The 47,417-nt window shown below is 73.1% G+C and carries 43 protein-coding genes, 2 pseudogenes and 1 riboswitch (1 of these 46 only partly in view); of the genes and pseudogenes, 28 read left to right on the forward strand and 17 right to left on the reverse strand.

Annotated features, from left to right (window positions below):
• The 4 genes in view from ACLBX8_RS24365 to ACLBX8_RS24380 are tightly spaced (at most 31 nt apart) and all read left to right on the forward strand, a layout consistent with a single transcriptional unit that may run on beyond the window.
• On the forward strand, window positions 1–1,058 hold the 3' portion of the coding sequence (locus tag ACLBX8_RS24365) for an acetolactate synthase large subunit (protein ID WP_447700407.1). It extends 487 nt beyond the left edge of the window; 1,058 of the gene's 1,545 nt are visible here — the last part of the coding sequence; its start codon lies off the left edge, out of view; the stop codon is at window positions 1,056–1,058.
• The gene (locus tag ACLBX8_RS24370; protein WP_447700383.1) at window positions 1,055–3,412 is read left to right on the forward strand and encodes a penicillin acylase family protein; all 2,358 of its coding nucleotides are present in this window, start codon (window positions 1,055–1,057) and stop codon (window positions 3,410–3,412) included. The genes ACLBX8_RS24365 and ACLBX8_RS24370 overlap by 4 nt, the downstream gene beginning before the upstream one ends.
• Before the next feature lie 31 nt (window positions 3,413–3,443).
• A complete protein-coding gene (locus ACLBX8_RS24375) occupies window positions 3,444–4,916 on the forward strand; it encodes a M81 family metallopeptidase (RefSeq protein WP_447700382.1) in 1,473 nt (490 codons plus the stop codon).
• Complete coding sequence (locus ACLBX8_RS24380) at window positions 4,913–6,055, forward strand: M20/M25/M40 family metallo-hydrolase (protein WP_447700381.1); 1,143 nt, start codon at window positions 4,913–4,915, stop codon at window positions 6,053–6,055. The genes ACLBX8_RS24375 and ACLBX8_RS24380 overlap by 4 nt, the downstream gene beginning before the upstream one ends.
• Window positions 6,056–6,072: 17 nt before the next feature.
• Here the strand turns inward: ACLBX8_RS24380 and ACLBX8_RS24385 are convergent, their stop codons facing one another.
• Window positions 6,073–6,237: a hypothetical protein gene (locus ACLBX8_RS24385; protein WP_165923085.1), complete on the reverse strand. Its 165-nt coding sequence runs from the start codon at window positions 6,235–6,237 to the stop codon at window positions 6,073–6,075.
• A gap of 73 nt (window positions 6,238–6,310) precedes the next feature.
• On the reverse strand, window positions 6,311–7,705 hold the full coding sequence (locus ACLBX8_RS24390) for an amidase family protein (protein WP_447700380.1): 1,395 nt from the start codon (window positions 7,703–7,705) through the stop codon (window positions 6,311–6,313).
• 317 nt (window positions 7,706–8,022) lie between these two features.
• Here ACLBX8_RS24390 and ACLBX8_RS24395 point away from each other — a divergent pair, with 317 nt between their 5' ends.
• The gene (locus tag ACLBX8_RS24395; protein ID WP_012317896.1) at window positions 8,023–8,184 is read left to right on the forward strand and encodes a hypothetical protein; all 162 of its coding nucleotides are present in this window, start codon (window positions 8,023–8,025) and stop codon (window positions 8,182–8,184) included.
• Between the two features lie 63 nt (window positions 8,185–8,247).
• On the opposite strand, the gene ACLBX8_RS24400 is transcribed toward ACLBX8_RS24395, so the two are convergent.
• Window positions 8,248–9,171, reverse strand: coding sequence for a metallophosphoesterase family protein (locus tag ACLBX8_RS24400; protein ID WP_447700379.1), 924 nt, complete (start codon window positions 9,169–9,171; stop codon window positions 8,248–8,250).
• Between the two features lie 61 nt (window positions 9,172–9,232).
• Window positions 9,233–9,724, reverse strand: a pseudogene (locus ACLBX8_RS24405) (VIT1/CCC1 transporter family protein); the annotation flags it as partial.
• Between the two features lie 295 nt (window positions 9,725–10,019).
• On the opposite strand from ACLBX8_RS24405, the gene ACLBX8_RS24410 reads away from it, so the two are divergent.
• From ACLBX8_RS24410 to lpxK, 3 genes are read left to right on the forward strand one after another with little or no spacing between them, the layout of a single operon-like run.
• The gene (locus tag ACLBX8_RS24410) at window positions 10,020–10,805 is read left to right on the forward strand and encodes a lysophospholipid acyltransferase family protein (RefSeq protein WP_447700378.1); all 786 of its coding nucleotides are present in this window, start codon (window positions 10,020–10,022) and stop codon (window positions 10,803–10,805) included.
• On the forward strand, window positions 10,802–12,133 hold the full coding sequence (locus ACLBX8_RS24415) for a 3-deoxy-D-manno-octulosonic acid transferase (protein ID WP_447700377.1): 1,332 nt from the start codon (window positions 10,802–10,804) through the stop codon (window positions 12,131–12,133). The genes ACLBX8_RS24410 and ACLBX8_RS24415 overlap by 4 nt, the downstream gene beginning before the upstream one ends.
• A complete protein-coding gene (gene lpxK / locus ACLBX8_RS24420) occupies window positions 12,133–13,113 on the forward strand; it encodes a tetraacyldisaccharide 4'-kinase (RefSeq protein ID WP_447700376.1) in 981 nt (326 codons plus the stop codon). Before ACLBX8_RS24415 ends, lpxK begins: the two co-directional genes overlap by 1 nt.
• Before the next feature lie 3 nt (window positions 13,114–13,116).
• On the opposite strand, the gene ACLBX8_RS24425 is transcribed toward lpxK, so the two are convergent.
• Together ACLBX8_RS24425 and ACLBX8_RS24430 are read right to left on the reverse strand one after the other, a co-directional pair.
• On the reverse strand, window positions 13,117–13,335 hold the full coding sequence (locus tag ACLBX8_RS24425; protein WP_020093695.1) for a DUF2093 domain-containing protein: 219 nt from the start codon (window positions 13,333–13,335) through the stop codon (window positions 13,117–13,119).
• Between the two features lie 62 nt (window positions 13,336–13,397).
• Window positions 13,398–14,384: a bifunctional riboflavin kinase/FAD synthetase gene (locus ACLBX8_RS24430; RefSeq protein ID WP_447700375.1), complete on the reverse strand. Its 987-nt coding sequence runs from the start codon at window positions 14,382–14,384 to the stop codon at window positions 13,398–13,400.
• 276 nt (window positions 14,385–14,660) lie between these two features.
• Between ACLBX8_RS24430 and ACLBX8_RS24435 the strand changes: the two genes are divergently transcribed.
• From ACLBX8_RS24435 to ACLBX8_RS24460, 6 genes are all read left to right on the forward strand, one after another.
• Complete coding sequence (locus ACLBX8_RS24435) at window positions 14,661–15,044, forward strand: response regulator (RefSeq protein ID WP_012317888.1); 384 nt, start codon at window positions 14,661–14,663, stop codon at window positions 15,042–15,044.
• A gap of 110 nt (window positions 15,045–15,154) precedes the next feature.
• Entirely contained in the window at window positions 15,155–15,688 is a 534-nt protein-coding gene (locus ACLBX8_RS24440) for a protein phosphatase CheZ (protein WP_020093693.1), read from the forward strand.
• 133 nt (window positions 15,689–15,821) lie between these two features.
• Window positions 15,822–16,610 (forward strand): creatininase family protein, encoded by a 789-nt coding sequence (locus ACLBX8_RS24445; RefSeq protein WP_447700374.1) that lies wholly within the window; start codon window positions 15,822–15,824, stop codon window positions 16,608–16,610.
• A 70-nt stretch (window positions 16,611–16,680) separates the two neighbouring features.
• Window positions 16,681–17,430: a DUF1223 domain-containing protein gene (locus tag ACLBX8_RS24450; RefSeq protein ID WP_447700373.1), complete on the forward strand. Its 750-nt coding sequence runs from the start codon at window positions 16,681–16,683 to the stop codon at window positions 17,428–17,430.
• A gap of 110 nt (window positions 17,431–17,540) precedes the next feature.
• Window positions 17,541–18,098: a sigma-70 family RNA polymerase sigma factor gene (locus ACLBX8_RS24455; protein WP_020093690.1), complete on the forward strand. Its 558-nt coding sequence runs from the start codon at window positions 17,541–17,543 to the stop codon at window positions 18,096–18,098.
• Window positions 18,098–18,787 carry an NrsF family protein gene (locus ACLBX8_RS24460; RefSeq protein ID WP_447700372.1) on the forward strand — a complete coding sequence of 230 codons (690 nt, stop codon included), beginning with the start codon at window positions 18,098–18,100 and terminating at the stop codon, window positions 18,785–18,787. Before ACLBX8_RS24455 ends, ACLBX8_RS24460 begins: the two co-directional genes overlap by 1 nt.
• 63 nt (window positions 18,788–18,850) lie before the next feature.
• Here ACLBX8_RS24460 and ACLBX8_RS24465 read toward each other — a convergent pair whose 3' ends face one another.
• A complete protein-coding gene (locus tag ACLBX8_RS24465) occupies window positions 18,851–19,342 on the reverse strand; it encodes a YcgN family cysteine cluster protein (protein WP_447700371.1) in 492 nt (163 codons plus the stop codon).
• A gap of 314 nt (window positions 19,343–19,656) precedes the next feature.
• Between ACLBX8_RS24465 and ACLBX8_RS24470 the strand changes: the two genes are divergently transcribed.
• The 4 genes from ACLBX8_RS24470 (at window position 19,657) to ACLBX8_RS24485 (ending at window position 24,352) form a co-directional block, all read left to right on the forward strand.
• A complete protein-coding gene (locus ACLBX8_RS24470; RefSeq protein ID WP_447700370.1) occupies window positions 19,657–21,954 on the forward strand; it encodes a transglycosylase domain-containing protein in 2,298 nt (765 codons plus the stop codon).
• Window positions 21,955–21,958: 4 nt separating this feature from the next.
• On the forward strand, window positions 21,959–22,642 hold the full coding sequence (locus tag ACLBX8_RS24475; protein WP_020093686.1) for a DUF1214 domain-containing protein: 684 nt from the start codon (window positions 21,959–21,961) through the stop codon (window positions 22,640–22,642).
• Window positions 22,630–23,289, forward strand: coding sequence for a DUF1254 domain-containing protein (locus tag ACLBX8_RS24480; protein ID WP_107351944.1), 660 nt, complete (start codon window positions 22,630–22,632; stop codon window positions 23,287–23,289). The genes ACLBX8_RS24475 and ACLBX8_RS24480 overlap by 13 nt, the downstream gene beginning before the upstream one ends.
• A 97-nt stretch (window positions 23,290–23,386) precedes the next feature.
• Window positions 23,387–24,352: a PLP-dependent cysteine synthase family protein gene (locus tag ACLBX8_RS24485; RefSeq protein ID WP_447715858.1), complete on the forward strand. Its 966-nt coding sequence runs from the start codon at window positions 23,387–23,389 to the stop codon at window positions 24,350–24,352.
• A gap of 67 nt (window positions 24,353–24,419) precedes the next feature.
• Here the strand turns inward: ACLBX8_RS24485 and ACLBX8_RS24490 are convergent, their stop codons facing one another.
• Window positions 24,420–25,247: a hypothetical protein gene (locus ACLBX8_RS24490; RefSeq protein ID WP_447700368.1), complete on the reverse strand. Its 828-nt coding sequence runs from the start codon at window positions 25,245–25,247 to the stop codon at window positions 24,420–24,422.
• Between the two features lie 53 nt (window positions 25,248–25,300).
• Complete coding sequence (locus ACLBX8_RS24495) at window positions 25,301–25,513, reverse strand: hypothetical protein (RefSeq protein ID WP_042674087.1); 213 nt, start codon at window positions 25,511–25,513, stop codon at window positions 25,301–25,303.
• A 436-nt stretch (window positions 25,514–25,949) separates the two neighbouring features.
• Here ACLBX8_RS24495 and ACLBX8_RS24500 point away from each other — a divergent pair, with 436 nt between their 5' ends.
• Window positions 25,950–26,243: a hypothetical protein gene (locus tag ACLBX8_RS24500; RefSeq protein WP_020093681.1), complete on the forward strand. Its 294-nt coding sequence runs from the start codon at window positions 25,950–25,952 to the stop codon at window positions 26,241–26,243.
• A 46-nt stretch (window positions 26,244–26,289) separates the two neighbouring features.
• Complete coding sequence (gene gshB / locus ACLBX8_RS24505; protein ID WP_103985405.1) at window positions 26,290–27,246, forward strand: glutathione synthase; 957 nt, start codon at window positions 26,290–26,292, stop codon at window positions 27,244–27,246.
• A gap of 10 nt (window positions 27,247–27,256) precedes the next feature.
• On the opposite strand, the gene ACLBX8_RS24510 is transcribed toward gshB, so the two are convergent.
• The gene (locus ACLBX8_RS24510) at window positions 27,257–28,792 is read right to left on the reverse strand and encodes a cation:proton antiporter (protein ID WP_447695212.1); all 1,536 of its coding nucleotides are present in this window, start codon (window positions 28,790–28,792) and stop codon (window positions 27,257–27,259) included.
• Window positions 28,793–28,849: 57 nt separating this feature from the next.
• Window positions 28,850–30,295 carry a carbohydrate porin gene (locus ACLBX8_RS24515; protein WP_447700367.1) on the reverse strand — a complete coding sequence of 482 codons (1,446 nt, stop codon included), beginning with the start codon at window positions 30,293–30,295 and terminating at the stop codon, window positions 28,850–28,852.
• A gap of 122 nt (window positions 30,296–30,417) precedes the next feature.
• Between ACLBX8_RS24515 and ACLBX8_RS24520 the strand changes: the two genes are divergently transcribed.
• Window positions 30,418–32,016, forward strand: a complete 1,599-nt coding sequence (locus tag ACLBX8_RS24520) for a gamma-glutamyltransferase family protein (RefSeq protein WP_447700366.1) — start codon at window positions 30,418–30,420, stop codon at window positions 32,014–32,016.
• Between the two features lie 156 nt (window positions 32,017–32,172).
• Here ACLBX8_RS24520 and ACLBX8_RS24525 read toward each other — a convergent pair whose 3' ends face one another.
• From ACLBX8_RS24525 to ACLBX8_RS24535, 3 genes are all read right to left on the reverse strand, one after another.
• Window positions 32,173–33,030, reverse strand: coding sequence for a class I SAM-dependent methyltransferase (locus ACLBX8_RS24525; RefSeq protein WP_447700365.1), 858 nt, complete (start codon window positions 33,028–33,030; stop codon window positions 32,173–32,175).
• An 11-nt stretch (window positions 33,031–33,041) separates the two neighbouring features.
• Window positions 33,042–33,551, reverse strand: coding sequence for an OsmC family protein (locus tag ACLBX8_RS24530; RefSeq protein ID WP_020093675.1), 510 nt, complete (start codon window positions 33,549–33,551; stop codon window positions 33,042–33,044).
• A gap of 258 nt (window positions 33,552–33,809) precedes the next feature.
• The gene (locus ACLBX8_RS24535; RefSeq protein WP_447700364.1) at window positions 33,810–34,928 is read right to left on the reverse strand and encodes an aminotransferase class I/II-fold pyridoxal phosphate-dependent enzyme; all 1,119 of its coding nucleotides are present in this window, start codon (window positions 34,926–34,928) and stop codon (window positions 33,810–33,812) included.
• A gap of 90 nt (window positions 34,929–35,018) precedes the next feature.
• Between ACLBX8_RS24535 and ACLBX8_RS24540 the strand changes: the two genes are divergently transcribed.
• The 3 genes from ACLBX8_RS24540 to ACLBX8_RS24550 all read left to right on the forward strand — a co-directional run bounded on the left by ACLBX8_RS24540 (window position 35,019) and on the right by ACLBX8_RS24550 (window position 37,516).
• A complete protein-coding gene (locus tag ACLBX8_RS24540) occupies window positions 35,019–36,284 on the forward strand; it encodes an adenosylmethionine--8-amino-7-oxononanoate transaminase (protein ID WP_447715859.1) in 1,266 nt (421 codons plus the stop codon).
• 134 nt (window positions 36,285–36,418) lie between these two features.
• Window positions 36,419–36,808 carry a response regulator gene (locus tag ACLBX8_RS24545; protein ID WP_020093672.1) on the forward strand — a complete coding sequence of 130 codons (390 nt, stop codon included), beginning with the start codon at window positions 36,419–36,421 and terminating at the stop codon, window positions 36,806–36,808.
• 135 nt (window positions 36,809–36,943) lie between these two features.
• Entirely contained in the window at window positions 36,944–37,516 is a 573-nt protein-coding gene (locus ACLBX8_RS24550) for a MarR family winged helix-turn-helix transcriptional regulator (RefSeq protein ID WP_020093671.1), read from the forward strand.
• Window positions 37,517–37,525: 9 nt separating this feature from the next.
• Here ACLBX8_RS24550 and ACLBX8_RS24555 read toward each other — a convergent pair whose 3' ends face one another.
• The gene (locus ACLBX8_RS24555) at window positions 37,526–38,746 is read right to left on the reverse strand and encodes a GTP-binding protein (protein ID WP_447700362.1); all 1,221 of its coding nucleotides are present in this window, start codon (window positions 38,744–38,746) and stop codon (window positions 37,526–37,528) included.
• Window positions 38,747–38,931: 185 nt separating this feature from the next.
• Here ACLBX8_RS24555 and ACLBX8_RS24560 point away from each other — a divergent pair, with 185 nt between their 5' ends.
• A complete protein-coding gene (locus tag ACLBX8_RS24560) occupies window positions 38,932–41,076 on the forward strand; it encodes a TonB-dependent receptor (protein WP_170868143.1) in 2,145 nt (714 codons plus the stop codon).
• Between the two features lie 205 nt (window positions 41,077–41,281).
• The gene (locus ACLBX8_RS24565; RefSeq protein WP_447700361.1) at window positions 41,282–42,268 is read left to right on the forward strand and encodes a helix-turn-helix domain-containing protein; all 987 of its coding nucleotides are present in this window, start codon (window positions 41,282–41,284) and stop codon (window positions 42,266–42,268) included.
• A gap of 78 nt (window positions 42,269–42,346) precedes the next feature.
• Here the strand turns inward: ACLBX8_RS24565 and ACLBX8_RS24570 are convergent, their stop codons facing one another.
• Entirely contained in the window at window positions 42,347–43,807 is a 1,461-nt protein-coding gene (locus tag ACLBX8_RS24570; protein WP_447700360.1) for a PepSY domain-containing protein, read from the reverse strand.
• Window positions 43,801–45,987 carry a TonB-dependent receptor gene (locus tag ACLBX8_RS24575; protein WP_447700359.1) on the reverse strand — a complete coding sequence of 729 codons (2,187 nt, stop codon included), beginning with the start codon at window positions 45,985–45,987 and terminating at the stop codon, window positions 43,801–43,803. Before ACLBX8_RS24575 ends, ACLBX8_RS24570 begins: the two co-directional genes overlap by 7 nt.
• Window positions 45,988–46,272: 285 nt before the next feature.
• Window positions 46,273–46,465: riboswitch (cobalamin riboswitch) on the reverse strand.
• A gap of 137 nt (window positions 46,466–46,602) precedes the next feature.
• On the opposite strand from ACLBX8_RS24575, the gene ACLBX8_RS24580 reads away from it, so the two are divergent.
• Both ACLBX8_RS24580 and ACLBX8_RS24585 read left to right on the forward strand, forming a co-directional pair.
• A complete protein-coding gene (locus tag ACLBX8_RS24580) occupies window positions 46,603–47,037 on the forward strand; it encodes an NUDIX hydrolase (protein ID WP_447700358.1) in 435 nt (144 codons plus the stop codon).
• Between the two features lie 142 nt (window positions 47,038–47,179).
• Window positions 47,180–47,417: pseudogene (locus ACLBX8_RS24585) on the forward strand (RluA family pseudouridine synthase); the annotation flags it as partial.

Genomic DNA, 47,417 nt, shown 5'->3' on the forward strand with positions numbered 1-47,417 from the left:
CCTGGGATCCCGGCGCCGGCCCCGCGCCGGTGCCGCCGATCCCCGAGCGGGCGCGGGCCGGCGACGACGCAATCGCGGCGGCCGTGAAGGCTCTCCAGAGCGGCGAGCCGGTGCTCCTGCATCTCGGCGACCGGGCCGTGCGGGGCGAGGGCCGGGTCATCGCGGACCGGATCGCCCGCAAGACCGGCGCCCGGCTGATGGCGATGACCTCCAATGCCCGGATCGATCGCGGCGCCGGCACCGTGCCGATCGAGCGCCTCCCCTACCCGATCGACCAGGGCATCGACGCCCTGAAGGGCTTCCGCCACATCATCCTGATCGGCGCGACGCCGCCGGTGGGCTTCTTCGCCTATCCGGGCAAGCCGAGCCTGCTGGCGCCGGAGGGCAGCACCACGATCACGCTGGCCACGCCCGAGGAGGACCAGATCGACGCCCTCGAGCGGCTCGCCGAGGCGGTCGCGGCCCCGCCGGCGGTGCCGGTCGCCGTCGGGCCGCGGCCGAAGCTCCCGACCTCCGGCCCCCTCGACCAGGACATGATCGGGCAGGTGCTCGGCGCGCTGATTCCCGAGGGCGCGGTGATCTGCGACGAGTCGATCACCACGGGCCGCAACTTCTTCGCCCTCACCCGGGACGCGGCGCCCCACACCTGGCTGCAGCTCAGCGGCGGCTCGATCGGCCTCGGCATCCCGATGGCGACCGGCGCCGCCGTGGCCTGCCCCGACCGCAAGGTCATCAACCTGCAGGCCGACGGCAGCGGGCTCTACACGGTGCAGGCGCTCTGGACCCAGGCCCGCGAGCACCTCGACGTGGTGACGCTCGTCTGGTCGAACCGCTCCTACGCGATCCTGCGGGCGGAGCTCACCAATGTCGGCGCGCTCAATCCCGGTCCGAAGGCGCTGGGCATGCTCAGCCTCGACGATCCGGCCATCGACTGGGTGAGCCTCGCCCGCGGCTTCGGCGTCGCGGGGCGGCGGGTCGAGACCCTGCCGGACTTCATCGAGGCGTTCCAGAACGCGCTGGCCAGCAAGGGGCCGCACCTCATCGAAGTGGCTCTGTGAGCGGGACGGCCTACGCCCTCCCCGGCCTCGACGGGCCGGCGGAGATCCGCGTCGACCGCTGGGGGCTGGCGCATATCCGCGCCGGCACCGCGCTCGACGCGTTCCGCGCGCAGGGGTTCAACGCCGCCCGGGACCGGCTCTGGCAGCTCGACCTCTGGCGCAAGCGCGGCCTCGGCCTGCTGGCGGCGGATTTCGGACCCGGCTACCTCGCCCAGGACCGGGCCGCCCGGCTGTTCCTCTACCGCGGCGACATGGCGGCCGAGTGGGCGGCCTACGGGCCGCAGGACACGCGGGCGATCGTCACCGCCTTCGTGGCGGGGATCAACGCCTACGTCGCCCTCACCGAAGCGCGCCCCGACCTGCGCCCGCCGGAATTCGCCGTGACGGACACGCGCCCGGCGCTGTGGCAGCCGGAGGACGTGGTGCGCATCCGCAGCCACGCGCTGATCCGCAACGTCCTCTCCGAGGTCGCCCGCGCGCGGGTGCTCGCCCGGGCTCGGAGCCCGGCGGACGGGCTGGCCGTCGACGACCTGCGCAAGCGGATCAGTCCGCCGCACGACGCGGTCATCCCCGACGGGCTCGACGCCGCCGACTGGCCGGACGATCTCCTCGACGCCTTCCGGCTGGCCACGGCGACGGTGGGGTTCGACCCGGACCGGATGGCGGCGACGCGCGCCGAGGCCTGGGACTGGTCCAAGGTCGACGCGCACGGGGCCGTCACGCGCGGTCCCCGCGCCGCGCCGAAGGAGCCGGCCGAGGGCTCTAACAACTGGGTGGTCGGGCCGTCCCGCACCGCCACCGGCCGGCCGATCCTGGCGAGCGACCCGCACCGGGTCTACCTGCAGCCCTCGCTGCGCTACGCCGTCCACCTGACCGCGCCGGGCCTCGACGTGATCGGCGCGGGCGAGCCGGCCCTGCCGGGCATCTCCATCGGTCATAACGGCCGGGCCGCCTTCAGCCTCACCATCGCGCCGATCGATCAGGAGGACCTGTTCGTCTGCGCGACCGACCCGGCCGATCCCGACCGCTACCGCTCCGGCGACGGCTGGGAACGGATCGCGCGCGTCGCCGAGCGGATCCCGGTGCGCGGCGGCCCGGACGAGACCGTGATCCTCGCCTTCACCCGGCACGGGCCGGTCCTCCGCGAGGAGAGGGGCCGCGCCTTCGCGCTGCGGACCGTCTGGTCGGAGCCCGGCGCTGCCGCCTATCTCGGCAGCCTCGCCTATCTCGGCGCCACGACGCCCGAGGCCTTCGGCGAGGCCCTGCGCCACTGGTCGGCGCCCTCGGTGAACCAGCTCTACGCCGACGCGTCGGGGCGGATCGCGTGGTTCATGGCCGGCAAGGCGCCGGTGCGACCCGGCCACGACGGGTTGCTGCCGGCGCCGGGCGACGGCCGCTACGACTGGGCCGGCTTCCACGATCCCGCCGCCCTGCCCCGAAGCGTCGATCCGGAAGCGGGCTGGCTCGCCACCGCCAACGAGATGAACCTGCCGCCGGACTATCCCGCGGAGGACCGGAGGGTCGGGTTCGAGTGGGCCGAGCCCTGGCGCGCCCGCCGCATCCGGGCGGTCCTCGGCGGGCAGGACCGGCACAGCCTCGCGGATTCGCGGGCGCTCCAGGGCGACGTGGTCTCCGAGCCGGCCCGGCGGCTGGCCGACCTGATGCGCGCCCTGCCGGCGGCGGACGATCCCGACGCCGCCGCGGCCCAGGCCCTGCTGGCCGCGTTCGACGGCGCGCTGCACCACGGCTCCGCGGCGGCCGCCCTCATCGAGGTGGTCTGGGTGCGGCACCTCCGCCCGGCCCTGGTCGCGGCGCTCGTGCCCGATGCCGGGACGCGCCGCCTCCTCCCGCCCGGCGACACGCAGAGCCTGATCGAGCGGCTGGAGACCGGTCTCGACCCGGCGACCCGCGCGTCCCTGCTCACCGACGCCCTCGGCGCCGGCCTTCGCACCTGCCGGGAGCGGATGGGCACCGATGCCGCGGGCTGGTCCTGGGGCCGCCTGCACCACGCGCTGTTCGCGCACCCGCTGACGGCCCTGGCGCCCGGATCCGGCTGGGATGTCGGCCCGCTGCCCGTGGGCGGCGCCGCGGCATCGGTCATGCACGCGGAGTACCGGACCGACACGTTCCGGCTCACCCACGGCGCCTCGTTCCGCATGGTCGTGGACGTGGGCGACTGGGACCGCTCGGTCTTCATCAACGTGCCGGGCCAGTCGGGGGACCCGGGCAGTCCGCACTACGCCGACCTGGCCCCGGTCTGGGGGCGCCAGGACTACGTGCCGATGCTCTACGGCCGCGCGGCCGTGGACGCGGCGACCGAGACGGTCATCACGCTGACCCCGAGCCCCGCCTGACCCGGCGGCCGGGACGGATTGGGACAGGACCTTGAAGATCTTCATCGCCGGCCTCGCCACCGAGACCAACACCTTCGCGCCGCTGCCCACCGGACGGTCGGCGTTCCACGCCGACTACGCCCGCCGGGACGGCAGCCGGAACCCGCCGAGCCTCAGCAATATCGGCCTCAAGGCCTGGCGCGCGCTGGCCGAGGCGGACGGGCACACCGTCGTCGAGAGCCTCTCGACCTTCGCGCAGCCCGGCGGGATCACCCTGCGGGCCGTCTACGAGGAGCTGCGCGACGCCCTGCTGGAGGACCTGGAGGCCGCGATGCCGGTCGACGCCGTGCTGCTGTTCATGCACGGCGCCATGGTGGCCGAGGGCTACGACGACTGCGAGGGCGACACCCTGGAGCGGGTCCGCGCCGTCGTGGGGCCGGAGGCTACGATCGGCGTCGAGCTCGATCTCCACTGCCACCTCACCGAGACGATGCGGGCCAGCGCAGACGTCATCGTGATCTACAAGGAATACCCCCACACCGACATCGTCGACCGCGCCCGCGACCTGTACCCCCTGGTCGTCCGGACCGTGGCGAAGGACATCCGGCCGGTGATGGCCTACGCCGACTGCCGGATCGTCAACATGTGGCGCACCAGCCGCGAGCCGGTCGCGGGCTTCGTGCGCCGCATGGAGGCGCTGGAGGGGCGCGACGGCATCCTGTCGGTCTCCTTCGGGCACGGCTTCCCCTGGGGCGACGTGGCCGATGTCGGCGCCAAGATGCTGGTCGTGGCCGACGGCGATGCCGCCAGGGCGCAGGCGCTGGCCGACGAGCTGGCCGGCGCCGTCTGGGCGATGCGCGAGGAGGCGGCGAGCCGCTGCGACACGATCGACGCGGCGATCGATCTCGCTCTCGCTTCCGACGACCCGCGACCGATGGTGCTCGCCGACTTCGCCGACAATGCCGGCGCGGGCGCGCCCTCCGACAACACCGCGATTCTCGCCCGCCTCGCCGAGCGGGGCATCGCGGACGTGGCGCTCGGCCTGATCTGGGATCCCGGCGCGGTCGGCATCTGCCACGAGGCCGGCCTCGGGGCGACCTTCACCCTGCGGATCGGCGGCAAGTGCGGCGCGACCTCCGGGAACCCGGTGGACCTGCGCGTCACGGTCCGCGGCCTCTCGGACGACCACAGCCAGACCGGTCTCAGCGGCGGCCGGGCCCATCTCGGCCCCGCGGCCTGGGTGGAGGCGGACGGGATCCACGTGGTGCTGACCCACAAGCGCCAGCAGGCCTTCGCGCCCGACGCGTTCACGGGCCTCGGCCTGGGCCTCGACGACAAGCGGATCGTCGTGGTGAAATCGATGCAGCACTTCTACGCCGCCTTCGCGCCGATCGCGAGCGAGGTCCGCTACGTCGCGGCGCCCGGCGCCGTGCCGCCGGATTACGGCGCGATCCCTTACACCAAGCGGTCCGGCCTCTACTGGCCGCGCGTCGCCGATCCGTTCGCCGAGGAGAACGCCCGATGATCCCGGACCTGTCCTTCGACGCGCGCGAGATCCTCGCGATCCTGCAGCCCTGGGTGCTGTGCGAGAGCCCCACCCACGACGCGGCGGCGGTCAATCGCATGATGGGCGTCGCCGCCCGCGACCTCGCGCTTCTCGGGGCGACCGTCGAGACGATCCCGGGCCGCATGGGCCTGAGCGACTGCGTCCGCGCCCGGTTCCCGCACCGGGACCGCGACGCGCCCGGCATCCTGGTGCTCGGCCACCTCGACACGGTGCATCCGGTCGGCACCCTCGGGAGCCTGCCGTGGCGGATCGAGGGCGACCGCGCCTACGGTCCCGGCATCCTCGACATGAAGGGCGGCAACGTCATCGCGCTCGCGGCGATCCGCGCCCTGGCGGCGGCCGGGATCGAGACGCCGCTGCCGGTGACCGTCCTGTTCACCGGCGACGAGGAGATCGGCAGCCCCTCCACCCGCGACCTGATCGAGGCGGAGGCCGCCCGCCACGCCTTCGTGCTGGTGCCCGAACCCGGCCAGCCCGAGAACGGCGTGGTCACCGGCCGCTACGCCATCGCCCGCTTCGACCTCGAGGCCCTGGGCCGCCCGAGCCACGCCGGCGCCTCGCCCCACGAGGGGCGCTCGGCGATCCGCGCGATGGCGCGGAAGATCCTCGCCATCGACGCGCTGTCGGATGCCGACTGCACCGTCTCGACCGGGATCGTCTCGGGCGGGCAGTGGGTGAACTGCGTCCCGACCGTCTGCGGCGGGCAGGCGCTCAGCATGGCCAAGCGGCAGGCCGACCTCGACCGCGGCGTCGAGCGGATGCTGGCCCTGTCGGGCGAGGAGGACGGCGTCCGCTTCACGGTGACCCGCGGCGTGACCCGGCCGGTCTGGGAGCCGGATGCCGGCTGCATGGCGCTCTACGAGCAGGCGCGCGCGCTGAGCGAGGCGCTCGGCCAGCCCCTGCCCCATCGCAGCGCCGGCGGCGGCTCGGACGGCAACTTCACCGGCGCCAACGGCATCCCGACCCTCGACGGGCTCGGACCGCTGGGCCAGGGCTACCACACCCTGGAGGAGCACTTGCTGATCGAGACCCTGCCGCAGCGGGCCCGGCTCTTCGCGGCCCTGCTCGCCAACCTCGGCGCCGCCAGCCGGCCCTGAGGTCGGCCGCGCCCCGATCAAGCGCGACCCCGGCCGAGGGCCGCGACCGCCAGTGCGCCCAGCAGGCCGCCGGCCGTGCCGCCGCCGAAGAAGCCCGCCAGGGCGAGGAGCGGTCCCGACGACGCGGTCAGGAGACAGAGCAGGGTGCTCCCGAGGCACCCGCCGGTGGCGATCATCGACATGCCGCGCCTTATGCAACCAATGGTTGTAGAAGCGGGGCGGCGACGGTTCGGTTCCGGCGGACGCGGTTGCGCCTCATGCCGGGTCGACCGGCATCTCCGGCACGCCGCCGGCCTCGATCGCCGCGCCGGCCGCGATGCAGAGGTCTTCCCGGTAGCGGGCGGCGACCAGCTGCACGCCGACGGGGGTCCGCCCGACGAGGCCGGTCGTCACCGTGAGCGCCGGGACGCCGATCGGCGCCAGCCCGACCTGCAGCAGGTTCGCCTCGAAGGCCCGGGCGATCCCGGCATCGCCGGTGCGGTCGAGGCCGTCCGGGAAGGGCAACTCCCCCGAGACCGGGACCAGCAGCACGGGGTTCTCGGCCAGGAACAGCGCCCAGTCCCGCGCCAGCGTCGCGCGCCGGGTCAGAGCCCGGGCGATGGCGTCGGGCGCCATCGCCTCGGCCCGCGGCCGGAAGCTCTCCAGGAGGCCGATCGCCGCCGGATCCCCTTCCCGCTCGGCCGCGGCCCGGACCGCCGCGTAGCCGTCGCCGAGCCAGAGCTGGAGCTGCAGCTCGCACGCCTCCCGGATCGGCGGGGTGTCGGCGATCTCCGTGACCGCCCACCCGGCCTCGCTCAGGCGCCGCGCGGCCTCGCGCAGGGCGGCCTCGACCTCCGGTGCGGTGGCGAGCCCCCCGGGCCGCACGCAGAGCGCGACCTCGCGCGCGACGGGCGGTCCCTCGAGCGGTGCCGGCACCCACCACGGGTCGCGCGGGTCGGGCGCCGCCATGACCTCGAGGCCGAGGCGCACGTCGGCGATGCTGCGGGCGAGCGGGCCGGAGACCGCCATCAGCTGGGGGCCGATGCCGCGCTCGGGCGAGGACGCGTTCCAGGCCGGGATCCGGCCCAGGCTCGGCCGCAGCCCGTGCACCCCGCAGGCATAGGCCGGGTAGCGCACCGAGCCGGCGATGTCGGTGCCGTGCGCGATGGCGCCGATCCCGGCCGCCACCGCGGCGCCGGCGCCCCCGGAGGAGCCGCCGGGCGTGAGCGCCGGGTCGCGGGGATTCTTGGTGTCGCCGTGGAGCTGGTTCGTGGTGAACCAGCGCAGCGAGAAGGCCGGGGTGTTGGTCCGCCCGAGCAGCACGGCGCCGGCCCGGCGCAGGTTGGCGACGACGGGATTGTCGTCCGTCGCCACGAGATCGCGCTGGAGGCGCAGCCCGTTCGTCGTCGCGAAGCCGCGCTGGTCGGCGTTGACCTTGACGGTGACCGGCACGCCCGCCAGCGGACCGGGGGCCTCGCCGCGCGCCCGGGCGGCGTCCACCGCGTCCGCCTGCGCCAGCACGTCCTCGGGCCGGTGCTCGACCACGGCGTTGATCCGCCCGTTGACCGCGTCGAGCCGGTCGAGGGCGTCCCGCGCCACCTCCCGGGCCGAGACCTGGCCGGAGCGGATCAGGGCCGCGAGGTCGGTCGCCGTCAGACGCCAGAGCTGCATGGGGTGTCCTTTCGCGCCCGGACGGGCGGGATCCATCCTACGATTCGCGCCGCCCGGGCGGCTCCCGGCCGACCCGCGCAGCATATTCAAAATGCAAGACGGCGGCCGCTTTTTTGCGCACCCGCGGATCGCGAGGCCGGCCAAGGCTTTGCCGCATTGCAGCAGAAAGACCTAAGCATTTCGACGTATACGACCCTTGCCACCTTTGGAACGACTGATAACCTCGCCCTCGTTCGCGCGTTCGACCGGCCAATCCAGCGAGAAGGGACGATTTCCTCAGACGAAAGCAGGCAACCTCCAGCATAAGGCAGGCTCCCATGGCAGAGGTGATTCGCGTCAGGCCGACTCACGACGGCACCTATACCGTGTATCGCGGGACACTCGCGTTGATATGCGGTCTCACCCGCCTCCAGGCCGAGCGCTACGAAGCAAGTCTCAGCCGACAGCAGCGCGCCGACCTCGCGGTCGCCGGCATCTGAACCGCATCGTTGCCGATCATGGGGCCGGCGCCGCCGTCACGACGGCCGTGCCGGCTCACGCCCTCAGGCTCCGCCCGGCGCGCCGAGGTCGAGCGTGCCGAGATCGCCCACGGTGCCCGACGCGTCGAGGCCCCGCCGACGGGCCGTGACCGAGAACCCCTGGTCCACCCGGCCGATCTCGAACAGCAGGTAGGAGGCCCGGCGCGACGCGATCGCGCCGTGACCGTCCGCGCGCGCCGAGGCGGAGGGAGCTCCGATGACTGGGACGGTCCGCCCGTCCGGCCCCGCGATCCGGTCGATGCTGGTGACGTGATTGTGACCGTGCAGGATCAGGTCCGCGCCGGCCCGCCCGATCATCGCGGTGAACGCCGCCGCGTCCTTGAGCTCGCGGCCCGGCGAGGCGCCGCCGGGCTGCGGCGGATGGTGGATCATCACCACGCGGAACGGACGACCGGGCTCGGTGGCCAGGGCGCGGAGCAGGGTCTCGGCCGCGGCGAGCTGCGACGCGCCGAGGCGGCCGGTCGCCACGAACGGCTTCGTCGGGATCGCGCTGGACAGGCCGACCAGGGCCAGTGGGCCGCGGCGCCGCAGGTACGGGAAGTGGCCCCAGGAGCCCGAATCGTCCCCCGTGTAGCGGCCGCAGGCGGCGAGCAGGCCTTCCAGGGAGCCGCGGACATAGGCGTCGTGGTTGCCCGGCACGAAGCTCACCGCTTCGGGGGATCCGAGGGCTTCCAGGAAGGTGCGGGCGGTCTCCCACTCGCTGGGCAGGCCGATGTTGCACAGGTCGCCCGTGCAGGCGACGTGCCCGGCCTCCTGCGCCTTCAGGTCGGTGACCAGGGCCTCCAGCACGGTCATGTCGTGGCTGCGCGAGCGCCCCCGCCGCCAGTTGGCGTAGCCGGTGGCGCGCTTGCCGAGGAGCTGGCGGAGGCGCACCGGCCCGAGGGGCCCGACATGCGGATCGCTGAGATGGGCGAGGCGGAAGGTCAACGCCGATGGTCACCCTCGACACGGGGAAAGGCGCCCCGCATCGCGGGCGCGGCGCGTCCCGTCAAGCGCTTCCGATCAGCATCCCGACCACCAGCACCAGCGCGCCGCCGAGCATGACCTGCAGGGCCGCGCGCCAGAACGGCGTCGCCATGAAGCGCGTGCGGATCGCCGCGATGACCGCGAGCTCCACGATCACCACCAGAACCGCGAGGCTCGTGGCCAGGACGAACGGGTTCGGCCAGCCGGCCGGGAGCGTGTCGGGGATCGCGTAGGGCAGCGTGTGGCCGAGGCCGCCCAGCGTGGTCATCGCCCCGCAGACCAGGCCGCGCAGCCACGGATCGCCGCGGCCGGTGACGGCGCCGTCGTCCGACAGGGCCTCGGTGAACCCCATGCTGATGCCGGCCCCGACCGAGGCCGCGAGCCCCACCAGGAAGGTCGCGCCGTTGTGACCGGTGGCGAAGGCCGCCGCGAAGATCGGCGCGAGGGTCGAGACCGAGCCGTCGATCAGGCCGGCGAGGCCGGGCTGCACGTAGCGCAGCACGAAGGCGCGGCGCGCCTCGGCGTGCAGGTCGGCGGCGCTGTCGAGGGCGGCGGCCATGCGAATCTCCTTCTTTGGATCCATTCCAATCTATAGTCTGGAATTAATCTAAACAAGGCCCGCTGCCGTGTTTTCGCCGCGCCGCGGGAGCATCCGCGGCGTCGGAACGCCCGCCGATCCCGGCGGCCTAACCGTGTGGTTGTGGACGAGGCCGATTGTCTCGTCTCCGGAGCGGGAGCTAGACCATGCGCGGTCGAATTCGATCCGGACCTGATCGGGCGGCGGCACGCCGGCCCGCCCCAAGCGTGACATGAGCCTCGGTAAGCGTCTCCTCCGTAACCCCCCCGTGCAGCGCCTCCTCGGCCGTCTCGCGGCGGCCTATCTGCGGCTCGTGCGCCTCACCAACCGCTTCGAGATCCACGCGGGCGAGGCGTCCGCGGGCGCGGCGGACGGGTGGATCGACGCGCGCACGCCGCTGATCCTCGGCATGTGGCACGGCCAGCACATCATGATGCCGCTCCTGCGCCGGCCGGGCGACCGCGTGGCGACGATCATCTCGCGGAACCCGGACGGGAACATCAACACCATCGCGCTGGAGCGCTTCGGGATCCGGGTGATGCGCGCCTCGGGCGCCCGCGGCCGCGGCCGCGCCACCGATCAGCGCGCCAAGGGTGGCGCGGAGGGCTTGCGGGCGATGCTGCGGGCGCTGAAGGCCGGCGAATCCGTGGCCTTCAGCGCCGACGTGCCGAAGGTCTCCCGCCGATGCGACGCCGGGATTCTCACCCTCGCGCGCTTCTCCGGCCGGCCGATCGTCCCGGCGGCCGTGGTGACGAGCCGGCACCTGCGCTTCAGTTCGTGGGACCGGGCCTGCCTCGGGCTGCCCTTCGGCCGCGGCGCGATCGTGCTGGGCGACCCGATCTACGTCCCGCGGGACTGCGAGGGCGAAGCATTCGAGACGCTCCGACGCTTCGTCGAGGCCGAGATGAACCGGGTCCACGCCCGTGCCTACGCGCTCGTCGGGCGCTCTGACCGGGCGGCGCTCTACCGCGACCAGGTCCCTGAGATCGGCCAGGCGCCGGTGGGAGACCTCGCGTGAGGCGCCCCTCCGTGACCCTGCCGCTACAGGCCTACCGGGCCGGCCTGCGCATCGGCGAGCCGGCGCTGACGGGCCTGCTCGCGTGGCGCGCGCAGCGCGGCAAGGAGGATCCGCGCCGGCTCCCGGAGCGGCGGGGCCTCCCGGGGCGGGCCCGGCCGGTCGGGCCGCTCGCCTGGATGCACGGCGCGAGCGTCGGCGAGGCCCTGTCGTTGATCGGGCTCGTCGAGGGCATGATCGCCCGCGGCTTCTCGGTCCTCGTCACCACCGGCACGCGCGCGGCCGCCGAGCTGGTCGGCGTCCGGCTGCCCCCGGGCGCGGTGCATCAGTACATGCCCCTGGACGCGCCGCGCTGGGTCGGACGGTTCCTCGACCACTGGCAGCCGGACCTCGCGGTGATCGCCGAGTCGGAGATCTGGCCGAACACGATCCTGGCGCTCGACGAGCGCGAGATCCCGCTGATCCTGGTCAACGGGCGCATGTCGGAGCGCTCGTTCCGGGGCTGGGAGCGCTGCCCGCGCACCGCCAAGGCGCTCCTGGCGCGGATCGCGATCTGCCTCACGCAGACCCAGGAGGACGGCGAGCGCTTCGCCAAGCTCGGCGCGCCGCGGGTGAGCATCGCCGGCAACCTGAAATTCGACGCCTCGGTGCCGCCGGCCGACGCGCAGCAGCTCGCCTATCTGGGATCCATGGTGGCCGGCCGGCCGGTCTGGGTCGCGGCGAGCACGCATTCCGGCGAGGAGGCCATGGTCACCTACGCGCACGCGATGCTGAAGGCGCAGTTCCCCCAGCTCCTGACCATCATCGCCCCGCGTCATCCGGCCCGGGGGGGCGAGGCCGTCGCCTGCGCGAACGCCGTCGGCCTGCGCAGCGCGCTGCGGTCCACCGGCGGGCGACCCCATCCCTCGATCGAAGTCTACGTCGCCGACACGATCGGCGAGCTGGGGCTGTTCTACCGCCTCAGCCCCCTGGTGTTCCTCGGCGGTTCCCTGGTCCCGCGGGGCGGCCAGAACCCGATCGAGCCGCTGCGGCTCGACTCGGCGGTGCTTCACGGGCCGCACACCGAGAATTTCGGCGTGATCTACCACGCCCTCGACCGCGCCGGCGGCGCCATGCCGGTGCGCGACGGCGTCGAGCTGGCGGCGGTCGCCGCCGAGCTCCTCGGCGACCGGGAGCGCCTCGCCGACATGGCCTGCGCCGGGCAGCGTGCCCTGGAGCCGTTCGAGGGGGCGGTGGCGCGCACGCTCGCTGTCCTCGACCCGTTCGTGGCGCAGATGAAGCTCCAGCGCCTCGATCGCGGCAGCCCCGCGCGCCCGCTCGCGCGGGCCTGATGCGACCGCCGGCCTTCTGGGCCGCGGGGCCGGATCACCCGGCCGCGCGCGCGCTGGCGCCGGTCGGCGTGGCCTACGGGGCGCTCGTCGCGCGGCGGATGGACCGCCCCGGCGCGCGGGCCGGCTGCCCGGTCCTGTGCCTGGGCAACTTCACCCTCGGCGGTGCCGGCAAGACGCCGGCCGCCCTGGCGGTCGCGGGCCTCGTCGCGGACCTCGGCGCCGCGCCGGCCTTCCTGTCGCGCGGCTACGGCGGCCGGCTCGCGGGCCCGGTGCGGGTCGATCCCGCGCACCACGCCGCCGCCGATGTCGGCGACGAGCCGCTGCTCCTCGCCCGGCTCGCGCCCGCGATCGTCGCCCGCGACCGCCCGGCCGGGGCCGCCCTGTGCCGGAGCCTCGGCGCCGACGTCGTCGTGATGGATGACGGCCTCCAGAACCCGAGACTCGCCAAGGACCTCAGCCTCGCTGTGGTCGACGGCCCCGCCGGCCTCGGCAACGGCCTGCCGTTCCCGGCGGGGCCGCTGCGCGCGCCGCTCGCCCGGCAGTGGCCGCATGTCGGTGGCCTGATCGTGATCGGCGACGGGGCCGGGGGCGAGGCGGTCGCCCGGGCGGCCGCGCGGCGCGGCCTGCCCGTCCACCGGGCGCGCCTCGTCCCGGAGACGGACGACTTGGCCGGCCGCCGCTGCCTCGCCTTCGCGGGGATCGGCCGCCCGGAGAAGTTCTTCGCGACCCTGGCCGAGGCGGGGGCGGTGATCGTCGGGACGCGCCCCTACCCCGACCATCATCCCTACCGGGCGCGCGAGCTGGCGGCGCTTTCCGAGGCGGCCCGGCGCCTCGACGCCGCGCTCGTCACCACCGAGAAGGACGCGGTGCGCCTGCCGCCGGCCTTCGCGGCGGGCGTGCGGGTGCTGCGCGTCCGCCTCGCGCTCGACGACGCGGCCGCCCTGCGCCGGCAGATCCGCGGCGCGCTCGGCGCGCCGTGACCGTCAGGGGCGGCCGGTTTCCTTGAGCCGCCTGAGGATCGCCTCGGGGGAGACGTAGGCCTCCTGGCGGGCGGCGCTCCAGTAGCGCAGGGCGTCCAGCGGGATCGGCTCGCCGGTCACCGCGCAGCGCACGAAGCTGCCGGGCTTGACCACCCGCATGGTGCCGTCGCCGTACTCGACGACCGCCTCGCCGTTGTTCGCGCGCTCGTAACGACCCAGCACGTCCGCCTCCTGCTCAATGGTGCCTTCTACACGATCCGCGCCCGCCGCGATGCCCGCGGGGCTCAGGTCAGCATCGACGGGGTCTCATCCCGCGCCAGCATGGTCCGGGCCGCGGCCGCGTCGACATGCATCCGCTCGACCAGCGCCTCGGCGCTGGCGAACCGCTCCTCGCCGCGGATGTACCCGACGAACTCCACGGCGATGTCCTGCCCGTAGAGATCGCCGGAGAAGTCGAACAGGTAGGTCTCCAGCAACGGTGCGCCGTCGTCGAAGGTCGGGCGGCGGCCGTAGCTCGTCACGCCGTCGCGGAACGCGCCCGAGGCCAGGCGGACCCGCACCGCGTAGATGCCGTGCGCGAGCCCGCAATCGGGCAGCATCACGTTGGCGGTGGGGAAACCCAGCTGGCGGCCGCGCTTGTCGCCGTGGCGGACCGCGCCGAGGACGAACCAGCGGTAGCCGAGCAGCGCGTTGGCGCGGGCGACGTCGCCGGCCGCGAGGGCCTCGCGGATCGCGCTGGAGGAGACCGGCTCGGTCTCGCCGCCGAGGGCGACCGGCGCCACGATGCGGCAGCTCATCCCCGCCTCCCGGCAGAGGTCGGCCAGGATCGCGGGCGTGCCCTCGCGGCCGCGGCCGAAGTGGAAATCGTGTCCGACGACCACGCCGGACAGGCCCAGCGACCGCTTCAGGAAATCGAGCACGAAGGCGCGGGCGCCGGTTTCCGCCAGGGCCCCGTCGAAGCGGCGCACGATCAGCCCGTCGAGGCCGAGATGCGCGAACACGACCTCCTTGGCGGCGAGGCCGGTCAGCCGGAACATCGGCGCGTCGGGCGTGAAGTAGGCCCGCGGGTGCGGCTCGAAGGTCAGGATCGCGGCCGGCCGCCCGGCCGCGCGGGCGGCGGCGCGCACGCTGTCGACGAGCATCCGGTGCCCGAGATGGACGCCGTCGAAGTTGCCGATCGCCGCCACGGCGCCGGCCAGGGCCGGCGGGACGGGGGCGTCGGCGCGGCAGATCGTGAAGGGTCGCGCGGCCGTGTCGTCGCCTGTGGCCATCGGTTCGGGTCGAGTGCTCGGAAGGGTCGGATAGGGTCGCCTGACATGTCCGCGAGGGGCCCGACGCGGCCGGACCCTGCCGAAAGGCGCCCGGAGGGTCAAGCGAGGCGACGCCGCGCGGGCGGCCATGCGCCGCCCGCGCCGATTAACGGCTTCGCAATGCGCATGCCCTATTTGAAATGCTGTGCAGCGCAGCTAAATTGCAGCGTTAGCGAAGCGTTAATCTATCCGGGAGCCGCCGCGGCTTCCCGCCGGGCAATACGGAGCAGTTGTTCGATGGCTCTCGACCTGAGCATGCCGATCCTCGTTGTCGACGATTACCAGACGATGGTCCGCATTATTCGCAATCTACTGAAGCAGCTCGGCTTCGAGGAGGTCGACGACGCTTCCGACGGGACCGAGGCGCTCGCACGACTGAAGGGTCGCAAGTACGGGCTGGTCATCTCCGACTGGAACATGGAGCCGATGACCGGCTACGAGCTGCTCCGTCACGTGCGCGCCGACGAAAATCTTCGGACGACGCCGTTCATCATGGTGACGGCCGAATCGAAGACCGAGAACGTGATCGCGGCCAAGAAGGCCGGCGTGAACAACTACATCGTCAAGCCCTTCAACGCGGCCACGCTGAAGTCGAAGATCGAGGCGGTCTGCGGCAGCTGACCGGCCTCCCGTCTTCGACCACCGCGCGTCCGGACGGATCGCTCCCGCGCCGCCGGACGCCGAGACGTGGCGTGGCCGGCGAGGACGGTCACAGATCCGAGGAGGAGAGCATGTCGTCAGCCGCCGCACGGCAGACCGATCTGCGACTTCGCGAGCCGCAGACCGTGATCTCCGAGCTGATCGAGATCGCGGATTACATCGCCCATCTCCGCGAGGAGATCGGGGCGCTGCGCGCGAACGAGATGAGTCGCGACCGCATCCCCATGGCGCACGAGGAGCTCGGCAGCGTCGTGGAGGCGACCGCCGGCGCCACCAACACCATCATGGAGGCCGCCGAGGCGATGCTCGGTCTGCCCGACGGGCCGGGCTACCGCGACGCGGTCGAGGAGCGCATCAACACGATCTTCGAGGCCTGCGCGTTCCAGGACATCACCGGCCAGCGGATCGCCAAGGTGGTCGAATCGCTGCGCCTGTTCGAGCAGCGCCTCGCCCGCTTCGTCGGCGCCGTGAAGGCCCGCGATGCGGCCTCCATGGATCCCGCCGAGCGTGCCCGGCGGACCCGGGCCGAGGACCTCATGCTGAACGGCCCGCAGGCCGTGGACGCCACGCCCTCCCAGGACGACATCGACGCGCTGTTCGCCTGACGCGATCCGGGCCGGCGCGGGACCGGTTGTCTGAGGAAGGATCGCCGGCGCGACGGTCGACTCGGCGCCGGCCTGCCGGCTAGATCGCTTTCCGGACCCGCCGCGTGCGGGGCGGGCGGAGGCCGCGGCAGAGATGACGGCGCAGTTCTGGTCCGAGCTGACCACCGAAGACTTCACCCAACGGGACATGGGTCGCGCGATCGCCGTGCTGCCGGTGGCCGCCGTCGAGCAGCACGGTCCCCACCTCCCCCTCGCGACCGACACCGTGATCGCCGAGGGCTACCTCGCCCGGGTGCGCGACGGCGTGCCGGCGCATCTCGACGTGCTGCTGCTGCCGGTCCAGCCGGTGGGCAAGTCCGACGAGCACGACGCGTTTCCCGGCACGCTCTCCCTGAAGACCGGGACGGCGCTGGCCGCCTGGACGGGCATCGGCGCGGCCGTCCACCGCGCCGGCTGCCGCAAGCTGGTGATCGTCACGAGCCACGGCGGTAACAGCGCGCTCATCGATCTCGTGGCGGGCGAGCTGCGCGCCCGGTTCGGCATGGTCGCGGTCACGACATCCTGGGCGCGGCTCGGCTATCCCGAGGGTCTGTTCCCGGCGGACGAGATCGCCCACGGCATCCACGCCGGCGGCATCGAGACGGCGCTGATGCTGGCCCTGCGGCCGGACCTCGTCCGGACCGACCGGGTCGCGGATTTCCCGCCGCGCACGCTGTCGATGATCCGCGACTTCACCCACCTGCGCGCCGGCCGCCCCGCCGCCTTCGCGTGGAAGGCCGGCGATCTCCAGGCTTCGGGCGCCATGGGCGACGCGCGGCTCGGCACGGCCGAGGCGGGCCGCGCGGCGCTCGACCACGGCGCCCGGGCCTTCGTCGCCCTGCTGCGCGACGTCGACGCCTTCGAGCTCGCGCCGCCGGTGTAACCGCCGCCGCGCCGCCGCCGAAGGAGCCGGTACGCCGGGTCCGAACCGCCGGCGTGCGGGAGTTCCGGCCATGCGCCCTGCCCTCTTGATCGCCGCCGCCCTGCTGTGCGGCAGCCTCTACCCGGCCGACGCGGCGGAGCGCCCCGTCGTCGTCGAGCTGTTCACCTCGCAGAGCTGCTCCTCCTGCCCGCCCGCGGAGGCGCTGATCGGCCGCCTCGCCCACGAGCCGGCGGGGGCGCAGGGCGATGTCCTGCCGCTCGCGTTCCACGTCACCTACTGGAACCATCTCGACTGGCGCGATCGCTACGCCCTGCCGGCCGCCACCGCCCGCCAGGAGGCCTACGCGGCCCGTCTCGGCGGACCCACCTACACGCCGCAGGCGGTGATCGACGGGCAGGTCGGGCTGGTCGGCTCCGACGAGGCCGGCCTGCGCGCCGCGATCGCGCGCGCCCGGCAGGCCGGGCCCGGCATTCCCGTGACGCTGGCCCGCGACGGCGAGCAGGTCGTCGCGCAGATCGGTGCCGGGGCCGGCGGCGCCGCGGGCCGCGTCCTCCTGATCGGGTACGATCCGAGCCACACCACCCGCGTGCTGCGCGGCGAGAATGCCGGGCGCACCATCGAGCAGGCCAACATCGTCCGGTCGGTGCGCGACCTCGGGCGCTGGTCCGGCTCCGCCGCGACCTTCGCGTCGGCGCGTCCCGAGGGCGAGACGGCGGCCCTGCTGCTCCAGTCCGAGGACGGGCGGATCCTGGGCGCCGCGCGCCTCGCCGCGTCTCCCGCAACGTCGCCCGCCGCGACGGTCCGGGAGGCCGTGCGATGATCCTCGCCGTCCCGGGCGGGATGCCGGCGCGCGGCTGGGTGCTGGCGTCGGGATCGGACCGTGGGTTAGACACGCCGCGTGCCGGGGGACGGAACGACGGCGGAGCCCGGATGGCGCTCGAACAGGAACTGGCGACCCTGATGGCGGCGGCCCAGGGCGGCGACGCGGCCGCCTATCGCGCGCTGCTGAAGGCCTGTCTGCCCGTGGTCTCGGCGATCGCGCGGGCGCAGGGCGTGCGCGGCGAGGCGGTGGACGACGTCGTGCAGGACGCGCTGATGACCGTCCACCGGGCTCGGGCGAGCTACGATCCGGCCCGGCCGTTCCTGCCCTGGCTGCGCGCCATCACCCAGCGGCGGGCGATCGACCGGCTGCGCCGCGCCGGGCGGCGCCCGCGGGAGGTCAACGACCCGCTGGCCTACGAGGCGGAGGTCGATCCGGGGCCGGCCCCCGGCCACGGGCTGGAGGCGCGGGACCGGGCCGCCGCCCTGGCCAGGGCGGTGGCGGCCCTGCCCGACGGCCAGCGGCAGGCGGTCGAGCACCTGGGCCTGCGCGAGCTGTCGCTCGACGAGACCGCCGCCCTTACCGGCCGCAGCAAGGGGGCCCTCAAGGTGAACCTGCACCGGGCGCTGAAGGCGCTCCGGGCCAGCCTGACGCAGGAGCGGGAGTGATGCCCGGAGAGGGGAGCAACTGGGCCGGCGGCGACCTGTCCCGCCACGAGCGGCTGGTCGAGGAACTCGCGGTCGGGCTCGAACCCGTGCGGCCGCTGCCGGCCCCGGAGGCCCGCGCGGCCCTCTGGCTCGGCGTGACGCTGGTGCTCGGCGTGGTCCTCGCCGCCTGGGTCGGGACCGGCGGCTTCATGCTGCGCATGCATGTGCCGGATCTGGCCCTCGCGGCTTTGGGCGCCGTACTGACGGCGATCACGGCCGCCTACGCGGCCTTCGCCACCAGCGTGCCGGGACGGTCCGGCCGCTGGGCGCTGCTGCCGCTGCCGCCCCTCGCGCTCTGGATCGGCGCGAGCGGGCTGGGCTGCCTGCGCGACTGGATCGCGCCGGGGGCCGAGATGCACGGCGAGCACCCGATCACGGGCTGCTTCAGCTTCCTGATCTGCGTCTCGGTGCCGCTGTCCGTGCTGATCGTCGTGATGCTGCGGCGCGCCTGCCCGCTGCGGCCGAACCTCACGGCCGCCCTCGGGGGGCTGGCGGTGGCGGCGGCGGCGGCGGCGCTGCTGATGCCGGTCCACCCGCACGACGCCACCGCCACGGACCTGCTGTTCCACGCGGCGGCGGTCGCCATCGTGATCGCGGCGAACGGATTGGCCGGCGGCCGGCTGCTCGGCCGACACGCCGGGGCCGGCTAGGGCGTACCGACCGAGGCTCGCGAACTCGGCCGATCGCTCGAGGGGACGTCCGGTGCGGTCGCTTCACACCGCGCCGGGATCGAGGCCCGGCCAAGCCACGATCCGGTCCGGCAACTCGTCCTCCGAGAACTCCTCCTCGTTGCCGGCGAGCCGGCCGCGGACCGAGATGCCCGCCTCGTGCACGCTCGCGGCCCGGCCGGAGATCAGGGGGTGCCACGGGTAGAGCGGCTGCCCGTCGCGCACGAGCCGGTACGCGCAGGTCGGCGGCAGCCAGGCGATCGACCGCACCGCCTCCGGCGTCAGGCGCACGCAGTCGGGCACCCGCTTCTGCCGCCGCGCGTAGTCGCGGCACCGGCAGGTGAGGCCGTCGAGCAGGGTGCACCCGATATCGGTGTGGTGGACCTCGCCGGTATCCTCGTCCTCGAGCTTCATCAGGCAGCACCGTCCGCAGCCGTCGCACAGGCTCTCCCACTCGGACGGGGTCATGGCTTCGAGCGTCTTGGTCCGCCAGAACGGCTCGACCGCCCCGCGGCGCGGCGCCTCGGGCTTGGGCATCGGGAAAGTCTCTCAGAGGGGAGGCCGCCTCTCTGCCCGAGGCGCGGCACCGCTGCAAGCGTGGCAGCCGAGTGTCGCCGGCGGCCGCCCTGCGATTGCCATGCGACCGGATCGCCCCGTCGTGCGTTAAGGCCAAGCTCGTCCGCGGCGAATCACGAGACTGCGCAGAGCCTCGCCGCCGGTTCCGGATCCTGCTATGGACGTCGGATGCCGTGCGGTGGCGCCGGCGCAGGGTTCGTGTCCGCGGCGCGGGCGCCCGACCATCCGCCGCCAGGATCCGCCGCAGAGGCGCTCGACAAGCCGGGTTCGACATCGTGCGCCTGCCGACGTTCACCGAGATCAAGGTCCGCCTCGAACGCGCCGCCCTCGCCTTCGACGCCTGGGTCAACGCGAGCCTGTACGACGGCGGCCAGTCCACGGGTCAGGCCTACGAGCGCTTCCAGCGCGTCATGAGCCGCTTCGCGGTGCGCGGCTGGAAGCGCGTCGCCCTCGACCTGACGAGCGAGGGAGTGACGATCGGGACCGGCGGCGCCATCCTGATGCTCGCGCTGGCGCAGCCCGCCTTCCAGCTCACCAGCGAGAACTGGCTGAAGCAGCAGGATCTCGCCGTCACCTTCCTCGACCGCTACGGCACCGAGGTCGGGCGGCGCGGCATCAAGCACGATGACTCGCTGAAGCTCGACGACTTTCCCGACATCATGATCAAGGCGCTGGTCTCCACCGAGGACCGGCGCTTCTACGAGCACTGGGGCATCGACCCGATCGGCACGCTGCGGGCGCTGGTGAACAACTCCCGCGGCGGCAGCGGCACGCAGGGCGGGTCCTCGATCACCCAGCAGCTCGCCAAGAACCTGTTCCTGACGAACGAGCGCTCCCTGGAGCGGAAGGTCAACGAGGCGTTCCTGGCCCTGTGGCTCGAGAGCCATCTCACCAAGAACGAGATCCTGAAGCTCTACCTCGACCGCGCCTACATGGGCGGCGGCACCTTCGGCGCGGTGGCGGCGGCGGACTACTATTTCGGCAAGCCGCTCAAGGACATCAGCCTCGCCGAGGCCGCCATGCTGGCGGGCCTGTTCAAGGCGCCGACCAAGTACGCCCCGCACGTCAACCTGCCGGCGGCGCGCGCGCGGGCGGCGGACGTGCTGCACAACATGGTGGAGGCGGGCTTCGTCACCGAGGGCCAGATCCAGACGGCGCTCCGCAACCCGGCGACGCCGGTGACCCGCACCCGCGACATCACCGCCGACTACTACCTCGACTGGGCCTTCGGCGAGATCAAGGCGATGGCCGACGCGGGCAAGCTGCGCAACGACCGCGTGCTGACCGTGAAGACGCCGCTGGACCTCGCGATCCAGAAGCGGGCCGACGAGGCGGTGGCCGACATCCTGCGCAAATCCGGCGACGCCTACGACGTGGACGAGGCCGCCATGGTGATCCTCGATCCCGACGGGGCGCTGCGCGCCATGGTGGGCGGCGCGGATTACGGCGAGAGCCAGTTCAACCGCGCCACCGACGCGCTGCGCCAGCCCGGCTCCTCGTTCAAGCCCTACGTCTACTCGGCCGCGCTCGCCTCCGGGCTGTTCAAGCCCGACACGACGGTGGTCGACAGCCCCGTCTGCATCGGCAACTGGTGCCCGCAGAATTACGGCCGGTCCTATGCCGGACGGGTGCCGATGTGGCTCGCGGTGGCGAAGTCGATCAACACGATCCCGATCAAGATCTCGATCTCGCTGGGCAAGGCCATGGGCATCTCCCACGAGGCCAAGGCCGCCAAGGCGGGCCGCGCGAAGATCACGGAACTCGCGCACAAGATGGGCATCACCTCGAACCTGATCGACACGGTCTCGATGCCGATCGGCTCGGACGAGGTGACGGTCATCGACCAGGCGGCGGGCTACGCGGTGTTCGCCAACGGCGGCTTCCGCGCCAAGCCCTACGCGGCCATCGAGGTGAAGAACTCGTCCGGCGAGGTGATCTACCGCCACGCCGACGAGGCGCCCGAGCGGGTTCTCTCGCCCCAGGTCGTGGCGGACATGAACTTCATGCTCAACAAGGTGGTCGAGGAGGGCACCGGCAAGCGGGCCCAGCTCGAGGGCGTGAAGGTGGCGGGCAAGTCCGGCACGACGAACGCCTACCGGGACGCGTGGTTCGTCGGCTACACCGGCAATTACGTCGGCGCCGTCTGGTTCGGCAACGACGACCACACCTCGACCAACAAGCTCACCGGCGGCTCCCTCCCGGCCCAGCTCTGGCACGACGTCATGGAGCCGGCCCACCAGGGCATCGAGATCAAGGGCCTGCCCGGCCTGAAGGAGAGCCCGCGCGCCGCCCAGCAGCAGGCCTCCGGCGGCCCGACCGCGCCGACCGATCCCAATGCCAGCGCCTACGGCAAGCTCTCGCGCCGCTCCTTCGAGGTGATCAGCGGCCTGAACGGCCTGTTCCGCACCGTCGAGCGCGCGCCCGGCTCGGCCGCGGACGCGCCTGCCGGCGCCGGAAGCGCGCCGAGGACCGGCCGGAAGCCCGGCGACCGGGCGGCGGCGCCGCCGTCGGGTCAGCTGCGCGAGGTCGCCGAGGGCGCCCGCCCGGTCGGCGGCTTCACCGAGGTGCGGTGAGCGCATGAAGCTCACGATCCCCGAGGCGCTCGGCCGGACCTCCGTGTTCGCCGGCGCCCCACGCAACGGCGCTGCGCGCTTCGTCCTGCGCCTCTGGCGCAAGAGCTCGATCGCCGGCCTCGCCGCCTACACCCTGGCGCTGGGCGCCGTCCTGGGACTCGCCAGCGCCGACTGGGCCACGAGCGGCGGCTACCCGTTCGGCGGCGTGCAGGTCGGAGCCTGGACCGCGTGGCCGCGGGCCGGCGCGGCGAATGCCGATCCCTACACCCGCGCCGTCAACGCGCGCCGCGGCGAGATCCCTCTGGCGGTCGGTGAGGGCCTGCTTCTGACCGCGGCGGTCGACGATTCCGGTCAGGCGCTCGACGCGACCTGCACGTACCGGATCGGCGGCGCGACACCGCCCGCCCGCGCCTGGACCGTCACGGTCGCCGGGCGCGGCGCGCGCGAACCCGGCCGCGCGCCGCTGCGCGAGGGCTTCACCTCCACGGAAGTGCTGCGCACGGCCGACGGGCGCTTCACGATCACGCTCGCGCCGGATGTCCAGCCGGGCAACTGGCTCCCGAGCCCGCGGGCGAGCGGGCCGGTCCGCCTCGCCCTGCGCCTGTACGATACGCCGGTCGCCGCCAGCGTCGGATCCCTCGACCGAAGTGCCGTGCCGGCCATCACCCGCGTGGGGTGCGCCCCGTGAGCCTGCGCTTCGTCTACGCCACGCTGATCGGCCTCGTGCTCGCCGGGATCGTCCACATCGCGGCGGTCCTGGCGATCCCCGCCCTGTCGGAGGCCGACGCGGTCTCGCGCGCCCGCACCAGCGAGAACCTGGACCATCCGCAATCGATCTACGCGGTCGCGACCGGCGACGACCCCTCCCCGCCCGAGGCGTGGCTGCCGATCCCGGATCCGGCGGTCGCCGTGGGCGTCTGCGCCTACAACCTCGCGGACGGGCCCATGCGCGTCTCGGCCCGCACCGGTCCGCTGTCGCTCTCGCTCGCCGCGCATGCCCGCCGCGGGGCGTTCTACGCGGTGACCGATCAGGCCGCGGTCCGCGGGGCCCTGGATCTCGTGATCCTGACCCGGGCGCAGTACGACGAGGCGCTGGCCGACGACGACGAGAACGATCCGAGCCGCGACGTGCGCATCGTCGCGCCCGACGCGCGCGGCTTCGTGGTGGTGCGGGTGATCGCCGGTCTCCCGAGCCAGAGGCCCGCCGCCAACGCCGCCGTCCAGGCCGTCTCCTGCACCACCGACACGCCGACGGACGATGCGTCCGCGGGCAAGGACACGCCCGGCAAGGACGCGTCGGGCAAGGATGCGTCGGGCAAGGGAGCGGGACGCTGAGCGAGGACGCCGCACGGGTCCGCGGCGCCGGTCGGCCGGTGCCGAGCCCCCGCGGCCCCGCGTTCTCCCGGATGACGGCGCCGGCCCCGCCGACGCGATGATCGCAGCCGCCGCGACGATGCCGTCCTCGGCCGCCGGGATCACGCGATCCGCCCTCGATCTGATCGGCAACACGCCGCTCGTCGCCCTCGAACGCGTCCATCCCGGTCCGGGCCGCATCCTCGCGAAGGCCGAGTTCATGCAGCCCGGCGGCAGCGTCAAGGACCGCGCCGCCCGCGCCATCCTGCTGGCCGCGCGCGCGGACGGCCGCCTCGCCGCGGGGGCGCCCGTGGTGGAGATGACCAGCGGCAACATGGGGGCCGGCCTCGCGGTGGCCTGCGCGGCCCTCGGGCACCCGCTCGTGGTCACGATGTCGGCCGGGAACAGCCTCCAGCGCGTGCGGATGCTCGAGGCGCTCGGGGCGGAGGTCGTGCGGGTGCCGCAGGTGGACGGCGTCCCGGGGCAGGTCACGGGCGCCGACGTGCGGGCGGCCGCTGACGCGGCGGAGCGGGTCGCGACCAAGCGGGGCGGCTTCTACATCGACCAGTTCCACGCGCCGGAGGGCCTGCGCGCGCATCGCGAGACGACCGGACCAGAGATCTGGGCGCAATCGTCCGGCCGGGTCGATGCCTGGGTGGCGGCCGTGGGCACGGGCGCGACCTTCCTCGGCGTGGCCGCGGCCCTGCGCAAGCGCAACCCGTCCCTGATCTGCGCCGCGGTCGAGCCGGCGGGCTGTCAGCCCCTCGGCGGATTGCCGGTCACGAAGCACCGGCACCTGATCCAGGGCACCGGCTACGGCAGCGTCCCGCCGCACTGGACGGCCGGCCTGATGGACTTGTCCATCCCGGTGACCGACGCGGCGGCCGAGGAGTGGCGGCGGGCCCTGGCGACGCGGGAGGGCCTGCACGTCGGCTACTCGGCGGCGGCCAACGTCGCGGCGACGGTCGCGCTGCTGTCGTCCGGGCGCCTCCCCAGCGACGCGACCGCCGTGACCGTCCTCTGCGACACCGGACTGAAGTACTAGTGCCGGCGGAGTCCGGCCTCCGGCCATCCGCGCGGCACGACCCTCATCCTCGGGCGGCCTCGAGCGCTCAGTATTTGACCACCAGCGGTTCCGCCTGCGCGACCGGTGGGGGCGGCAGCGGAAGCGGCCCGAGGCCGCACCGGGCCGCGGCGTCCGGCGGCAGGAGCGGGTCGAGCAGGTTGCGGCGCGCGGCCAGCATCAGGATGGACCGCTCGGCCGAGACCGATTCCGGCGCCGGCGCGGCCGCGAACAGGTGCTCCAGCGCGAACCGGTAGCGGGCGAGCCGCAGGCCGGCCTCGAAGCGCACCCAGGCGATCAGGCAGCGGTTCTCGGCGACCCGCTGGACGGCATCCCGCACGGCGGCGTCGTCGAGGGTCTTGGCGAAGGGCAGGCTGCGCAGGCGAGCGGCATCCGCGTCGATGACGCGGGCGGCCAGCGCCACGAAGAGCGGGATCAGCCGCGCGTCGGCGGTCGCGTCGTCGCTGAGCTTCCGGTAGCGGGAGACTGGGGAGCGGGACGGCTCCTCCGTCAGGGCCTCGTAATAGGCGCCGACTTCCTCGTAGCGCCACGTCGGCGGGAGCGCGTGGGCGCTGGCGAGGCCGAACACCGTGTCCTGGAAGGCCGTGAAGTTGCTGGCCGGCGCGACGAACCGCCACGCGCGGTCGCGCAGGGTCAGTTCGTCGTCGGTGAGGCCGGAATCGAGCAGGAGGCGCCCACGATCCCGGGTGCTGAAGCTGCCCGTCGTGTCGATGAGCCCGTTCCAGACCCCCGTGCGCGGCCGGCCGAAATCGCCGCTCTGGGTGCAGGCCGCGAGCAGGGCGAGCGCGGCGCCGGCGGGGGCGAGGCGCAGCGTGGTGCGCGCGCGGTCGGGCTGCCGGCGATCCGGGGCTGACATGGGAGAACCGTCGGTGGTGTCGCGCGGCCGGGCTGACATGCGCGGGGACGTCCTCAGGACGCGAGGCGCTCGTAGCGCACGCCGAGGAACAGGAGGATCTCGCCGCGCCGCTCGCCGGAGCGCGGGATCCGGCAGGTCCGCCGCGCCTCCGCGCCCGGGAACGGGATCAGGGTGGCGGACGGGGCCTGCGCGGCTCTGCGCGCCGGATCGGCGACGGGCTTCGACGAACGGGCTTCGCCGGTCTCCAGCGGCTTGATGAGGGTCATGGTCTCCGGCTCCTGTCGGCGGTCCGAGCATCTGGCCCGGGCCCTTCGGAGGGCGTCGGCAAGGGCTACCGAAACAATCCAGCACGACGTGGTTAACGGAGTCTTTCCGGGCCCCCGCCGGGAATCTCGGTGCTCGCAGGAGTTGGCGCGTGAATTGCGTGGGTGTTCGCGCCCATGGCGGGCGTTTCCTCCCTTCGACTTGAGGCCCTGTCCGATCCGGACGGGGCCTTCTTATGTGCGGACGGCCCGCCGGGCGGCGGCGCTGTGCGACCCGCGCGCCACACCGCGGCGAAGCGTGGCCGCGACGTTGCCGCGCGGAACCCGTCGGGACCCTCGGCGCTTGCCTACCGCCCGGCCCGACCGATATGCCGGGCACGGGCGATGGCGGGACCGTCGTGTCGGCTCTCCGCCCGATCGAGATTGAGGACACCGCTGAATGCGACTGGTTCCGGAACGATCCCTGCGCGCCTTCCGCCGCCGCGGCTTGGCTACTGCGGCGCTGGCGCTGTTCGCGCTGACCGCCGGCCCCGCCTACGCCCAGCGGGAGGATCAGGGCCTGCAGCTCGGCTGCGCGAACGACTATTTCCGCCTCTGCGCGGGCGTCGATCCGAACAGCCAGGACGCGGATCGCTGCATGATGCGCAACCGCAAGCGCCTGTCCCCGGAATGCCGGGCGGCGATCGGCGACTACGACAAGCGCACCGGCAGCAAGTCCCTGTCCGACGATTGAGACGGGACCCGGTCGAGTTGCCCGCCGTTGGCGAGGGGCGTTTGGTATGAGCCTGACCGTCGCGGTCCAGATGGACCCGATCCAGAACATCCGGATCGCGGGTGACACCACCTTCGCCCTGCTGCTGGAAGCCCAGCGGCGGGGGCACGCGCTCGTCTACTACACGCCCGACCGGCTCTCGATGCAGGGCCGTCGCGTGACGGCCCGCGTCGAGCGGCTGACCGTGCAGGACGTCGAGGGCGCGCACTTCACCTTGGCGCCGCCGGAGCGGATCGACCTCGCCGAGGCGGACGTGGTGCTGATGCGCCAGGACCCGCCCTTCGACATGGCCTACATCACGGCCACCCACATGCTCGAGCGGATCCATCCGGAGACCCTCGTGGTCAACGATCCCTTCGAGGTGCGCAACGCGCCCGAGAAGCTGTTCGTCCTCGACTTCCCCGAGCTGATGCCGCCGACGCTGATCAGTCGCGACAAGGCGGAGATCGAGGCCTTCCGGCTGGAGCACGGGACCGTGGCGATGAAGCCGCTGCACGGGCACGGCGGCGCGGCCGTGTTCAAGGTCACCGAGAAAGACCCGAATTTCGGCTCGATGTTCGACCTGTTCGCCACGACCTTCCGGGAGGCCTGGGTCGTGCAGCGCTACCTCGACCGGGTCACCGAGGGCGACAAGCGCATCATCCTGGTCGACGGCGTCCCGATGGGGGCGGTCAACCGCGTCCCGGCCGCGAACGACATCCGCTCCAACATGGTCCGCGGCGGCGCCGCCTCCGCCTCCGAGCTGACCGACCGCGAGCGCGAGATCTGCGCCACGATCGGCCCGGAACTGGCGCGGCGGGGCCTGATCCTGGTGGGCATCGACGTGATCGACGGGCATCTCACCGAGATCAACGTCACCTCCCCCACCGGCATCCGGGCGATCCAGCGGCTCGGGGGCCCCGACCTGTCGGTCGCGGTCTGGGACGCGATCGAGGCCCGGATCGCGGCGCGCAAGGGCGTCTGACGGGGCGCGCTCAGGTCTCCGCGCGCGGGGTCGCGCTGAGCTCGGCCCAGTCGAATTCCTCCTCCAGCAGGTAGTAGGCGTCGTCGCCGATCCGCCCCTGGCGGCGCAGGGCGAGCACCGCGTCGCGGGCGGCCTCGACGGCGCGCCGCCGCGCGGCATCCGCCGGCAGGCTCTCCGGCGCCAAGCCCTCGTCATGCGCCTCGGCCTCCGCGAGGGCCGCGCGGAACTCGGCCCGCAGGGCGTCGGTCGCCGGCTCGTTCTCGGCGTCGGCGAGGCTCTCCAGGGCGGCCTCGTAGGCCGCCGCGCGGGCCCAACCGGTCTCCCGGCCCACCGGATCGTCGTCCTCCAGCCGCAGACGGGCGAGCAGCGGCCGCAGGGTCAGGCCCTGGACGATCAGGGTGCCGAGCACCGTGACGAAGGCGGTGACCACCACGAGATCCCGGTGCGGGAACTCGGCGGGCAGCGCCAGAGCGGCCGCCACGGTGACGATCCCGCGCATGCCCGCCCACGACAGGGCGATCCCCGGGCCCAGCCGCGCTGGGGCGCCGGCCTGCCGGAGGCCGAACCCGCGGATCCCTGTGGTCGGCATCACCCAGGCGAGGCGGGTCAGGACCACGGTGGCGAAGGTCGCGCCCGCGAGGATCAGCGCCTGCCACGCGTCCGCGCCGCTCAACCGGTCCCGGATCGGGTCGATCTGGATACCGATCAGCACGAAGGCCAGGACGTTGAGCACGAACACCGCCGTGTCCCAGACCGCGTAGGAGATCACCCGGGCGCGGGGCGCGGTGACGCCGGGTGCCCGGCGGGCGACCGTCACCGCGAAGGTCACGATGGTCAGGACCCCCGACAGCTCCAGCCGCTCCGCGGCGAGCCAGATCCCGAAGGCGGCGACGAACTGGAGCACGATCGCGCTCGCCGGATCGGTCACGCGCCGGGTCACGGCCACGAACAGCAGGCCGAGGCAGGGGCCGACGACGAGGCTCGCGACCACGCCCAGGAGGAAGGCCGGCGCCACCTCCGCCGGGTGGAAGGTGCCGGCCATCGCGGCGGTCACGCCGAGCCGGTAGATCAGCAGCGAGGCCGCGTCGTTGAGCAGGCTCTCGCCGCGCAGGATCGTGGCGAGCCGGTGCGGCATCGGCGCGTGCTTGAGCACCGCCAGCGCCGCCACGGCGTCGGGCGGCGCGACCACGGCGCCGAGCACGATGCAGGCGGAGAGCGGCATGTCCGGCACGACGAGCCGCGCCACGACCGCGACCGCGACAGTCGTCACCGCCACGGCCCCGACCGCGAGCCCGAGCACCGCGCGCCAGTTCTCCTTCAGGTCCCGCACCGAGGCGTCGAACCCGGCATCGAGCAGGACCGGGGCCAGGAACAGGGCGAGCGCCAGTTCGGGATCGAGCCGCAGGTTCGGGACGCCGGGCACGAAGGCGAGGCCGACGCCGCCCAGCGCCAGGAAGGCGGGATATGGCGCACCGAGCCGGCGCGCGACGCCGGCCAGGAGGACGGCGCCGAACAGGACGCCGACGACCCACTCGAAAATCAACATGCTGCTGAAAGAGGCGGAGGCCCGGGAGCGTTCCGGGTGCCGCGGTCGCAGGCCGGCTCAGTACTGCACGGTCGCGCGCAGGCCGAGCACCGCCGCGTTGCGCAGCCGGCGCCCGTCCGGACCTGCGATTCCGGCACCGGGCCGGATGACGTACTGCGCGTCGGGCTGCACCGTGAAGCCCGGCACGACCACCGCCTGATAGGTCGCCTCGATCACCGCCTCGGCGCGGCGGCGCGGCATCGGCATCCCGGTGTAGAGGATCGTGTCCCGGTCGGCCCGCTGGGCGTCGTCGCCGATGCGGGCGTAGGCGAAGCTGAGTCCGATCGTGTCGTCGTCGCGCCCCTCGAACAGGCCCTTGTAGGCGAGGCCGGTATCCACGTAGGCGTCGATCAGGCTCGAACGCGTGGGCGACCACGCCGCGCGCACGAAGAAGCCCAGGCCCTCGTCGTCCTTGCCGGATTCCCGGTAGAGGGTCTGGTCGTAGATCGCGTAGAGGCCGGCATTGCCGCGCACCGGCCGGCCGATCCCGGTGGCGTTCGGGTCGGCCAGCGGCACGCCGGTGATGTCGAAGCGCAGGCTGTCGAACCGGCCGAAATGCTGCCAGCCGCCGAGGGTGATGTCCCCGGGCAATCCCCGGGCGCCGGGCGCGATGTTGTACGCGTAGGTGACCTCGGCGATGACCAGGGCCGGATCGCGCAAGCGGAAATTCGTGCCCGTCCGGTCGAGGCGCTGTGCCTCCGGATCCCGACCGGGGCGGTTCGCGCCGGCCGGATCGCCGTCGTAGAGGCCGACCTGCAGGGAGAAGCCGTTGCCCGGCACGTACTTGGCCCGGATCGCCGGCGCCGCGAGCGGGTAGGCCGGGCCGCCGCTCGGCAGGTCGAGCCCGGTGATGGCCGGCCAGCCGAAGGTCGAGTTCACGAACAGGGTCGCGGTCTGGCTGACGAAGAACTCGGTATCGGCGGCCTGCTGGCCGATCCGGATCCCGAGCTTTCCGTCCATCAGGCTCTGGTCGAGCCAGAGAACGTAGAGCCGCGTCGACGGCAGCGCCTCGATGACACTCGTCGTGAGCAGGTTGCCGACATAGTAGCGCGACAGGCCGGTGCCGTGGATGAAGTAGGCGTTGGCGTGGACCGTCGCGCCCTGCCAGCCCGCGAGCTTGTCGAGGTCGAGGTTGAGGCGCAGGTTGAGGCGGTCCTCGACGATCGCGCCCTGCCGCAGGCCGCCGACCGGGTTGCCGAGCACGTCGACGATGTAGGTCAGGCTGTACTCGATGCCCCGCTCCTTCAGGACCGGGCGGATCCCCAGCGGATCGCCGAGCGGGCCGAGCGAGGGTTCGACCGAGCGGACGTAGCCGCCGGAGGCCTGGCTGGTGGTCTCCGGCTGGGAGACCGAGACGCGCGGATCGGCGCCCGCGCCCTCGAAGACCGAGGGCACGTGCTGCTGGGCCGCGGCGGGCACGGCCGAGAGGGCCAGGGCAAACGAGGCTATGAGCTTCCGGACCATGGGCCGCTAGTCGGCGACAGTACGGGCCGCAGAATAGCACGGCGTGCTGGTCGAACACGCTCGACCTTTGCAGAAGCCGCGCGCTCGCCTAACCCTGCGGCCGGTACACCACAGGACCGTCGATGCCCGAGACCCCCGTCTTCACGTCCGCCGCCGTCGCCGCGCCCCACAGCCTCGCCGCCCAGGCCGGCCAGACCGTCCTGGCGCAGGGCGGCAACGCCATCGAGGCGATGGTGGCGATGGCCGCCTCCATCGCGGTGGTCTACCCGCACATGAACGGAATCGGCGGCGACGGCTTCTGGCTCGTGCGCGAGCGCGGCGGGCGGGTGCGCGGCATCGAGGCCTGCGGTCCGGCCGGGCGCCTCGCCACGATCCCGCGCTATCGCGAGAAGGGCTACGACGCGATCCCCGCCCGCGGCCCCGACGCGATGGTGACGGTCGCCGGCGCGGTGGGCGGCTGGCGCCTCGCCCTGGAGCTGGCGCGGGCGCTGGGCGGCCGCCTCCCGCTGGAGACCCTGCTGGCCGACGCGATCGCGCAGGCGCGGGCCGGCGTCCCGGTCTCCCCGTCGGAGGCGCGCTACGTGCCCCAGGAACTCGACACCCTCCACGACGCCCCGAACTTCGCGCGGACGTTCCTGAAGGACGGCAAGCCGTTCCCGGCCGGCGAGACCCGGAGCCTCCCGCTGCTCGCCGCCACCCTGGAGCAGCTCGCCCATGCGGGCCTCGGCGACTTCTACCGCGGCGATATCGGCCGGGAGATCGCCGCCGACCTGGAGCGCCTCGGCGCGCCGGTCACCCGGGCGGATCTGGAATCCTTCGCGGCGGTCGAGCGGGCGCCCCTGTCGATCCGCCGCCGCGACGCGACGCTCTACAACTTCCCGCCGCCGACCCAGGGGCTCGCGGCGCTCCTGATCCTCGGGATCTTCGACCGTCTCAACATCGCCGAGCCCGAGACCACGGCCCATTACCACGGGCTGATCGAGGCGACGAAGCGGGCCTTCGCGATCCGCGACCGGGTGGTCACCGATTTCGCCCGCCTGCGGCACGATCCCGCCACCTTCCTGACCCCGGACCGGCTCGCCCGCGAGGCCGCGCTCGTCGACATGGGCCGCGCCGCCCGGGTGCCCCTGCCCGATCCCGGTCACGGCGACACGGTCTGGATGGGCGCCATCGACAAGGACGGCCTCGCCGTCTCCTACATCCAGTCGGTCTACTGGGAGTACGGCTCCGGCACGGTCCTGCCCGCCACCGGCATCTGCTGGCAGAACCGGGGCATGTCGTTCTCCCTCGACCCGAAGGCCGTGAATCCCCTGGAGCCGGGCCGGCGCCCGTTCCACACGCTGATCCCGGCGCTCGCCGCCTTCGACGACGGGCGGGTGATGAGCTACGGCAGCATGGGCGGCGACGGGCAGCCGCAGTTCCAGGCCCAGATCTTCACCCGCTACGCCGATTACGGGATGCCGGTGGCGGACGCGGTCGACGCGCCGCGCCTGCTCTACGGCCGCACCTGGGGCGCGCCCTCCCTGAGCGTGAAGGTGGAGGACCGGTTCGATCCGGCCTGCATCGCGGCCCTGGGCCGGCTCGGCCACGAGATCGAGGAACTCGGCGGCTCCTACATCGACTCGCTCGGCCATGCCGGCATGCTGGTCCGCCATCCCCGGAACGGGCGGATCGAGGCGACCCACGACCCGCGCTCGGACGGCGGCGCGCTGGGTCTCTGATACCGTTTCCGATCGACCCTTCGGCGGCCGTCGCGCCGTTCGTCATCACGCGCGCAGCGCAGTGACCCAGGGCAGCGGGACGCCCCGGATCGTCGCGCGGGCTGGATCGCTTCGCTCCGCTCGCGAAGACGGTGAGAGCGAGCCGCGGCGCGGAACCTATCCCGCCTGGACGAGCCAGCAGGCGGCGCGCAGGCGCACGGCGCCGCCCGCCGCGTGCCGCCGGAGGGCCGCCGCCACGGCCGCCTCGGCGCGCGCCCGGAGATCCGGCGCGGCCTCGCGGACGAGATGGGAGCTCGGCCCGAGGTTCAGGGCGACGTGGGTGGCCGCCGCGACCGCCGCCGCGTCGGTCTCGCCCTGCCCGAGGACGATGTCCCGGTCGAGGGCATCGCAGGTGACGGCGTCGAACCCGGCCCCGCGCAGGAGCGCGACGAGCGGGTCGGCGTCGGCGAAGCGGAACGGACCCGGCGTGTCGGGCTGCGGCGGCGGCGGCACCTCCGGCAGGAGCGGCAGCACCGCGTCGCGCGGCACGCCGACCCACAGGTTCTCGGCGAGGGGCCGCCAGCACAGGAAGGTCATCCGGCCGCCCGGCCGGAGCATCCGGCGCACGTTGGCGAAGGCGCGGGCGGAATCCGGGAAGAACATCACGCCGAATCGCGACACGACCCGGTCGAACCGGCCGAGATCGGCCGTCTCGACATCGGCCTCGACGAACCGGATCGACGCGCTCCCGGGGGCCTCCGCCTCGGCGCGCTCCCGCCCCACGGCGAGGAGCGGCGCCGAGATGTCGGCGCCCGTCACGCTCCCGGCGGGCCCGACCCGGCGCGCGGCCTCCAGGGTCGTGGCGCCCGCGCCGCAGCCGATGTCGAGCACCGTCTCGCCCGGGGCGAGCCCCGCGCGGGCGAAGAGCGCCTCCGTCAGCGGGACGAACATCGCGTCGAGGACGGCCTGATTGCGCGCCCAGCGCGTCCCGACCTCGCCGTTCCAGTACTCGGCCTGGGTGATGCCGCCCGCCATGGTGCGCTCCGTTAGGCGGTCGTCGCGGCGACCGACAGTTCCGGCTTGTGGTTGAGGGTCTGGAACACGACGCAGTAGCGCTCGGTCAGCTTCAGGAGCTGCGCGAGCTTGTCCTCCGGCGCGTCGGTGTCGAGCTCGAAGAACAGGCGGATGTTGCGGAAGCCCACCGGCGCCTCCTTGTCGACCCCGAGGGTGCCGCGGAAATCGAGGTCGCCCTCGGCGCTGACCGTGCCGGCGCGCAGCGGGATCTCCAGGGCGGTCGCCACCGCCTTGAGCGTCACGCCCGCGCAGGCGACCAGCGCCTCCAGCAGCATGTCGCCCGAGCACAGCTCCGCGCCCGAGCCGCCCGTGGCCGGATGCAGCCCGGCCTCCGCGATGGCGCGGCCCGTCTCGACCTTGCAGGCGATCTTGGTGTCGTCCAGCGTGCCCCTGGCCTTCAAGGTGATGACCGCCGCGTCCGGCGCGGTGCGGTACTTGTCCTTGATCGGAGCCTGGAGGGCTCGCAGCGCGGTGGCGTCCATGGCGTCGTCCTCTCGATGATGTCGCCCGACCTCGGGCGGCCGGATCGGGTTCTCGATGCGCGAAACGCCTTAGCAGGTTGTCGCGACGCCCTCACCGTCTTTGCGAGCGCAGCGAAGCAATCCAGCGTGGCGCCACGATCCCAGGGGTCGTGCCGCCCTGCCCAGCTTCGCTGGGCTCGCAGAGACGAACGGTGTCCGCAGCCGCTTGTTCGGCCCGCAGATATGAGAATCGGCGCGATCACCGAGAAGCGCCCGCGCTCAACCGATCAGGGCGGCCACGGCCTCCGCGAGGGCGTCGACCTGGGCCTCGTCGTGGGCGGCCGAGAATGCGACCCGCAGCCGCGCGGTGCCGGCCGGCACGGTCGGCGGGCGGATCGCCACCACGAGGTAGCCCTGCGCCTCCAACGCCGCCGAGATGTCGAGCGCCGCCTGCGCCTCGCCGACCAGGACCGGCACGACCGCGCTCTCGGCCTCCGGCAGGCCCAGGCGGGCGGTGAAGCGCCGGGCGAGGGCGAGCGGACGGGCCCGGCGCTCGGGCTCCGCCTCCAGGATCGCCAGCGCCTCCAGGGCCGCGGCGGCCGAGGCCGGTGGCAGGCCGGTGGTGTAGACGAAGCTGCGGGCACGGCTCGTCATCAGGTCGATGACCGGGCGCGAGGCGCAGAGATAGCCGCCGTACGAGCCGAGCGCCTTCGAAAGGGTGCCCATCTCCAGGGGCGCCCGCGGTCCGTCCTCGACCACGCCGATGCCGTGGGCGTCGTCCACCAGCGTCCAGGCGTCGAAGGATTCGGCGATGCCCAGGATGTCGCCGAGGGGCGCACGGTCGCCGTCCATGCTGAACACGCGCTCGGTCAGCACGAGGGCGCGCCCGTGGTGCGGCCGGTGCTCGGCGAGCCGCGCCGCGAGGTCGCCGGGATCGTTGTGGCGGAAGGTCAGGACCCGCGCGCCCGAGAGCCGCGCGCCCGCCCACATGCAGGCGTGGGACAGCTCGTCGAGCAGGACGAGGTCGCCCCGCCCGGCGAGCGCCGGGGTGATGCCGAGATTGGCGAGGTAGCCGCTGCCGAAGACCAGCGCGGCCTCCGTGCCCTTGTGGCGGGCGAGGCCGGCCTCCAGCGCGCCGAGATAGGGGTGGTCGCCGGTCACGAGCCGCGACCCGCCCGCCCCCGCGCCGTGGCTCGCGACCGCGGCCTGGGCCGCCGCGATCACCCGCGGGTGATGCGAGAGGCCGAGATAGTCGTTGCACGAGAAGGAGACGAGCGCCCGTCCCCGCCGCGCCGCCGCGGCGCCGGCGCCGCGCTCCGTCGGCACCAGCTTGCGGCGCAGGCTGCCGGCCTCGAGGGCGTCGAGTTTCCCGGTGGCGAAGGCGTCGAGGCTGTCCATGGAAACGGGGATGGGCGGTGCCGCGAAGACAATGTCAAGCGGCGGGTGCCGGTCCTTGACCCCCGTCCGAGGCCACATCATGCCAGGCGCATGACCCTCGCAACGCCCGCAGGCCATCTCTGGCGGCCCTACACGCAGATGCGCCGTGCGGCGCCGCCCCTGGAGGCGGTCGCGACCCAGGGCACCCGCATCCGCCTCGCCGACGGGCGCGAGCTCGTGGACGGCATCGCCTCCTGGTGGACCGCGGTGCACGGCTACAATCACCCGCACATAGCGGGCGCGGTGGCCGACCAGCTCGCGCGCATGCCCCACGTGATGTTCGGCGGCCTCACCCACGCGCCGGCGGAGGCCCTGGCCCGGCGGCTCGCCGCCCTGCTGCCGGGCGATCTCGACCACGTCTTCCTCAGCGATTCGGGCTCGGTCGCCGTGGAGGTCGCGCTCAAGATGGCGGCGCAGATGTGGATCAACCGCGGCGTGAGCGGGCGGACGAAGGTCCTCGCGTTCCGCGGCGGCTACCACGGCGACACGATGGGAGCGATGTCGGTCTGCGACCCCGAGGAGGGCATGCATCGCCGCTTCGGCACCTACCTGCCGAGCCAGATCTTCTGCGACCTGCCGCGCAGCGCGGCCGAGACCGCGGCGCTCGACGCGGCCCTCGCGGCCCATCGCGACACCCTGGCGGCGGTGATCGTCGAGCCGCTGGTGCAGGGGGCCGGCGGGATGCGGACCCACCCGCCGGAGGTGCTGGCGACAGTCGCCGGGCTGGCGCGTCGCCATGGACTGCCGCTCATCGCCGACGAGATCTTCACCGGCTTCGGGCGCACCGGCAGCCTGTTCGCCTGCGAGCAGGCGGGGATCGTGCCCGACATCCTGTGCCTGTCGAAGGCGCTCACGGGCGGCACGATGGCGCTCGCCGCCACGATCGCCCGCACGGAGGTGTTCGCGGCGTTCTGGTCCGAGGATCCGGCGGCGGCGCTGATGCACGGCCCGACCTTCATGGCCAACCCCCTCGCCTGCGCGGCGGCCAATGCCAGCCTCGACCTGTTCGAGACCGAGCCGCGCCTGAGCCAGGCCCGCGCCATCGCGGAGCGCCTCGCCGCGGGGCTGGAGCCGCTGCGGCGTGTGCCCGGCGTGGCCGATGTCCGGGTCCTCGGGGCCATCGGCGCGGTCCAGTTCGCGCGGGCGCCCGATCTGGCCGTCCTGAAGGCGGAACTGCTCGCCCGCAGCGTCTGGGTGCGACCCTTCGGCGACATCGTATACCTCACCCCCGCGCTCACGATCGGTGCGGCCGATCTCGACCGGCTCATCGAGGCTGTCGCCGGGGTGGTGACCGAGCTGGCGCCGGCATCGACATGACGCCCGCGCGTTCCACTTTCCCGTGACGAGCCCCCGTGCCGGCCTGCAACCCGGGACCGTTTCTGCCGTTGGGCCTACGGCTGGAGATGCGTGCGGCGGCCCGCGCGGCCGGGTGCTGCCGAAGGGAGTACACAGTGGCGAGCGAGCAGACGGGTTCGAGCGGCGATCGGCCGGTAATCCTCCTCGTCGAGGACGAGGCGCTGACGATCATGGACCTCGGGGACGTGCTGGAGGAAGGCGGCTACGACACCGTCCAGTGCGCCTCGGCCGAGCGGGCGCTGAGCATCCTGCAGGCGCGCCCGGACATCTGCGGGCTGGTCACGGACGTGCAGCTCTCGGGAAAGACCGACGGTTTCGACCTCGCGAGCTCCGTGGCCGAGGCGCGGCCGCAACTGCCGATCCTGATCGTGTCCGGGCGCGCGGCCCCGGACCCGGCCCGCATGCCCGAGCATGCCGAGTTCATCGCCCGTCCCTGCACCGGCGAGGACATCCTGGACCGTCTCCAGCGTCTCATGCACTGCTGAGCGGGACTCCGCGCCAGCCCCGTCATCGCACCGTCACCGGTCGGCGCCACAGGGACCTGGGCGGCCGCTTGATGGGGGTGGACGGTGCAGATTCAGGATCGTCCGGCGGCCGCCGGCTCTAATTCGGGCGCTCCGGTGGGCGACAAGCAGAAGCGCGATCATCAGGACGAGGCCGCGGTGCTCGGCCTCCCGTCCAAGAAGCTGAGGCCACCCGGCGTGCGCAGCGTCGGCTGGGCGCTGGTGCAGGCGGCGCGCCTGCACCGGGCACGGACCGGCGACCGTCTGGCCAAGCTCGGCCTGTTCGCCGGCCAGGAGCAGGTGGTGCAGGCGCTCGCCGCGGCCGGCACGATGACGATGGGCGATCTCGCCGCCCTGCTGCGCGTCCGGCCGCCCACCGCCTCCAAGACCGTCACGCGGCTCGCGGCCCTCGGCATCGTCGAGCGCCGGGCCGAATCGGGCGACGGCCGCGTGGTGCGGGTCCAGCTCACGGAGACCGGCAGGGCCAAGGCCGAGGCCATCGAGCGGATCCAAGAGGAGGTCGAGGCCGAGTTGCTCGACCACCTCGACAAGACCGACCGCCGCCGCCTCCGGAAGCTCCTGCGCAAGGCGGCTCGCGGCCTCGCGGAGGCGGCCGGCGCATCCGGTCAGACGACCGAGGCGGATGCCGAGATCGAGGCCGAGGACGAGGCGGAGGCGCTGGCCACCTGACCGTCGCCCTCAGGCCGCACGGCGCCAGGCCGGGAACGGATCCGGCAGGCCGCGATAGGGCGCGGGATCGAACGGCGCCCGGTCCGCGCCCGTCTCGATCAGGCAGGCGTCCAGCGCTGCCGTGAGCGCCGCGGCGTCCATGCCGGTGCCGATGAAGACCAGCTCCTGGCGCCGGTCGCCCCAGACCTCGCTCCAGACGTCCCGGAGCCGCGCCTGGAACTCGGGCGCCTCCGGCCAGCGCCGCCGCGGCACGGCCGACCACCAGAACCCCATCGCCGAGACCCGGGCCACGGCGCCCGCCAGGGAGAACTCGCCGACCCAGTCCGGCCGGGTCGCGAGCCAGAAATGGCCCTTCGCGCGGATCAGGCCCGGCCACGTGGCGTTGACGAAGGCGTTGAAGCGCTCCGGGTCGAAGGGCCGCCGGGCCCGGTAGACGAAGGAGGCGATGCCGTACGCCTCGGTCTCCGGCACGTGCGCGTGGGCGCCGTAGAGTTCCTTGAACCAGAGCGGGTGCTGTTGCGCCTTCTCCTCGTCGAAGAGGCCGGTGTCGAGGATCTCGGCGAGCGGCGCGCGCCCGTGATCGGTCTCGAGGATGCGGGCATCGGCGTTCAGGCCGCGCACGACGGAGCGCACCAGCGCGAGGTGCTCGGCCGGCACGTCGCGCGCCTTGTTGATCACCACCACGTCGGCGAACTCGATCTGCTCCACGAGCAGGTCCACGAGCGTGCGCGTGTCCTCGGCGCCCGCCGTCTCGCCGCGCTCGCGCAGGAAGGCGGCCGAGCCGTAATCCTTGAGCAGGTTCACCGCGTCGACCACGGTCACCATCGTGTCGAGGCGGGCGAGATCCGAGAGCGACCGGCCGGCCTCGTCGCGGAACGAGAAGGTCGAGGCGACCGGCAGCGGCTCGGCGATGCCGGTCCCCTCGATCAGCAGGTAGTCGAACCGCCCCGTCTCCGACAGCCGCCGGACCTCGGCGAGCAGGTCGTCGCGCAGGGTGCAGCAGATGCAGCCGTTGGTCATCTCGACCAGGGTCTCGTCGGTCCGGGAGAGGTCGGCGCCCCCGGCGCGGACCAGATCGGCGTCGATGTTCACCTCGCTCATGTCGTTCACGATGACCGCGACGCGGCGGCCGTCACGATTGTTGAGCACGTGATTGAGCAGGGTCGTCTTCCCGGCCCCGAGGAAGCCGGACAGGACGGTGACGGGAAGGCGGGTGTCGCGCTGAATCATGACGCGATCAAAATGTTATAACGTTTCAAAGTCAACCCGCCTCGACGGAGCGAGCCGAAGCGCCGCCCAGACGCCTGTTGCAACGATGTAACGTTTCTCGCCCGTGTCCGACGGGCGCGGGATTAAGGCTTGCACCGATCCGATGGGCCGCAACAATGAAACGATATAACACTGTGTGAGTCTCGATGCTTCCCTCGCGCCGCTTCGGCTTCCTCGCCAGCACGGTCCTGTCCTCGACCGTCTGCGCCGGCCTCCTCACACCGTCCGCCGCGCGGGCGCAGCAGGCCGTCGCCCTCGACGAGATCAGCGTCACCAGCCCGAGCCCGATCCAGCCGTCGCGCGGCGCGGTCGCGGCGGATGCGGCGGTGCCGATCGGCGTCCTGCCGGTGGCGACCAACACGTTCTCACCGGTGACGGTGGTGACCCAGGACCAGATCGCGCGCGACCAGCCCCGGACCCTGGGCGACGCCCTGTTCGACCGTCCGGGCATCTCGGGCACGACCTACGCGCCGGGTGCGGCCTCGCGACCGATCATCCGCGGCCTCGACAATGCCCGGGTGCGGATCCAGGAGAACGGCATCGTCAACGGCGGCGTGTCCGACCTCGGCGAGGACCACGCCGTGCCGGTGAACCCGCTGGTCTCCGACCGGATCGAGGTGATCCGCGGTCCCGCGACCCTGCGCTACGGCTCGGGGGCCATCGGCGGCGTCGTCTCGGCCGACAACAACCGGGTCCCGACCTTCATCCCGGCGAACGGGGTGCAGGGGCAGGTCACCAGCGGCTTCTCCAGCGTGGATAACGGCCGGCTCGGGGCCGCCACGGTGGACGCCGGCGGCGACGGCATCGCGGTCCACGCCGACGGCTTCAAGACCGCCAACGACAGCTACGCGATCCCCGGCGGGATCCAGCGCAACTCGTACAACGAGTCGCAGGGCGGCGCGGTCGGCATCTCGGCGATCGGCGACCGCGGCTTCGTGGGCATCTCCTTCAGCCACTACGACGCGGTCTACGCGATCCCCGGCGGCGTGGCCGAGCAGGACCGGACCCGCCTGACCCCGAACCAGGACCGGGTCCTGTCGCGGGGTGAGTACCGTCCGCTCGACGGGCCCTTCGAGGTGATCCGCTACTGGGCGGGCTACTCGGTCTACCGCCACAACGAGGTCGGGATCGGCGACGACGGGATCGAGGGCGTCCAGGCGATCTTCAAGAACCGCGAGGCCGAGGGCCGCCTGGAACTCCAGCACGTCCCGGTCATCACCGAGTTCGGCAGGCTCACCGGCGCTCTGGGCTTCCAGTCGGACCGGCGCGTGATCAACACGCAGCTCGAATCGTTCCTGCCGAAGACGGAGTCGCGCGCGAACGCGGTCTACCTCTTCGAGGAACTGGAACTGCGCCCGGGCACGCGGCTGCAGGCGGCCGGGCGCTACGAGGTCGACCGGCTGTCGAGCACGGCGGCGCAGTTCCCCGCCGACTACGTGCCGGTCGACGGCCAGGAGCCGTTCCAGTACGCCCGGACCCGGCGCTTCGCCCCGAAGAGCGCCAGCATCGGCGCCCTGCAGGACCTGCCCTACGGCTTCGTGGCGAGCCTCACCGGCTCCTACGTCGAGCGCGGGCCCACGGGATACGAGCTGTTCTCGCAGGGCCCGCACGACGCCACCGCGACCTTCGAGATCGGCAACCCGAACCTCAAGAAGGAGCGCGCCCGGACCGTCGAGGCCAGCATCCGGCGGGCCGAGGGGCCCTTCCGCCTGGACGCCACCGGCTACTTCACCCGCTACACCGGCTTCATCTACCGGAACTACACGGGTCTGACCTGCGACGACGACTTCGCCTCCTGCGGCGTCGGCACCGACAACCGGCAGATCGTCTACCAGCAGCAGAACGCGACCTTCTACGGCGCCGAGATCATCGGCCAGTACGACCTCGTGCCGGTGGGCAACGGCTTCGCCGGCGTCGAGGCGCAGTTCGACTTCGTCCGCGCCCAGTTCGACAACGGCGCGAACGTGCCGCGCATCCCGCCCTACCGGCTCGGCGGCGGCGTCTACCTGCGGGCCGACGGGTGGTTCGCGCGGGTGAACCTGCTCCATGCCTTCAGCCACGACGCCACGGCCGTGTACGAGACGCCGACCCCCGGCTACGACGACCTGCGCGCCGAACTGAGCTACACCAAGGCCGTCGATCCCGCGGTCTACGGGGCGAGCGCGATCACCCTCGGCCTCCAGGGCCGCAACCTCCTGAACGACGATATCCGCAACTCGACCTCGTTCAAGAAGGACGAGATCCTGCTGCCGGGGCGGAACGTGCGGCTGTTCCTGACGGCGCGGTTCTAGGGTCGGACATCAGGCCGCGTGATCGTGATGATGCTCGAGAGGGATGGATCATCGCCGGCCCGCTTCCGGACTGCGCTGTCTGGCCGGGCGCCGCTGCTCCGCCTCTGATCCCCCGTCTGCCTGTTGTGAGAGTAGATTATATACAATAGATGCGTGGGTTCCCGATCTTCGCCACCGGGTGGCGACAGGGATGCCCAGGCGGCGGATGCAACCGTTTTTCTCGACAGACGGGATTCATCCCAGAAACGCGGTCCGCCAATGGCGGGAGCTGGTCTGCGAGCGGCTCGTGCCTGCCGAGATCGAGACGCCGGACGGTCTCCCGTTCCAGGGACGGCTGGACGTGACGTGTATCGGCGCGATGCCGATCTCGCATTTCTGGCACACAACCGTGCGGACCAGAATCACGGACGCCGAAGCGCGACGCCGCGGGAACCCCGATCGGGTTTTCGTGCTCCTGAAGCTGTCCGGACGGGACACAATCCAGCAGCTTGACCGAGAGGCGAAGACCAAGCCGGGCGACCTCATCTTGCTCGACTCGAGTTCTTCCGTGATGGAGGCGGAGACCGGCGACTCCTTGGTCATCGATCTGCCGCGCCAGCGTTTCGAGACCGTTCTGGGCCCGTCCCGGCTCTACACCGCGCTCACGGCCGCAGCGGACCTCGCCTCGACGACCCTGACGGGCTCGTACCTTCAGGAACTCGTCCGGGTCAGCGATCGCCTCACCCCTGACGCGGCCGAGCGCATGGCATCGATCGGCGTCGACCTGATCGTGGCGAGCCTCGCCGAACGGATGGCGCAGGAGGTACCCCGTTCCGTCCACGGCAACGTCACGGTCCAGCGCGCCAAGGCCTATGTCGAGGCGAACCTGAGCGACCCGAACCTGGATCCGCCGCAACTCGCCGCCGCGATGGGCGTGTCGTTGCGGCGGCTGCAGGAGCTGTTTCATGAGCGCGGCCGGCACATCTCCGACTACATCTGGGGACGCCGACTGGAGGTGGCAGCCAAACGCCTGACCGACCCGGCCTGCGCCACCCTGTCGATCGGCCTGTTGGCTTATGGCTGCGGCTTCAGCAGCCAGGCGCATTTCGCGCGCCGCTTCAAGGATCGCTACGACGTGAGCCCCCGTGAATACCGGCAGGCGCACAGGCCGGACGTGGAGGTATTTGCGTCCGCCTCCGGGCTGTCGTCCTGATGCGCAGCACGACCGGATCGGATCGGAAGCCACCGCCGGGCCGATCTCGACGGCTCGACAGCATACGTGGAACCGATCTCAGGCGGACAGCGTCCGACGCAGCCTGCGCCAGCCCGCCACGATCCCGGTGATCGCGATGCCCGCCGCCAGGAGATTCAGGACCCACTGGGCCGTATCGTGCAGGGGGCGGTTGCCGGTGAGCCCCGGCAGGTCGAGCCGGTGCGCGGCGTCGAACAGCCAGCGGTTGATCCGGCTCGAGCGGTCCAGGCGCTGGAGGATCGCGCCGTCCCGGGGATCGACGTGGAGCCACGTGGCGGCCGCGTCGCCGAAGCGCAGGCGCAGCACCGGAAGCGGCCGTGGGTCGGCCCCGTGGGGATACCAGTAGGCGTCGTAGGCGTATAGCGGGCGGATCGACCGGAGGGGACCGTCCGCGAAACCGTCTGCCGCGGCCGTCGCGATGCTGCGCGCGTCGAGGGCGGTCGCGCCGTCCGCCGCGACCGTCCGGAGGCCGTCCGCCGTCTCGGCGACGATCCACCAGCGTCCGCCGATGGCGGCGAAGCGCAGGGTGCGCGTACCCGGCACGGCGCCATCGCGGAGCCGGTGCGGATCGAGGCCGAGCGCCGGCGGGGTTCCGGCATAGGCGGCGCGCAACGCTACCGGCGGGCTGGTCGCGCTGAACCAGCGGTTCGGGTTCATGGAGATCCAGCCGCTGGCGATGAACGTGCTCAAGCCGAGGCCCCCCGCGAGGCCGAGCAGGTGGTGCCAGCGCGCGAGGCCGCGATAGGGCGTGACGGCCCCGCCCGCGTAGCGCCGCCGAAGGCGCAGGCGCCAGATTCCGATCGCGCCTCCGCTCAGCGCCCCGAGGGCGGCGAAACCGGACAGCCACAACAGGATCGTCCGCCACAGCTCCGGCCGGGCCCGCAGCGGCGTGAGGTAGATCCAGTGCGCCACCGAACCCACCCAGTTCCAGCCCCGCTCGAAGCGTGTCGTGTCGAGGGCGATCTCGCCGGTCACCGCAGACACGTAGAGCTCGGTCCCCGCGGCGTCGCCGAGGGCCACCTTCAGGAAGGGCCGGAGCGGGTCGTAGCGGGCCGTGACGGTCCACTGGTCGCGCGCGACCTGCTCGGCCTGCGCAGCCGGAGCACCACCGGCCGCGACACGCAGCGCGTCTGCGGGTGTCAGCGGACCGAGCCGCGCGCCGGTCCGTGCCGAGACCGTCACCCGGGTGCCGTCGTGGCCGGCGATCCGGTAGACCGGCTCGTCGCCCCGCATCTCCAGGCCGAAGGCGGCCGGCACTCCGGCGAGCCCGCCGGCCCGCAGCGCCGCGTCCGGCGCGACCGCGACCTGATCCCAGGCGATCGGGGCGAGCCGCGACAGCCGCTCGGCCTCGGTGAGCGCCGGGAACGGCACGTAGAGCATCACCAGCCCGGAGCCGATCCACAGCGCGAAGAACAGCCCCGCGGCGATCCCGGCCCAGCGGTGGAACAGGAGCAGCCAGCGCCGTCCCGCCTTGCCGAGCCGGCGCGGCAGGCTCACCACGTCACCGTGTAGGCGACCTCGACCGAGCGCGGGCGCCCGAGCAGCCAGTTGGTCCCGACCCCGTTCACGGCGTTGCCCGAGATCGCGTAGACCTTGTCGAACAGGTTGTAGACCCGCACGGACAGGCGTGAATCCGCCGTCACCTGATGGTCCAGGACCGCGTTGACGAGGTTGTAGGCGGGGCGCCGCGCGGTGTTGCCGAAGTCGCTGTAGACCTGCCCGACGTTCTGCAGTCCGACCCGCGCGGTCCAGTCGCGGGTGACGTCCCAGGTCAGCCAGAGGTTGGCCACGCGCTCGGGCACGTCGATCGGCTGGTTGCCGGCATACGAGACGGTGGCGCCGTTCACCGTCTGGTCGAACCGGTCGTACTGCGCGTGGAGGAGCGCGAGGTTGCCGTCGAGCCGCCAGCCCGGCGCGAAGCGCCAGCCGAGCGCCAGCTCGAAGCCCTGCGAGGACTGGCTCCCCACCTGCGTGGACAGCGTCGGCTGGCCGGGGATCGCCGAGATCAGGTTGTCCTTGACGATCCGGTAGCCCGCGACGGTCCATTCGAGGGCGCCGTCGAAGGCCAGCCCCTTGGCGCCGATCTCGACCTGATCGCCGGTCGCGAGCCTGAAGCCCGCCAGCGACTGCGACAGCGTGATCAGGCTGTTCACCGGGTCGGTGGCGAAGCTGTACTGGGCGTAGAGCGCGCTGTCCGGCGTCGGGTTGTAGACGAGGCCGAACCGGTAGCCGAGCGCCCGGTAGGTCTTCTCGAACCGCGATCCCGTCTGCAGGTCCTCGCGGTTCAGCGTCGGCACGTCGAGGCGCACGCCCGTGAGGAACGAGAGCTTGTCCGACAGGATCACCCGGTCCTCGGCGAAGACCGAGGCCTGGCTCGTCTGCGTCGCGTAGGCCGGGCGCGCCCGGCCGTTCTGCGGGAACAGGCCCGGATCGTAGCCGGTGAGCGGTACGCTGGTTGTCGGAGCGTCGAAATAGAAGTTGTTGGTGTGGCGGAAGTCGATGTGATTCACGTCGAAGCCGGCCACGAACTGGTTCGGCAGCCCGAACAGGCTGCCCCGGACCGTCGCGTCGAGGCGGTCTCCGACCTGCTCCTGGCTGTGGTAGATCTCCAGGTAGTCGCCCCGGTCCACGAGCCCGGTGCCGCGGTTGTAGCTGTACTGCTCGACGTCGAGCCAGTGGCGCCGGCTGGTGAGCCGGTAGGCGGTGTTGCGGATCGTGATGTCGGCCGAGGGGGACCACTCGGTCTTGAGCTGGGTCCAGTTGTCGGCCCAGGTGATCTTCGCGTCGCGGACGTTGTAGTTGTTGAACCGGATGAGATCCGGGATCCGTCCCTCGACCAGCGGGGTGCCCCAGTAGCGGGCGGGCTCCTGGTAGCCGAGATCGTGGCTCAGGGTGAAGGCGAGGTCGGCGCTCGGCCGGAACAGCAGGGCGGCGGAGACCGCGAGGTTGCGGAAATCGCCCTCCGGCCGCATCCAGCCGTCGGCGCGATTGCCGCTGACGTTGAGGCGGTACGCGAAGGTGTCGCCGTACTCCGCTTGGCCCAGCGGGCCGCCGGAATCGAGGGCGAGCCGCGCGACCCCGTCGGTGCCGATCACCGCGCGGGCGGCGTTGATCGGCACGAAGACCGGCTTCTTGGGCACCACGTTGATGACGCCGCCGATGGCGCCGTCGCCGTAGAGCACCGAGGACGGCCCGCGCAGCACCTCGATCCGCTCGACGTTCCACGTGTCGAACGGGAAGGTCACGGTGTTGGCGCCGACGTAGAAGCGCGTGCCGTCGTAGAGCTGCTGGATCGAGTTCGGGCCGGCGAAGCCGCGGGATGTGAACGCGCCGTTGCCGTTGCCGGGCGCTGCGATGGTGGTGATGCCGGTCGCGTCCTGGGTCACGGCCTCGGCGATCGTGTCCTGGCCGCGCAGCCGCGCGGTCTCGCCCGACACGATGTCGAGGCTGGCCGGCGTCTCCAGCGGTGTCAGGCCGAGGCGGCTCGCGGTCCGGTCGGGCGTGCGCAGGTTGAGCCCGTTCGGCGGGAGGCGGCCCGGGTCGCCGCCCGCGCCCGCGACCGACAGCTCATCCAGCGTGACCGCCTCCTGTGCGGCGGCCGGACTGGCGAGGAGCGCGAGGAGAACGCCGCAGAGGGGGGCCCGCCCGCCGAGGCAGGAGCGATGGGTCGATGGAGACATGGGGAAAGCGGTCCGTGCACGGCGCGCGCCGGCCCCCGCGTCCTACAAGCATTGTAATAACATTACAATGCACTCGCTGTCCGGTAGCCTCTGCCCGTGCGGGCGCGCGACGGCGTCCTGCGACAGGGCTCGAGGGGTTCGGGACGGCGGAGACGGGCATGGGGAACGGCGTCGCGGGCGCGCTTGCTGTGGCACGTCACCGCGAACGAGGCCTCGGCGGCCGCCTCCCCTCGGGACTGGCGGCGCCTCGACACCCGCCAGGACACCCCGCCCGGCGCGTTTCGCGTGTGACCACGGCTGACGGCAGGTCTCCTGGCTCGCGGGTCGCCGCCCTCGCACCGTCTTCCCGGGGTGACCCAGTGACGTGGTGGTGAAGGGCTCGCCGCTTACAGTTGCGGGGGCAGCCGCGGCTTCGGGGCGAACCCCTCACCGCGTTCCCTTTTGATCCCCGAGGGGAACCGTCGAACACAGCTTGGCCGTAGCGGGGGCGGGCGTCAACCGTGTGTCCGGTTGTTGCCGTGGATCGGCGCACTGTGCGCCGGTCCGTTGCGACCGCGCCGACGACGGGCTAGCCCCTGCGGGATGACGGTCTGGCGGCCCCCTGCGGAGATTCGCGTGAAGGCGCTGGGTCTGCCCCGGCGCGGCAACAGCCTGCTCGTGGCCGAGGTCCGCGCGGATGACGGGCGGCTGAAGGGCGTCCGGCCGCTCGGCGGCAGCGTCGCGTTCGGCGAGCGGGTCGAGGACGCCCTGATCCGGGAGTTCCAGGAGGAGCTCGGCGTCACCGTCTCGGTGCTCGGCGGCCCCCGCGTCATGGAGAACATCTTCACGCACGAGGGGCAGGTCGGGCACGAGGTGCTGTTCCTGTTCCCCGTCGCCCTGCCGCCGGGGCGGTTCGACGGGCAGGAGCGCTTCGTCTTCCACGAGGATTCCGGCACCGCCTGCGTGGCGCTGTGGTGCGATCTGGACGGGCTCGACGTGCCGGGCGGTCCCGACCTCTTCCCCGCCGGCCTGAAGGACCGCCTCCGCGACGCGTGGCGCGCGGAGCCCTGACGGACCGGGCCGGCCCACCGCCTTTGCCGCTCGGCGCGGGCGATGCTACAGCCGGGCAATCCCATCGGTCCGGACGTCCGCGACGCCGCGGCCCATGCGCCCGGACGCTCCGTCCGACGCGGAGACGGGTGCCGGCGGAAGCATGACGATACGACCTCCCAGAAGCGGCGGGCCGACGGGGCGCAAGCCTCAGGCCGGCAAGTCCAGCGCCAGCAAGTTCAGGGGCGGCAAGGCCCAGGCCGACGGCCGCGCCCGCACGGGCCCGCGCACCAGCGCCCGCGACGCCGCCGAGCGCGCGGCCCGCAACCGCGGCGAGGATGCCGGCACCCGCGATCCCTGGGGCGCGCAGGCCGCTGCGGCCCCGGCCCCGGCGCCGGCCC

The organism is Methylobacterium sp. D48H, assembly GCF_053345715.1.

Coding starts and splice junctions, on each gene's coding strand:
- ACLBX8_RS24380 (WP_447700381.1), top strand. CDS start 4,913: ATGATCCCGGACCTGTCCTTCGACGCGCGCGAGATCCTCGCGATCCTG.
- ACLBX8_RS24385 (WP_165923085.1), bottom strand. CDS start 6,237: ATGTCGATGATCGCCACCGGCGGGTGCCTCGGGAGCACCCTGCTCTGT.
- ACLBX8_RS24390 (WP_447700380.1), bottom strand. CDS start 7,705: ATGCAGCTCTGGCGTCTGACGGCGACCGACCTCGCGGCCCTGATCCGC.
- ACLBX8_RS24395 (WP_012317896.1), top strand. CDS start 8,023: ATGGCAGAGGTGATTCGCGTCAGGCCGACTCACGACGGCACCTATACC.
- ACLBX8_RS24410 (WP_447700378.1), top strand. CDS start 10,020: ATGAGCCTCGGTAAGCGTCTCCTCCGTAACCCCCCCGTGCAGCGCCTC.
- lpxK (WP_447700376.1), top strand. CDS start 12,133: ATGCGACCGCCGGCCTTCTGGGCCGCGGGGCCGGATCACCCGGCCGCG.
- ACLBX8_RS24430 (WP_447700375.1), bottom strand. CDS start 14,384: ATGGCCACAGGCGACGACACGGCCGCGCGACCCTTCACGATCTGCCGC.
- ACLBX8_RS24435 (WP_012317888.1), top strand. CDS start 14,661: ATGGCTCTCGACCTGAGCATGCCGATCCTCGTTGTCGACGATTACCAG.
- ACLBX8_RS24440 (WP_020093693.1), top strand. CDS start 15,155: ATGTCGTCAGCCGCCGCACGGCAGACCGATCTGCGACTTCGCGAGCCG.
- ACLBX8_RS24445 (WP_447700374.1), top strand. CDS start 15,822: ATGACGGCGCAGTTCTGGTCCGAGCTGACCACCGAAGACTTCACCCAA.
- ACLBX8_RS24450 (WP_447700373.1), top strand. CDS start 16,681: ATGCGCCCTGCCCTCTTGATCGCCGCCGCCCTGCTGTGCGGCAGCCTC.
- ACLBX8_RS24455 (WP_020093690.1), top strand. CDS start 17,541: ATGGCGCTCGAACAGGAACTGGCGACCCTGATGGCGGCGGCCCAGGGC.
- ACLBX8_RS24460 (WP_447700372.1), top strand. CDS start 18,098: ATGCCCGGAGAGGGGAGCAACTGGGCCGGCGGCGACCTGTCCCGCCAC.
- ACLBX8_RS24465 (WP_447700371.1), bottom strand. CDS start 19,342: ATGCCCAAGCCCGAGGCGCCGCGCCGCGGGGCGGTCGAGCCGTTCTGG.
- ACLBX8_RS24475 (WP_020093686.1), top strand. CDS start 21,959: ATGAAGCTCACGATCCCCGAGGCGCTCGGCCGGACCTCCGTGTTCGCC.
- ACLBX8_RS24485 (WP_447715858.1), top strand. CDS start 23,387: ATGATCGCAGCCGCCGCGACGATGCCGTCCTCGGCCGCCGGGATCACG.
- ACLBX8_RS24490 (WP_447700368.1), bottom strand. CDS start 25,247: ATGTCAGCCCCGGATCGCCGGCAGCCCGACCGCGCGCGCACCACGCTG.
- ACLBX8_RS24495 (WP_042674087.1), bottom strand. CDS start 25,513: ATGACCCTCATCAAGCCGCTGGAGACCGGCGAAGCCCGTTCGTCGAAG.
- ACLBX8_RS24500 (WP_020093681.1), top strand. CDS start 25,950: ATGCGACTGGTTCCGGAACGATCCCTGCGCGCCTTCCGCCGCCGCGGC.
- gshB (WP_103985405.1), top strand. CDS start 26,290: ATGAGCCTGACCGTCGCGGTCCAGATGGACCCGATCCAGAACATCCGG.
- ACLBX8_RS24510 (WP_447695212.1), bottom strand. CDS start 28,792: ATGTTGATTTTCGAGTGGGTCGTCGGCGTCCTGTTCGGCGCCGTCCTC.
- ACLBX8_RS24515 (WP_447700367.1), bottom strand. CDS start 30,295: ATGGTCCGGAAGCTCATAGCCTCGTTTGCCCTGGCCCTCTCGGCCGTG.
- ACLBX8_RS24520 (WP_447700366.1), top strand. CDS start 30,418: ATGCCCGAGACCCCCGTCTTCACGTCCGCCGCCGTCGCCGCGCCCCAC.
- ACLBX8_RS24525 (WP_447700365.1), bottom strand. CDS start 33,030: ATGGCGGGCGGCATCACCCAGGCCGAGTACTGGAACGGCGAGGTCGGG.
- ACLBX8_RS24530 (WP_020093675.1), bottom strand. CDS start 33,551: ATGGACGCCACCGCGCTGCGAGCCCTCCAGGCTCCGATCAAGGACAAG.
- ACLBX8_RS24535 (WP_447700364.1), bottom strand. CDS start 34,928: ATGGACAGCCTCGACGCCTTCGCCACCGGGAAACTCGACGCCCTCGAG.
- ACLBX8_RS24540 (WP_447715859.1), top strand. CDS start 35,019: ATGACCCTCGCAACGCCCGCAGGCCATCTCTGGCGGCCCTACACGCAG.
- ACLBX8_RS24555 (WP_447700362.1), bottom strand. CDS start 38,746: ATGATTCAGCGCGACACCCGCCTTCCCGTCACCGTCCTGTCCGGCTTC.
- ACLBX8_RS24560 (WP_170868143.1), top strand. CDS start 38,932: ATGCTTCCCTCGCGCCGCTTCGGCTTCCTCGCCAGCACGGTCCTGTCC.
- ACLBX8_RS24565 (WP_447700361.1), top strand. CDS start 41,282: ATGCAACCGTTTTTCTCGACAGACGGGATTCATCCCAGAAACGCGGTC.
- ACLBX8_RS24575 (WP_447700359.1), bottom strand. CDS start 45,987: ATGTCTCCATCGACCCATCGCTCCTGCCTCGGCGGGCGGGCCCCCCTC.